The following is a 57671-nucleotide window of genomic DNA, read 5'->3' on the forward strand; positions in this document are numbered from 1 at the left end:
TATTATCCTCAACCACAACCCAATGCACAAATTATTGGTCTCACCAATAGTGAAGGGACGGGGATTGAAGGTTTAGAGATGCAGTTAAACTCCCGTCTGGCTGGTGAAGATGGTGAGCAAAAGATTTCTCGTGATAAACATGGTAACCGTATTACCACCCCGGAAGTTGTAAAAGAAGTGAAAGCTGGGGAGAACATTACCTTAAGTATCGATTCACGTTTGCAATATATTATGTATCGTGAGTTGACTGCGGTGGGTGTTGCCAATAATGCACGTTCTGCTTCTGCAATTGCTGTGGATGTAAAAACGGGCGAAATTCTGGCTATGGCGAGTTGGCCTTCTTATAACCCCAACGATAAAAATGGCTTAAGTAATAAAGATGCCATGCGTAACCGTGGTGCAATTGACATGTTTGAACCGGGTTCAACCATGAAACCTTTTACCATTGCAGCAGGTTTGGAAAGTGGCAAATATACCCCAAACTCGGTGATTAGTACCAGCCCAGGTTCGATGCGTTTAGGTTCACATACCATTCGTGATACGCATAACTATGGTTCGTTGACCGTCACTGGTGTGATTATTAAATCCTCGAACGTCGGTTCGGCAAAAATTGCTTTGTCTTTACCAAAAGAAACCTTGCCAAGTTTCTTTAGAAAAGTCGGTTTTGGTCAGCGTTCGGCAGTTAAATTCCCAGGTGAGAGTGGAGGTTTAGTGCTTCCACCTGAAAAGTTAAATTCTTCGCAAATTGGTACAATGGCTTATGGTTATGGTCTAAATGCTACGATTTTACAGTTGGCGCAAGGCTATGCAATGTTGGCCAATCATGGTGTGGAATATCCTTTAAGTCTTTATAAATTAAATGATCAGCCCAAAGGTAAACAGGTTTTAGCGCCTAAAATTGCTGATGAAGTTTTGTTGATGTTAGAGCAAGTTACGATGCCTGGTGGTACTGCAAAACAAGCCAATATTCCCGGTTATCGCGTGGGTGGTAAAACAGGTACAGCACACAAGTTGCGCCCTGACCATAGAGGTTATTCGAATACTGAATACCGTGCTTTATTTGCCGGTGTGGCGCCGATTAGTGATCCTCGTTTGGCGGTTATTGTTGTAGTCGAAAATCCGCGTGGACAATATTATGGCGGTTTGGTTGCCGCTCCAGTGTTTGCCCGAATTATGCAAGAATCTTTACGTTTAATGAATGTGCCTTTAGATAAACCTCTTGAAACGGCTAAGGCCAAGCCATAGGTAAACTATAATGATTAATTTTCAAGATATTTATAAAGTTGATAATACAAAGGCTTGGATGTCTGAGTCATTTAATGGCTTTTCTCTAGATAGTCGTTATGTACAACAAGGGCAAATTTTTATTGCTTTGACCAGTTATTCGCAGCCAGAAAAAACCACACAATTTGCTCAAATCGCTTTAGATAAAGGCGCATTGGGCATTATTAGTGAAACAGATTTAGGCTTTGAATCTGCATTGATCTGCCCAGATGTGCGTCAGTTGATGGGACAATGGCAAAAACAATATTTACAAGCGACATCTCCTGTAAAAGCTGCGCGAATTCTTGCAGTCACGGGAACCAATGGTAAAACCACGATTTCACGCCTCGTTGCTGAATTACTGGCATTACAAAATAAAAAATGTGCAGTGATGGGAACGACGGGGAACGGGATTCTGCCAAACCTAGAAGCATCTTCGCATACCACTTTAGATGCGTTGCATTTACAAAATCTTCTGCATGATTTTGCTATGCAAGGTGCTGAATTCGCTTCAATTGAGGCAAGCTCGCATGGTTTGGAACAAGGTCGTTTAAATGGTTGTGATATTGAGATTGCTGCATATAGTAATCTGAGTCGAGATCATTTGGATTATCACGGGACGCTTGAAGCCTATGCTGAAGCAAAAGCGTTACTGTTTAAATTTGCTGCATTAAAAGTTGCAGTAATTAACATAGATGATGCGCATGCAGACCTAATGATGAATGCTGCAAGCAGCAATCTGTCACATCCGAAAGTATTGACTTATTCAACCTCTAAAGCGGCTGATTACCAAGTATTTGGGATTAAATATAGTCTAGATGGGGCAACATTCCATCTCAAAACAGCTAAAGCTGAATTTACAGTAAATAGCCCATTGCTTGGGCATTTTAATATTGAAAATTTGGTGGCCAGTTTAATTGTTGCCGAACAAGCAGGTTTTGATTTAAAACAACTTATCGCAACCGTACCTAATTTGAAAGGTGCACCTGGACGTATGCAGGTGATTCGTGATCAGGATCGTCTGTTTGTGGTGGATTATGCACATACACCAGACGCTTTAACTCAGGTTTTAAAAACCTTGAAACGCCATGTTGAAAATCAGCTTTGGGCCGTCTTTGGTTGTGGTGGTGATCGAGATCGCGGTAAACGCCCATTAATGACCAAAGCAGCTTTGGAACAAGCCAATCCTGTGATGATCACATCAGATAATCCACGTACAGAAAATCCTGAGCAAATTTTTGCTGATATGAAGCATGAAATTGATTTTAGCCAGCATGAGGTTCACGAAATTCGTGATCGCCGTGAAGCAATCAAATATGCAGTAAAGCATGCCCAATCAGGTGATATTGTTGTGATTGCCGGAAAAGGTCATGAAAATTATCAAGAAATTGATGGTGTTCGTCATTGGTTTGACGATGTCGTTGAAGTGCAATCGGCAATAGATGCACAACACCATAAACCCAATTCAGCTTATCCAGCTCATTAGGAATAAGAGATGCACACCTCTACCACCAGTACTGTGCCTTTGGAGCCATGGTCAGCAGCACAACTTGCTGAAGCAACTCAAGGTTATTGGTATTTAGATCAAGCACCACAAGGTGAAATTAAACGTATTTTGACTGATTCACGTCATGCTGAATTAGGTGATGCTTTTTTGGCGCTCAAAGGTGAGCGTTTTGATGCACATGATTTTGTTGCCCAAGTGGCTGAGAATGGCTGTCAAATTGCCATCGTTAGCCATCCTGTTGATGTAAATATCTGCCAACTTGTCGTTGCAGATACACGTTTGGCATTGGGGCACTTAGGCGCGTATCGTCGTGCTCAACATCCACAATTAAAAGTGATTGCACTTACAGGCAGTAGTGGTAAGACCACCACCAAAGAGATGTTGGGGAGTATTCTTTCACGTCTGGCGCCGACCTTGATTACACGTGGCAATTTAAATAATGATCTTGGTGTGCCAATGATGCTATTGGAGCTGCGTTCAGAGCATCAATATGCGGTGATGGAACTTGGTGCAAGCCATCAAGGTGAAATTGATTACACCTCAAATCTTGTACAGCCACATGTTGCTGGTATTTTAAATATTGGAACTGCGCATTTAGGCGAATTTGGTGGACGTGATGGAATTTGCCGTGCCAAATCTGAAATTTACCGTCATATTGATCAAGCAGGAATAGCAATTGTTCCTGCTCAGGATGATTTTACCGATACGATTCGTCAAGTGGTAGACACTGAGCAAGTGTTAAGTTTTGGTCAGGGTGGCGAAGTCTTTGCGACAGATGTTCAGTTATACGCACAGTCTGCAATCTTTACACTCAATACGCCTCAAGGTGCAAGAACCGTCAATCTTCCTTTTGCAGGTGAACATAATGTCCATAATGCAGAAGCAGCGGCAGCATTTGCCTTAGCGATTGGTGTTGGTTTAGACGATATTGTGATCGGCTTGGAGTCGGCACAAGGTGCAAAAGGGCGTTTGAATTTTATTCATAAGCACAAGCATTTATTTATTGATGATACCTATAATGCCAACCCGACTTCAATGCGTGCAGCAGCTGAAGTACTTGCGCAACAGCAAGGGATCAAAGTGATGGTGATTGGCGATATTGGTGAACTGGGCGATACTGCTGCGCAGCAACACTATATGTTGGGTCGTGATCTGGTTTCAGTGGATGGGATTCAATTTGTTGTTGCAGTAGGTGAGTTTGCTCCTGCTACACAAGAAGGTGCGCGAAGCACTCAATATGGTAAAAAATTACAAGCTTTTCTTAGCCAAGAACAAGCTTTACCTTTATTGTTAAGTTTAATTGCAACACATCAACCACAGTCCATGAGTTTCCTGTTTAAAGGTTCTCGCTATACCCATATGGAAACGTTGATGGCTGATTTGATGGAGAAAGTTTAATGCTGTATTGGTTATTTCAACACTTGGCGGGTTATGAGAACGCGTTCCAAGTTGTTCGATACTTATCGTTACGAGCATTGCTCAGTGTATTGACTGCACTTGCGATTGGTTGGGCCTTGGGACCAGTAATGATCCGTAAATTACAAGCGCTCAAATATGGTCAGGCTGTCAGTTCATATGCACCTGAAAATCATGCCAAAAAAATGGGTACACCGACAATGGGCGGGATTTTAATTCTGCTTTCGATCGGGATCAGTACCTTGCTTTGGGCAGATTTATCCAATCCTTATGTATGGATTGTCTTGGCTGTTATGGTGATCTTTGGTGCTGTAGGTTGGGCGGATGATTGGATTAAAGTCCGTTATAAAGACAATGCGGGTTTACCTGCCAAGAAGAAATTCTTTTGGACTTCGGTTGGCTCTTTGGGGGCGGGTATTGCGTTGTATATCATTGCAACTCAGCAAGACAGCCCCGTACATACAGCGAATATGCTGGATTTGTTGATACCATTTTTTAAAAATCTGAGTATTCCATTGTCTTCAATTCCATTGGGTATTGGCTTCATTATTTTTACCTATCTGGTAATCAATGGTGGGTCAAATGCAGTGAATTTGACCGATGGGTTAGATGGTCTGGCGATCATGCCGATTGTTTTGGTTGCCGCAGGTTTAGGTGTTTTTGCATACTTGGCAGGTGATATACGCTTTGCCAATTATTTACATATTCCCTATGTAAAATATACCTCTGAGCTGGTGATTATTTGTGCTGCAATGATTGGAGCGGGTTTAGCATTTCTTTGGTATAACGCGCATCCAGCCCAAGTCTTTATGGGAGATGTCGGTGCATTATCATTGGGTGCAATGCTGGGCACTATCGCGGTAATGGTTCGTCAAGAGATCGTCTTTGCAATTATGGGCGGGGTCTTTGTAGTAGAAGCAATCTCGGTATTCTTACAAATCGGATCATTACGTATGCGCAATAAACGTGTATTTCTTATGGCACCGTTGCACCATCATTATGAGAAAAAAGGCTGGCGTGAGACTCAAGTGGTGATCCGTTTTTGGATTATCACAATTATGCTGGTAGTTTTAGGTCTAATGACATTAAAATTACGTTAAGCCAAAGTGATTTGAAAAGTCGGCATTTGCCGGCTTTTTTTATGGCCTAAAAATATCTTTTGGAGAATACGATGAATTTGTTGATGTGCCCTGTATGTCGTGAGGCATTGAGCCTATCGGATCGGACTTGGCGCTGTGTAAATAATCATAGTTATGATGTGGCAAAACAAGGATATGTGAATTTACATGTAGTACAACATAAGCATAGTAAAAATCCAGGGGATACGCTTGAATCTGTACAAGCACGACGTGGATTTTTAAGTGGTGGATTTTATGCACCTTTACAGCAAGCCGTTGTTGAGAAAATTCGTGAGTTACAGGTTGAAAACCTGCTGGATATCGGCTGTGGTGAAGGCTACTATACCGATGCAATGCAACATCAAGTGATGCAATGTATTGGGGTTGATATTGCAAAAAATGCGGTTCAAGTTGCTGCAAAACTCAATAAAGATGTGACATGGATTGTGGGAACAGGAGCGACTCTACCTGTTTTGGATCATTCGATTGATTTGTGTACCAGCTTATTTAGCCCGATCCCAGAAGAAGAAATACTCCGAGTGCTTAAGCCGAAGGCTTATTTGATGGTGGTAACACCTGCACCAGAGCATTTATATGGGATGCGTGAGGGCTTGTTTGATGAAGTTAAAGGCCATGAACCGCAAAAGTTTGTCACGCAATTACAGGCATCTTTTGAATTAGTAGAGCAGCCGATTATCGAAACAACGTTTGAGCTGGATCAAGCACAACTCAAAAACCTGATTGCGATGACCCCTTATGCTTATAAAGCAAAACCTGAAAAGCGGTTAGTTTTGGAAGCACAAGTTAAAACGATGTTAAAGGCAGCCTTTCAAATTTATATTTTTCAGAAAAAATAATAAAAAACTAAGCCATAAAAAAATGCCATCAATTGATGGCATTTTTTATTTGAGAAACTAATTATTGAACTTCATTAATCAAATTCTCAAGAGAATCACTTTCTCGTTTTGCACTGCCTTGATTCATTGCAGGCGGTGTTACTTTGTTCGGTTTTAGCGGTTGATCTGAACCTTCATCAGGTAAGTCTTCAAAGTCATTTGATGAATTACGTGATGGTGTAACAGGTGCAGGTTTAAAGATTGGACGGGCTAAAGGCGGTGATGAGCCATTGCCTTCATTTTGAGTAGCACCTTCAACTTGTGTCTGATTACGTTCTTCACGAGAGATTGGTGCTTTGGCATTTTTATCAAAATGTACCCAAGCAGATGGCGTGTCTTTTAAGGCTTTACCCATAAAGCCGGTCCAAACTGGAAGCGCTGCGATCCCACCAAATTCACGACGACCAAGTGTTGAAGGCTGGTCAAAACCGACCCAAGCAATCGCAACTAATTTGCCGTTGAAACCTGCAAACCACGCATCTTTAGCATCATTGGTTGTTCCTGTTTTACCGCCAATGTCATCGCGACCAATTTTAAGTGCTGCACGACCAGTACCATGCACAATCACATCACGAAGAATATTTGCCATATCAAAAGCAGATTGTGATTTTAAAATTCGTTGTGCTTGACGATATTTACTTTGTTCTTCTTTGCTTAATGGAGTTTGAACCTCATCCACTGTAAGGTTTGCACCTTCAATGACTTCATCATCAGGGGTAATGGCTTGGGTATCGGCTACCGTCTCTTTTTGATTGATACATGGAATACACGCATATTCAGGCGCTGCTTCATAAATGGTTTTGCCATAAGCATCTTCAATACGGCTGATGAAATGCGGTTGAATACGATATCCACCATTGGCAATTGCTGCATAGCCAGTTGCCATTTGAACTGGAAGTACTTGTGGGGTACCGAGCGCAATCGTAAAGTTACGAGGGATTTGATCTTCTTGTAGGCCAAAATCCATCAATAATTGGCGCGCACGTTCTACACCTACACTTTGTAATAAACGTACAGATACCGTATTACGAGATAAGTACAATGCACGTCGTAAAGGAATCATACCCAAATAACGACCATCTGAGTTTCTTGGTGACCAACGACCAATTGTAATAGGGCTATCATTGACCATGGTATACGGAGTCATACCGCGTTCAAGCGCCAATGCATAGACGAATGGCTTAATGGTTGAACCTGGTTGACGCCAACCTTGTATTGCGCGGTTAAATTTAGATTGGTAAAAGTTGTATCCACCCACCACAGCTTCAATTGAACCATCATTGGGATTGATTGCAATGAGTTGACCTTGTGCTTTCGGTGTTTGAACCAATGACCACGCGGTTTTATTTTCATTGGGACGTAAGCGAATAATATCTTTAACAGTTACAATCTGCGAAGCGCGGCTTGGTGCCCCACCAACTGCATTGGCATTGATATATTTTCTCGCCCAAGACATACCTGACCAAGGCACAGTTACTGTAGAGCCATCTTGCATTTTGGCATCAAAACTATTGTTGCCTACCTTGATGACTTCAGCAGGGTAGGTATTGGCATAAGCAATGAATTCTTTTAAAGGTTTATCATGTGCTTCAGCACCACGCCATCCATGACGACGATCATAATCTTCCAAGCCTTTTTGTACTGCATCTTCTGCATATTGTTGGCGTTTGCTGTTGACCGTTGTATAAACTTTATAACCCGAATCAATTGCTTGTTCACTAAACTTTTCAACCAGTTCTGAGCGAACCATTTCGCCTACATAGGGAAATCGATTACTTAAGCCGCGATCAGGCATACTCAAGTTAATCGGCTCAGCGACAGCTTTTTCGTATTCTGCTTGTTTAAGATAGCCAAGTTGTAACATGCGACCTAGAATCCAGTTACGACGTTCTAATGCGCGTTCAGGATTCACTACAGGGTTGTATTTTGATGGTGCTTTAGGTAAGCCAGCAATCATCGCCATTTGAGCAACACTGAGTTGATCTAAGCTTTTGTCATAATAAATTTTTGCTGCAGCAGCAATACCATAAGCATTTTTACCTAAAAAGATTTTATTGACATATAAAGATAAAATTTCTTCTTTCGATAGATTTTGTTCTATTTTACGTGCCAAAAAAACTTCGGTAAGTTTGCGCTTAAGTGTTCGTTCAGGTGATAAATAATAATTTTTAGCCACCTGCATGGTAATTGTTGAGCCACCTGTTTGTACATTTGATCCAGTGACACTTTCACTCACTGCACGCCCTAAGCCTTTAAAGCTAATCCCGCTATGTTCGAAGAACGATGAATCTTCAGCAGCAAGGAAGGCATGAATGAAATGCGGTGGGATCTGCTTGTACTCAACAGGCACCGAAAGCTTGCCACCATATTCAGCGATCAGCTGATTATCTGCTGAATAAACTTGCAAAGGTTTAAGCAATGGCGCCTTTTTTAAAGAGCTCATTTCTGGTAGTGATGGGGCAATATATAGATACATTCCATAAAAGCCCATCGGAATTGCGACTAAAATAATGATAATCAGCAAAAAAAAGGGATGAATATAACCTGAACAAGATAGCTTTTTCATAACAAGTAAGTTTTAATAATAGCTAATGGCAAACTAATTGCGTTCAGTATAGCTTCTCATGTGATGGATTGTTAGATGGGATATTGTATCTGTAAAAAATTAAGACCAAATGCAGTCGGTTTGTGTTATTTATTGGGGATAAAAAAATAATAGGAAATCAATCGTGCTTAGACTATATCGTAAGCCAAATAAGGGGTTAATAGGAGTAGATATTAGTTCTACTACTGTAAAGATTTTAGAGCTCTCTGTTAAGAACGGTCGTTACTGGGTTGAAAGTTATGGATTAAGTCCACTGCTTGATGGGAGTGTTGTTGAAAAAAACATTCTTAATCCTGAAGCAGTTGCTGATGCGTTGGAAAGGGCTGTCAATATTGGCAATCCTCAATCGCAAAATGTTGCGGTTGCTGTACCTACATCTATGGTGATTCACAAAATCATCGAAATGGATGCCGATATGTCGGATGAGGAAAGAGAAGTTCAGATTCGAATGGATGCTGAACAATATATCCCTTTCCCGCTGGATGAAGTCAGTTTAGATTTTGAAGTGTTAAAAGATAAGCTAGCAAATCCAAATCGAGTCAATGTGTTACTTGTTGCAACACGTGCAGAGAATATTGATTCTCGTGTTGAAGTTTTAGAAATCGCAGGCTTATCACCTAAAATTGCAGATGTAGAAAGTTATGCAATTGAGCGTGCTTTTGATGTCTTTTCCGATACCTTACCAATCGGTGTAAATCTTGTGGGTATCTTGGATATCGGCCATACCATGACCACCTTGTCTGTGATGCAAAATGGCAAGATCATTTATACCCGAGAGCAAGTTTTTGGTGGCAAGCAGCTGACTCAAGATGTACAGAACCGCTATGGCTTGTCTTATGATGAAGCTGGTCGGGCCAAAAAAGATCGGACTTTACCTGACGATTTTGAAACAGAAGTCTTAATGCCGTTTTTAGAAGCAGTGGTACAACAAGCTGCTCGTTCATTACAGTTTTTCTTTTCATCTTCTCAGTTTAACGAGATCGACCATATTTTATTGGCGGGTGGTAATGCCAATATTCCTGGGTTGGCAAAATTATTACAACAAAAACTCGGTTATCGGGTCACGATTGCAAACCCTTTCTTGCAGATGGGGTTTTCACCACAAATTGACTTAAAAAAAATAGAAAATGATGCACCTTCTTTAATGGTTGCGTGTGGTTTGGCTTTGAGGAGTTTTGATTAATGGCAAAGATTAACTTACTCCCTTGGCGTGATGAGCTAAGAGAACAGAAGAAGAAGCAATTTGTTGCAATATGCGTTGGGGTTGCACTGATTGGCTTAGTTACAGTGTTATTGGCGTGGTTCTATTTTGATCATAAGTTAGAAGATCAGGAGCAAGCCAATCAATTGGTGACCAGTACCAATCAAAATTTAGATACGCAATTAAAAACTTTAGATGGTTTACAAGAACGTCGTAATGCCATTATTGAACGGATGAAACTGATTCAAGGCTTACAAGGTCAACGTCCTGTGATTGTTCGCCTCGTTGATGAATTGGTTCGGATTGTCCCTGCACAAATGTACATCACAAAATTTAGTCGTGTGGGCGATAAATTTACCATTGAGGGGAAAGCTGAAAGTCCAAACACAGTTGCTGAATTGTTGCGTGGATTAGAAGCTTCTGAATGGTATCGAAATGCGTTTATGAATTCATTCTTAGCCGCAGATGAAAATAAAAATAAAGAACAGACTTCGGTGATTCCTCGTGTGGAAGAATCATATGGAAGTTTTGTTGTGACTGTAGATATCGGTGAAATAGCAGCGACTGCAGATGGGGATACAACTAAAGCTGAACAAGTTCCAGCTGCTGGGGGTGCAAAATGAGTCGTGAAGATTTTGAGCAATTAGAATCATCTGTAAATGATGCTCCAAAAAAGAACAAGATGACCGTTGAGAAGTTTTTTCAACAGTTTAATACCTTGGATATGAATAACTATGGCAGTTGGCCTCTATCCGTTAAAGTAACTTGTTGGGTATTCTTGTTTTTTTTGGTGTGTGCAATTGGCTATTTTTTAGCAATTAGACCTAAATTAGATGCAATTGATCAAGCGCGTACAGTTGAACAAAACTTATTAAATGAATTTAAAGAAAAGGATTCTAAATTAAGAAACTTGCAGCAATATCAAGCGCAATTGCAACAAATGGAAGCAAATTTTAATCAGCAATTAGAACAGCTTCCTAAAGAAACTGAAATTCCGAGTCTGGTTGAAGACATTAACGTGACAGGAGTAAGTTCTGGTTTGAAATTTAAGAATATCAAATTAGAACCAGAAGTGAAGCAGGAGTTCTTTATTGAGCAGCCAATTTCGATTGATGCAACAGGGGATTATCATTCATTCGGCAGTTTTGCAAGTAGTCTGGCGGCGTTACCACGTATTGTCACTTTGCATGATTTCACAATTACAGGAACACCTAGCCAAGATAAAAAATCTGATGTGCCAGTGATTGACTATACAATTAAAGCAAAAACCTATCGCTATATCGGTGCTGATGAGCAGAAGATAAATAAATCTGTCAATACTGCTGCGCAGACAACGACACCTCAGCAAGGAGGGACGCCACAATGAAACAGCTCAGTAAAATAGTTTGTGGAATCTCATTTGCGATGCTGTTGGTGGGGTGCGATTCTAGAATTGATGCCGTTAATCAAGAAATGGCAAATATTAGAAATCAGCAACCATTGCCGATTGAACCTGCGCCAGTATTTAATCCAGTGCCAAGTTTTAATTATTCTGCTCAACAGTTACGCAGCCCATTTTTGCCAAACTCATTAGCAAATGAATTGAAAATCATGTCAGGCAAGCGCGTCTACCCGAATTTTTCAAGACAGCCACAGCCGCTTGAAAGCTATCCTTTGGAGTCATTAACACTGAAAGGAAGTATGAAAGGGTCCGTTGGTCAGACCGTGGGTTTGATCAAAACACCAGATGGTGAGATTGAGCGGGTACAACTTGGCAATTACATGGGCATGAATCAGGGGCGAATTATTGAAATTACGCCGACCCGTATTGATTTATTGGAAATTGTTCCAGATGGTCGAGACGGTTATATAGAAAGACCACGGAGTCTAGTTCTAATCGGTCCAATAGATTAAAACGGAATAAAGGAATAAAAATGAAAAAGAGTTTGAAAAATATCTTTAACGGGGATGGTAAGTTTATGAATAGTCAACTTCGTCAATTTACTATGGCGGCAGTGTCAATTGCGATTATGCAGGTTGCAGCAGCACAAACAACCATGACCAATATTGTACCGATGAAAATACCGGGGCAAGGTACAGAAATTCGGGTGATGTTTAATGGCTTACCGCCACAGCCTCAAGCCTATCAATTGGATAATCCATCTCGACTGATTTTGGATTTTGATCAGGCGAAGCAAACGATCAATCAGCCGTCTATTGCTGTGGCAAGTGAAGAAGCGTCGACGGTGGATATTGCGGCCGATGATCAACGTTCACGCTTAACGGTAAATTTAAAAAATAGTGGTTCTTTTACAACACGTGTTGAAGGGAATACCTTTATTTTAAAGATTAACAATGCCAATCAAGCTGCTGCTTTACCGACTTATGCCTCATCTGCATCTACGCTGAATAAACAAAATCAAGGCATCGCAGATATCGGTTTTCAGCGTGGCAATGCGGGTGAGGGCCAGGTTATTGTAAATCTGTCTGGTGCAAATACACCTGTGGATGTGCAACAACAGGGCAGTAAAGTTGTTATTCGAACCTTAGGGAATAAAATTCCAGCACATTTAATTCGTCGATTAAATGTCAATGATTTTGCGACCCCAGTTTCTTCTGTGGATGCTTATAATGATGGTTCCAATGGTGTAATCACCATTCAATCTTCGGGTAGCTATGAATATATGGCTTTCCAAGCGGAAAATAAATTAACCGTGAGTTTAAAGCGTCCTGTAGAAAATAAAGTAAATCGTCCCAATGTGAGTCAATCTTATACTGGTAAGAAAATCTCGCTTGATTTTCAAGATATTGAAGTACGCCGTGTGCTACAGCTACTTGCTGATTTTACCAGTATTAATATGGTGGCTGCGGATTCGGTTCAAGGTAATATTACTTTACGTTTAAAAGATGTACCTTGGGATCAGGCCTTAGATATTATTTTAAAAACCAAAAATTTAGATAAGCGCCGTAATGGTAGTGTGATTTGGATTGCGCCTGTCACCGAGCTGATTAAAGCAGAAGAAGATGAAGCCAAAGCGATTGCACAAAGTGTAAAATTAGCACCAATTCAAACTGAATATATTCAACTTAATTATGCAAAAGTTGCAGAAGTTCTTAAACTGTTACAGGACTCTAGAAACCCTAAAGGTGCGCAGGCGAATAATACCAATAATACAGATTCTTTAGCTTTAGAAAGTCTACTGAGCTTAAGAGGAAGTGCGGTTGCAGATACACGAACAAATACATTAATTATTAATGATACTGCAAATAATATTGATAAAATCCGTAAAATGATTGATCTATTGGATATTTCGGTCAAACAAGTCATGGTTGAAGCACGTATTGTTCGTGCTACGACAGATTTTACCAAAGAAATGGGGGTAAAGTGGGGCATTTTATCTCAAGGGATTACCAAGAATAATGATTTGCTGGTTGGTGGAAGTAATCAAACACTTTGGGATTTAAAAACCCCAGATAGTAATGGTAAATATACCATTACTCGCCCTGATAATTTAAATGTAGATCTTGGTGTCACCACTGCGGGTGCAAGTAAGATTGCATTTGGTTTAATTAGTATGTCTGATTTTATGTTAGACCTAGAATTATCTGCATTACAAGCTGATGGTTATGGGGAAGTGATTTCAACACCAAAAGTGATGACGGCAGATAAACAAAAAGCCAAAGTTGCTTCGGGTCAACAAATTCCATATCAGTCAACGCAAACGGCAGGAGGTAGTGCCGTTGCAACAACTGAATTTAAAGATGCTTTGCTCAGTTTGGATGTTACACCAAGCATTACTCCAGAAGGGAAAGTGCAAATGCAGCTAAATGTCACAAGTGACTCAGCTGGCCAAATAGTGAATGGAAATGTGGCGATTAACAAGAATGAAATCAATACCAATGTCTTAGTCGATGATGGAGAAACCGTGGTATTAGGTGGCATTTTTGAACAAGAAACTAAAAACAGTCAGACCAAAGTTCCATTTTTAGGTGATATTCCTTATTTAGGACGATTATTTAGAAAGGATGTAAAGTCTGATAATAAACGAGAGTTGCTAATCTTTGTGACACCAAGAATTGTTAATGACAGTCGTACCAGAAATCATTAATATACTTTCAATGAAAGCAATTCGATAGGTGACTCCTTGCCAAGCAAAGAGTTGGAAACCCTACCAAATATTTATTTGGTAGGGCCCATGGGAGCAGGAAAAACAACAGTTGGTCGGCATCTAGCGGAACTGTTAAGTCGTGAGTTTTTAGACAGCGATCATGAAATAGAAAGAAAAACAGGGGCATCTATTCCTTGGATTTTTGAAAAAGAAGGCGAACAAGGTTTCCGTACAAGAGAAACAATCGTGATTGATGAACTCACATCAAAAAAAAATTTAGTGGTTGCAACAGGTGGTGGTGCTGTCACTCAAGCCATGAATCGAGAATATCTCAAGCATAGAGGTATTGTGATTTATTTATATACCCCTGTAGAAATCCAATTATTACGTACACATCGAGATAAAAATCGTCCTTTATTGCAAGTCGAGAATCCTGAGCAAAAGTTAAAGGATCTACTTAAAGCACGAGATCCACTGTATAGAGATGTTGCACATTATATTATTGAAACCAATCAGGGTGCTGCGCGAGATTTAGCGCTGAGAATATTGCAACTGATCGTTTCAAAAGAAATTATTTAGTCAGTAAATTATCATTCATTGTTATTTGGCAGAATCATGCAAACTTTACATGTTGAACTGGGTGAACGTCGTTATCCAATCTTTATTGGTAGTCATTTGAATCCTCAAGAATTGCTTGAACCTTATATTCAGGGACATCAAGTGATGATTGTTACAAATACCACAGTTCAGCCTTTGTATTTGTCGCACTATGTTGAAGCAATTCAACAATTGGGGAAGCAGGTTACAACATGTGTTTTGCCTGATGGTGAGAAATATAAAGATATCCAGCACCTCAATTTGATTTTTGATGCTTTGCTTCAAGCTGGCTTTAATCGTGATTGTACGGTTTTGGCTTTAGGTGGTGGGGTGATTGGTGATATGGCAGGTTTTGCCTCAGCCTGTTTCCAGCGAGGCGTATATTTTATCCAAGTTCCGACCACATTATTATCTCAAGTAGATTCGAGTGTTGGTGGAAAAACCGGAATTAATCACCCTTTAGGCAAGAATATGATTGGTGCATTTCAGCAACCTCAAGTGGTTTTGGCTGATATGGCACAACTCAAAACCTTGCCTGAACGTGAACTTTCAGCGGGTTTGGCTGAGGTGATTAAATATGCGCTGTTGGGTGATTTAGAATTTTTAACATGGTTAGAAGAGCATATGGATGGGCTGATTGCCCAAGATCCAGAATTATTGGCTGAAGCTGTTTATCGTTCTTGTGCGCATAAAGCAAGAGTTGTGGCCAATGATGAGAAAGAGCAAGGTGAACGTGCTTTATTGAATTTAGGCCATACTTTTGGTCATGCCATTGAATCGTATCTTGGTTATGGGGTGTGGTTGCATGGAGAAGCAATTGCAACGGGTATGGTGATGGCTGCTGATTTATCCCAGCGTATGGGATGGATTTCATCAGATGATCTGGAACGTACAAAAAAAATCATACAACGTGCCCAATTACCTGTAGCATGTCCTAAAATTCCGCTCGATGAATTTTTGGCATATATGTCACATGATAAAAAAGTATTAAATGGCCAACTTCGTTTAATATTGATAAAACAACTCGGCCAAGCCATCATTACTAAAGATTTTGATGTTGAGTTGATGAAACAAGCGATTCTCGCGAATCAGATATAGAAAAGGTTAGTTCCAAATGGCAGCAGTTCGTACAAATTGGCAAAATATTCGACAATATATTTGGTTGGTTGGTGGATTAATCTGTCTTTTGGTCGCACTGGTTTTTTGGGCAGTGACCGACACCAAAGATTTGGTCACTGTGGTCAATCCGATTGAAGAGTCCCAAGTTCAAATTCAACCTGAAAAAGTTGCCGCAACATCGCATTTAGGTGCTTTGATGGATGAAGTACGTCCACTTGAAATGACCACACGTATTGTGACTGCGGGTAGCCATGATGCAGAATTTCGTGGTACAAAGTTTTTTCAAGAAAATAAGAAAGCTTGGTCGATAGAGTTATTTAAGACCTCGGATGAAGATGTCATCTTGGGATTTTTACAGAAACAAGCGGATCGTAAAAATTTTATTTATTTCCGTTTAAGTGGTGAAGATCAAGCAGAGCAATATGTTTTAGCCTATGGTCTATTTAAAAGTGATGATCAGGCCAAGAGCCAGTTACAACAATTAAATTTAAAACTGCCTGCATCTATCCATCCACAAGCGATCCAGTTTGAAAAATATAGTGCTTTAGTTAATGATCTGGGCTCAGATGAAATGGCAAGTGCAAATAAACTCTATCAAGTGAAATTAAAATCTGCACCTTTACCTGTAGTTGATGAAACGCTATTGGCTCAAGCAAAATCAGCATTGTCATCTTTAACGGGTTCAACTCCTGCAAATCAGACCACAAAAACTACAATTACGCGTCGTGATGCATCTGGCAATGTGGTAGATGTACAAAAGTCGCAATCTCGTGCACAGCCTTCAAGCAACAATAAAGAAACCGGTGCTACTGCTGATAAAAAGCCAGCTGAGCATGAAGTCAGTGATCCATTCAATTAAAATTAGCTCTAAAATGAAGCAGAATTAATTATTTAATTTTATATTTGCACAAAAATGGTGCTATAAATGCCTTTATAAGACGCTTAGAATTTTAAAGAATATCTTTATTTCACTATCTTTTAGTGATTTGGTGAACAAAAATAAAATTTGGCATATTTTTTGCTTTATTGTTGCGCTAATTGAGTTGATTGTCCCTATTTTGGAGCGAAATGATTCAGTTGGTGTGCGATTTAAGTCTGGTTGAGTGCTTTATTTCAGTGCGGAAGTTGTAAAACAATCTTGCAATTAAAGTAAAAACAGACTGGTATTCGATTCTGACTAAGTGGTTTACTTGGGCTAAGAAAATACTTAAAAATCGTAATTGAGTGTTCGAATGTTTTTCGCCCTTTCATGGGCCTATGTAGAAAGAAGGGTACGCTATGCACATGCCATCGCCTAACACTGTAGCTCCCGCTCAAGGTTTATACCAACCGGATGAGTTTAAAGATAACTGTGGTTTCGGCTTGATTGCCCATATGCAGGGTGATGCGAGTCATGATTTAGTCAAGACCGCGATTCATAGTCTAAGCTGTATGACGCACCGTGGTGGTATTGCCGCAGATGGTAAGACCGGTGATGGTTGTGGCTTGCTCTTGGCTATGCCTAAAGCATTCTTCCGTGAAGAAGCAAAAAAGATCAGTGACATTACACTGAGTGAAATTTTTGCGGTCGGGACGATATTTTTAAATTTAGATCCAGCACTTGCGGCCCATGCAAAGCAAATTCTAACCCATGAAATTGAAGAAGAAGGCTGCCGAGTCATTGGTTGGCGTATCGTTCCAACCAATAATGATGCCTTGGGTTCAATCGCAATGCAGTCTTTACCTGCATTTGAACAAATTTTTGTCAATTGCCCAATGGGTGTGACTGAGGTTGAATTTAACCGTAAGTTACTTATGGCACGTCGTCGTGCAGAACAACAATTAACAGCTGATCCCTATTTTTATGTGACTACACTGTGTTCTACAGTGATCACCTATAAAGGCTTAATGATGCCTGCATATATTGCAGAATTCTATACAGACCTTGCTGATGAACGTTTGGACTCACACATTGTTGTATTCCATCAACGTTTCTCAACCAATACTTTACCCCGTTGGCCATTGGCACAGCCGTTCCGTTATTTGGCACATAATGGTGAAATTAACACCATTACTGCAAACCGTAACTGGGCAGTGGCACGTACACCAAAATTTGAAAACCCATTATTGCCAGGCATTACTGAACTGAGTCCAATTGTAAACCGTACAGGCTCAGACTCATCAAGTATGGACAATATGCTTGAGTTGCTTGTGGGTGGCGGGATGGATTTATTCCGTGCATTACGCATGCTTGTTCCACCAGCGTGGCAAAACGTTGAAACATTAGATGCTGATTTACGTGCATTTTATGAATTCAACTCTAAGCATATGGAAGCTTGGGACGGTCCTGCGGGTCTGGTGATCCAAGATGGTCGTCATGCAATTTGTATGTTAGACCGTAATGGCTTACGTCCGGCACGTTGGGTGATCACTAAAAATGGTTATATCACTCTGGCATCAGAAATTGGTGTGTGGGGTTATGAACCTGAAGATGTGATCTCTAAAGGCCGTGTAGGTCCTGGTCAAATTCTTGTGATTGATACATTGACTGGAAAATTGCTCGATACTAAAGATGTGAGCAATCATCTGAAAAAAATGCGTCCTTACCGTGAATGGTTACGTGAAAACTCAGTTCGCTTACAAGGTAGTCCAGAGCTTGAAGAGTATTTATGTGATCAAGGCTTAAAAGGTGATGACCTTAAAGCGGCGCAAAAAATGTTTATGGTGACATTTGAAGAGCGTGATCAACTGCTTCGTCCAATCGCTGAAAGCGGACAGGAAGCTGTCGGTTCAATGGGTGATGATACACCAATGGCGGTATTGTCTCGTCAAGTACGTCATGTGACAGATTATTTCCGTCAACAATTTGCGCAAGTGACCAATCCACCGATTGACCCATTACGTGAATCAATCGTTATGTCATTGGAAACCTGCTTTGGTCGTGAGCAAAATGTATTTGAACAAGGTCCAGAGCATGCAGATCGTTTAATTGTATCGAGCCCTGTACTGTCAAATTCTAAAATGCATCAGATTCGTACCCTTGGTCGTAAAGGTTACGAAATTGCAGATATCGATTTGAATTATCCTGTAGCTGAAGGTCTTGAAGCCGCGATTTCACGTATTTGTGAAGAAGCTGCACAAGCGATTCGTGATGGTAAAACCTTATTGGTTATTTCAGATCGTAAAATCCGTGAAGGCTTTTTACCGGCAAATGCTGCAATGGTGACGGGTGCAATTCATCACTTCTTGATTAATGCTGGTTTACGTACCGATGCAAACATCATTGTTGAAACTGCACTTGCACGTGATGCACATCAGTTTGCCGTGATCTTAGGTTTTGGTGCAACTGCGATTTACCCTTATTTGGCTTATGATGTGATCAATGATTTGATTGCAAAAGGTGAATTATTGGGTGATCCAATTCATGCTCAAGCGAATTTCCGCAAAGGTATTGATAAAGGTTTACTCAAAGTCCTCTCAAAAATGGGGATTTCAACAGTCGCATCTTATCGTGGTGGACAGTTATTTGAAGCAGTCGGCTTATCTGAAGAAGTTGTCAGTAAGTGCTTTACAGGTGTGCCAAGCCGTATTAAAGGTGCAACATTCATTGATCTTGAAAATGACTTAAAAAAACTAGCAGATATTGCTTGGAAAGCACGTAAGCCAATTGAACAAGGTGGTTTGCTCAAGTTTGTCTTTGATAAGGAATACCACGCATTTAATCCTGATGTGATCAATGCGTTGCATAAATCGGTGCGTTCAGGCAATTATGCTGACTTTAAAGAATACGCAGAGTTAGTGAACACCCGTCCAATTGCGACGATTCGTGACTTATTAAAACTCAAAACTGATCATTCTATTCCATTAGAAGCTGTTGAATCAGTTGAAGAAATCCTGCCACGTTTTGACTCTGCAGGTATGTCTTTAGGTGCATTGTCACCGGAGGCACATGAAGCCATTGCGATCGCAATGAATACGATCGGTGGTCGTTCAAACTCGGGTGAGGGCGGTGAAGATCCTGCACGTTATGGCACCATCCGTAACTCTAAAATTAAGCAAATTGCTTCAGGTCGTTTTGGTGTAACACCTGCATATTTAACATCTGCTGAAGTGTTACAGATCAAAGTAGCGCAAGGTGCAAAACCTGGTGAAGGCGGTCAGTTACCGGGCGGTAAAGTGAATGGCTTAATTGCGCGTTTACGTTATTCGGTTCCAGGTGTGACTTTGATTTCACCACCACCACACCATGATATTTATTCTATTGAAGATTTATCACAGCTGATCTTTGACTTGAAGCAAGTCAATCCACAAGCCATGGTGTCTGTGAAGTTAGTATCAGAGCCAGGGGTGGGAACAATTGCAGCAGGTGTTGCAAAAGCCTATGCAGATTTCATTACCATTTCTGGATATGACGGTGGTACAGCGGCTTCACCTTTATCCTCTATTCATCATGCGGGTTCACCATGGGAATTGGGTCTTTCAGAAGCGCATCAAGCACTTCGTGTCAATGACCTGCGTGGTAAAGTACGTGTACAAACTGATGGTGGTTTGAAAACAGGTTTAGATGTGGTTAAAGCTGCGATTTTAGGTGCGGAGAGCTTTGGTTTTGGTTCTACCCCAATGATCGCGCTTGGATGTAAATACCTGCGTATTTGTCACTTAAATAACTGTGCAACAGGTGTGGCAACTCAGCAAGATCATTTACGTCAAGAGCATTATATTGGCGAGCCAGAAATGCTGATTAATTTCTTCCACTTTATTGCGGAAGAAACACGTGAATGGTTGGCTGCTTTAGGTGTTGCATCATTGAAAGATTTGATCGGTCGTACTGATCTACTTGAGATGTTGCCAGGTGAAACGGATAAACATGCGCATTTAGATTTAAGTGCATTGTTAGAGTCACACCCATCTGCGGAAGGCAAAGCGCAATATTGCCAAGTACAAGGCAATGAACCATTTGATAAAGGTATTCTTGCTGAGAAAATGGTGGCAGAAATGTTGCCTGCGATTGAAGCAAGTACCGGTGGTGAGTTCCATTTTACTGTGGGCAACTGTGACCGTTCAATTGGTGCGCGTCTTTCAGGTGAAATTGCCAAACGTTATGGCAACCTCAGTATGGAAGCACATCCTGTTAAAGTGAATTTAAAAGGAACTGCGGGTCAGTCATTGGGTGTTTGGAATGCGGGTGGTTTGCATATCAGCCTTGAAGGTGATGCAAACGACTATGTGGGCAAAGGTATGGCAGGTGGTCGAGTATCGATCTTCCCACCAAAAGGTTCACCATTCCAAACTCAAGAAACGGCAATTATCGGCAATACCTGTTTGTACGGTGCGACAGGCGGTAAATTATTTGCTGCGGGTACAGCGGGCGAGCGTTTTGCTGTACGTAACTCTGGCGCGTTTGCGGTCATTGAAGGTGCAGGCGACCATTGCTGTGAATATATGACAGGCGGTATCGTGACTGTACTGGGTAAAGTTGGACACAACTTTGGTGCAGGTATGACGGGTGGTTTTGCTTATGTACTTGACTTAGATAACGACTTTGTTGATTACTACAACCACGAATTGATTGAATTAAACCGTATTTCTACAGAAGCGATGGAAGAGCATCAAGAATTCTTACTTCGTATCTTAGATGAACACATTGCTGAAACAGGTAGTGCTTGGGCGTACAAGATTCGCAACGAGTTTGATTTCTATAGCCGTAAATTCTGGCTGGTGAAACCAAAAGCGGCTAATTTACAAACGCTTTTGAAAACAACTCAAGCAGATCCACAATAATTCCACTACTCAAATTTTAGGTAGGTGTGGATAACTTCGCAGATATACACAAGCGAATGAAGTTATCCACGCTCACCCACGGAGAGAGACATGGCTGAACGCCTGAATAATGACTTTCAATTTCTGGATGTAGCACGCCAAGATCCAGAGAAAAAAGATATTAATGTCCGCAAAGCAGAGTTTGTGGAAATTTATAAACCTTTTACAGCGGAAGTTGCAGCAAACCAAACCCACCGTTGTTTAGGCTGTGGTAACCCGTATTGTGAATGGAAATGTCCCGTACATAACTATATTCCAAACTGGTTAAAATTGATTGCAGAAGGACGTATTTTCCAAGCAGCTGAGCTTTGCCATCAAACCAACACTTTGCCTGAAGTATGTGGTCGGGTATGTCCACAAGATCGTTTATGTGAGGGTGCTTGTACCCTGAATGATGGTTTTGGTGCTGTGACCATTGGTAATGCAGAAAAATATATCAACGATACCGCCTTTGCTTTGGGCTGGCGTCCAGATATGTCATCGGTAAAATGGACCAACAAAAAAGTTGCGATTATTGGTGCAGGTCCTGCAGGTTTAGGTTGTGCAGATATTTTAGTTCGTAACGGGGTAAAACCTGTTGTATTTGACAAGCGTCCTGAAATTGGTGGATTGCTTACATTTGGTATTCCAGAATTCAAAATGGAAAAAGATGTGATGAAACGCCGCCGTGAAATTTTCACAGGCATGGGTGTTGAATTCCGCTTAAATACTGAAATTGGTACAGATATCACTATCGATCAATTGCTTGCAGACTATGATGCTGTATTCATGGGTATGGGAACCTATACCTATATGAAAGGCGGCTTTGCAGGTGAAGATTTTGATGGTGTCTATGATGCACTGGATTTCTTGATTGCAAATGTTAACCGTACACAAGGTTGGGAAAAAGATCCATCTGAATACATTAGTGTTCAGGGCAAAAAAGTCATCGTTTTAGGCGGTGGTGATACTGCAATGGACTGTAACCGTACTTCAATCCGTCAGGGCGCAGAGTCGGTAACTTGTGCTTACCGTCGTGATGAAGAAAATATGCCAGGTTCACGTCGTGAAGTGAAAAATGCCCGTGAAGAAGGGGTGGACTTTCAGTTCAACCGTCAGCCAATCGAAATCGTTGGTGAAAACGGTAAAGTGACGGGTGTAAAAGTTGTGACTACCCAGCTGGGTGACCCTGATAGCCGTGGTCGTCGGAGTCCTGAACCGATTCCAGGCTCTGAAGAAGTTTTACCCGCAGATGCGGTATTACTGGCTTTTGGTTTCCGTACCAGCCCAGCAGAATGGTTTGCAGGTGCAAATATTGGGTTAGATGGTTCTGGCCGAGTCATTGCAGCTGAAAAACAACAATTTAAATTCCAGACCTCTAATCCAAAAATCTTTGCGGGCGGAGATATGGTACGTGGTTCTGATTTGGTGGTGACTGCAATCTGGGAAGGTCGTGAAGCTGCTGAAGGAATTTTGGATTATCTTGATGTTTAATTTTTAGACATTAAATAACATCTATTTAAGAGCCCGCAGTCATGCGGGCTTTTTAATGCAAAAAAAATCAAAAAATTAATCTGAGTCAATCGTTTGCAGATAATGACTTAGCTTTAAGCTATGTTGTTTTGCCCGAGTTCTGATTTCAGTATGTGTATGTCCTAAAACAGTTGAAATATCATATAAGAACACGGGTTTTAAATATTCCATTCCGGTATAAAGTGCTGATTTTTGAATTGGAGATAAAAAGTCCTCCAATAATGAATGCTGTTGTTCTGTACTAAAATTCTGCTCAGGTTGGCCAATGGTCATACTCAGCAAAAGCTTTTTATTTTTAAGCTTGTCTCCTTTGGAACCATAGGCGAATTGATATGTAAATACCTGATCAAACCAAATTTTTAAAATGGCAGGTATACTGAACCAGTACATAGGACATTGTAAAATGATCAGCTCATGTCTTAATAGTGCACTTTGTTCTGCAGCAATATCGACTTGATAATCTGGATATAAATCATGAATATGGCGAATTTCTAAATCAGTTTGAGTTCTTGATAATTCATCGACAATGGTTTTATTTGCGACAGATTCAGTAAAACTGGGATGCGCTAAAATCAGTAATGCCATCTTGGTTTTTCCCACTATAAAAATTATAGTGAATATAAATATTATAGTTTTTATGTACAATAACTATCCATTTTGATAGCTGGCAGAAAAATGAATACTGAGCAAAACACCTGTGAAGTGACTTTTCACGATAAGACTTATCATTGTCCGATTAGTATGGTGATGGATTTAATCGGTGGGAAATGGAAAACAGTGATTCTTTATTATCTAAAGGAGGGGTCAAAACGCTTTAATCAACTTAAGCGTGATATGCCAGATATCACAGAAATGACCTTAAGTTTGCAACTCAAGCAACTGGAAAAGAATGGTTTTATTTCCAGAACCGTATTTGGTGACAAGCCTCCAGTCAAAGTGGTGTATGAATTAACTGCATTTGGTCAAACATTTATTCCTGTACTGGACGCTTTATCTGCTTGGGCACATGGCTTTTCAGAGCAAAACTGATTCAAAGTGGAGGCATTGAAATAAGTAGTTTTAATGGTTAAATCGGCTATGGAAAAGCGACGAAAAGTGCAATTTAGCAATAAAATTTGCCAATCACACTAAAGCAACAATTTGTTTTTTTAATAGAAAAAAGTTCCTAGACGAATCATATTTGTTTGGGTTCTATAAAACACATGCTTTTTTGTTGAATGTTTATATGACGTTGCAAGCATAAATATTTATAAATTGAGTTCTAATTTTGAATGGATCCTATGTGATTGTTTTAAAAATGAAAACACAACTCAACCTGATTGAAAAATGTCATTTAAGTCAATAAAAGCATGCTTATAAATCTCGATTTTAGGCTTTGTGTAAACGATAAAGCACTTTTTTGTGAATATAAGAAATATATTTATTTTTAATAAGTTTAATTATATCAATAGATTATGTTTTTAATTTTTTTAGATTTTTAATTAAGCCATGTGTTTTTTTGAAAATGATATTTTAGGTCAACTGTGTGGATGATTCTGCAATATACAAATATTGAGATTGTGCCAATATAGCTTAAATTCAGACAAATGTAGGATTATCCTTATGTCAACAGTTCAAGCGACGGCAGAAAAATCATATTTAAATCGTCCTAAAGCTATTGGTATTAAAGTCCGTAAACCAAGCTTTAACCCAAAAGCAATTCGCAGACATTTTTTTGCGAATTCTCCTGTGATGTCACATTTATTGACTGCGCTTTCTTCAACATTTCCGATTGGTGAGCAGTTCTTTGTACATAGTGTGCGTAATGTACGTGACAAAATCACGGATGAAAAATTGCAAGCGCAAATTGCAGCATTTATTGGTCAAGAGGCCATGCACTCCAAAGCCCATACTGAATTTAATGATGCATGGCGCCGTGATGATTATAACTTAGACAGTTTTCAAGCATGGTTAGCACGTCGAGATGCACTGATTAAAAGTGTACATCCAAAATTACAACTTGCTGTTACCGCAGCTTTTGAGCATTTTACTGCATTATTGGGTGGCTATATTCTTCGTCATCCTGAAGTTTTAAGCACTCTGGATGATGATGCGGTTAAACTTTGGGTATGGCATGCAATCGAAGAAATTGAGCATCGTGCAGTGGCATTTGATGTATATCAGGCGATTTATAAAGATGATCGTACTCGTCGTACAGTGATGCGTAATGTGACTACGGGTTTTGCAAGTTTAACGTTTTATTCGGCTACCCGTTTGTTTATGCAAGACTGGAGAAAAAGTTTACCTAAAGTGCCGCAAAATATCTTCGGGGTATATATGATTTCTAAAATGTTGATTTCATTGATTCCTGAATATTTATCTTATTACAAATCTGACTTTCATCCTGATGAAATTGATTATTCGAAGATTGTGGCGTACTGGAAAGAAAAGCTGGCAGATGATTATGGAATGGAAAGTTTCCAAGATGAAGTGCACCTGCCGTTATATAGTTAAGACAATCTTTTAGATCAAAGGGCCAATTTAGAAAATTGGCTTTTAGTCTTCTTGCTGACGTTGATGGATACTTTCTAAAGTATCGACCATAGTGCGGGTCATTTGGTCAATTTCATAATTGAGTTTGCCACCAATTTGGACATGTTTAAATGTCGTCAAACGTAAGGTTTCGGGGATTAAATCCACTGAAATTTCATTGGTTTTCCGATCCACGCGATTGACCGTCAGGCTGCAACCTTGCAGTCCAATAAAGCCTTTTTTAAAGAAGTATTTGATATTGTCATCTGGAATAACGATATCAATGTGTAGCGTTTCACCAGTATGAACCACATCTTTAATGGTTGCCATACCCTCGATATGCCCAAAAATATTGTGCCCACCGTTTTCCATGCCAGCTTTGATGGATCTTTCAATATTGACTTCATCACCAATTTTTAAAAATTGTAATGTGGTGAGAGACGTGGTTAGTGCTGAAACATCAAATGAGGCTATATTTGCAATAGTATCAAAACTTGTTGCGGTTAGGCATGTCCCATCGATTGCGACACTGGCGCCAATAAAAACATCATTTAAAAAGCCATTTTCATTGGAAATATAAAGGGTTGTAAAATTATCACCTTGTTGGATGTTTACAACTTTTTCTAAGCCTTGAACGATACCTGTATACATCGCTGATCTCTTTTATTTAGCTGATTTTTATTGTACAGATTTCATTGAAGAGGACTAGGGCTGAATTTTAGATTTATGTTGTATAGAAGAGCCTAACATCATACTTAGATGACTTTTTAAAAGAGAATGAATATAGCAGTAAGAATTGCACAGGCTTATTTTATAGAGAAAATTCTAAATCATTGATTATATAGTCAAATCACCTAAATTATTATACGAGTTATTGATTATAAATAAATTTATATTTCTCATGAACCTTTAGAAACTATTCGTTATCAATTCGTTTTTTGTATTTTTGAATCTTAGATGGTTGTCCTACCGTGTGGCGACATGGATGTCGCCGTTGGGCGGGGGTACAGGACGTATCCCTCGCCAAACAGAAGATTTTTGTCATCTTGTATCTTGTTCTTTGTAGTGATTAGCTATCACTACACGTAAATTGTAGAGTTTGGTTTGTCATCAAAACTTCGAGTTTCCTGAAAAGATTAAACCTACAATTTACACCTAACCACTGACATAAATCTGGACGGTAACTAAGCACTTTGATGCTGCATTCACAAGAAAAGACTGTGGTTTTTTAATATTAATTCAATCAATAATTAGGTGAAGCTATGTTTTATCTTGGCATTGATGTTTCTAAAGCTAAATTCGATTGTTGTTTATTTCTTGATGACTCTAGTGGAAAAATAAAAACTAAATGCTTTTCCAATAGTAATAAAGGATTTCATCAATTGTTATCATGGTTAAATCGTTTTGGTCTTGTTGCTGAAGAAACTAGAGCCTTAATGGAAGCAACATCCGTCTATCATGAAATGTTAGCTCAATTTTTATTTGATTTAAAATTTCAAGTTTGTGTGGCTAACCCAGCCCGTACTCGATATTTTGCTCAAAGTATCTCTAAGCTTAATAAAACTGACAAAATCGATAGTGAAGTATTGGCGCGATTTGCAATGACTGTAGATTTACATTTATGGCAACCCACTCCTGATAATATCCGATTGCTCAATGCTTTATTAGATAGAAGGTCAAGTCTTGCGAACGACTTAAAACGTGAACAAAATCGTTTGGAAAAAGCAAACTCCACTCTAATAGTTGTACCAATTTTAAAGTCTATTAAGACCAATATTAAATCATTAACTAGGCAAATTCAGAATCTAGATACACAAATTCAAAATCATATTGATCAAGACCATGAGCTTAAACGTGATCAAAAACTTCTTGAAAGCATTCCAGCAATTGCTGAGCGGACCAGTTTATTAATGCTTGCTTTTTTTCGTGCTCATTCTTTTGAAAAAGCAAGCCAAGCTGCTGCATTTGTGGGTTTAGTTCCCATTCATAGACAATCTGGTAGTTCTGTGCTTGGAAAAAGTCGCTTATCTAAAGCCGGTTCACCTAAAATTCGATCGGGTTTATATATGGCTGCCATTGTTGCAACTCGGTACAATCCTCACATTAAAGAGTTGAGCGAACGGCTCTTAGCGAAAGGGAAAACTAAAATGGTAGCGATTGCTGCTGCTATGCGAAAGTTAATTCATCTTTGCTATGGTGTTCTTAAAAACCAACAACCTTATCAGGCAAATTATAAGGCATGAATCCTGAAATAATTTGCTTGACAGTTAAGACGGTATCTTTTCATCTCTGAAAAGTGAGGCATCGCCTACGCAATGGTATTTAAACTTTGAATGTAAGGTGTGGCATTGCAAACTTTTTTATAATCAAACAATTTATTTTTCCATACAATTGATTTAATTAGAAATATTAATCAAGAGAAATTATATTCTTGTGTATGCGTTTTTTAACAGGTTGACTATAGTTTGATGATAACGTATTTCAGACGATCTAAGCTTAGTTGTGGCTTAAATTGGAATAAGTCAGTATGCACCTAGACTCAGTCCAATTTAATTTAGCCAACCAACCAATCAACAATTAGTCAGAAAATGAATTAAATCTTATCTTTAAATTGTTTTATGATTTTTTGACGTTGCCATGGTAAAGGACGATTAATCGCTTCAGGTACATCACCAGAGGTTGAACGCAGACGTAAATGAATTGCTGCCTGCGCAATTAAGTTTGCTGATACTGGGGCTGTAATAAAGGCAAGCAGGGTGATCAATAACTCTGCAAAACCTAAACGACTATTAAACGCTGCGTAAATCATTCCCGCGATTAAAAAGCTGCCTAAGCCCAAGGTGCTGGATTTGGTCGGTGCATGTAGACGCATAAATAAGTCTGGTAATTTGACCATACCTATGCCACCCACCAAGGTAAAAAATGCACCGACAATCAAGAAGAATGAAACGATGATTTCCATGACAATTTGCATATTATTTTCCATGTACTTTCTCCTTAATCAACCACATGACCCGTTGTAAAATAACGAGCCAGTGCAGCAGTTGAAACAAAGCCCAGCATTGCAACCAATAATGCGCCTTCAAACATTGAAGTGCTTGCCCAATAAATGCCAAGAATGACAACTAAGCAGGTTGCATTTAAAAACAATGTATCCAGTGCCAATAATCGATCTACGATAGAAGGGCCCATCACCAAACGGATCAAACATAACAACATGGAGATGGTCACTGCGAGCAGGCAAATGCCAAGTGCATAAGGTAAAATACTCATGAACGTGCTCCTCGTTGCAGGTCAAAGATTTCGATTAACGGAACTTCATAGCGGGTTTTAATGGCTTGAATTTCTGCATCTACATCATCACAACTTAGTGCATGAACCAAAATATCGCCACGTTCTTGATCAATTCCAGCACTGACTGTACCTGGTGTGGTGGTAATGATCATCGCCAGTAAAGTATTGACATGTTCATGGTCAGTTTCCAATGGAACTCGAAACCATTTTGGGGTGAGATTTTTGGTTGGGCCTAAGACTTGTTTAGCAACTTTAATATTGCTGACGATAATGTCCCATAGCACCACAAAAAATAATTGAATGGCGCTTTTCCAATGAATATTGGGTGTATGAATGATAAAGGGTTGAATCAGTTTAGGAATGATTAATCCCAAACTGATTGCCACAACAAAATCAAAGCTTTCAGCACTATGGTTCAACATGAGCCAACTCATTGCCACAATCACCGACACAAAAGGATGCGGTAAAATACGAGCGAATAATGATTTATTTTGCATTTATTGCTCCATAGGCTTGAGTTGAGCATTTTCAACATGTTGTTGCTGTTCTTGCCCCTGAATTTGGCGTTGCTTAAATTCAGAGATATGTTCGCCTTTTAGGGTTTCTGGGCTAATGATATAGGGAATATAGTGTGCATTTGGATCAACCATTTCACCATTGTATTTTGTTTCAGGTACATAGTGCGGATCGAAAGGTTGTACACTGATAGTTTCACCATGCCCATCCAATTTTAAAATACGCTGTTGATAAAGTGATGCATCAGAAACTTGCAGCGCTGTTTTTTCAACATAATTTAAAATTGGAGCAGCACAAATGACATAGACAATCAGTCCTACCAATAGCAGGTAAACGCTTTTGTCATTGCGTGCAGGAGCTTGCTCGGGTAAGTCCTGATAGGCTGTATAAGCCTCTTCTTTCGGGTTGTCCTCAGGTGTGGTCGCTCGCCAAAACAGGATAAATCCGACTCGTGTAAATGCCAGAATACTTAAAAAACTCACAATCAAGATAATCGCAATAATCCAGCCTTGTGCAGCCAAGTTTGCAGTTGCCTGTAAGATTAAGACTTTGCCTAAAAAACCACTAAATGGCGGCAAACCTGCCATCATCAAAGCGATAAGAAAGAACGTCATGGCAATGACTTTGTCTTGCTTCATCTTTGGTGCGACTTTGAGATGATCTTTCATTGCACCACGTTGTGAGGTAATCCAGCCACAGAGCAAATAGAACGAAGCTGCTATGATGGTACTGTGAACGAGGTAGTACAACCCAGCAGCCCATGCTGGTGTGTTAAACATGGCAATGGCAACTAAAATCGTTCCGACTGAGGATAACACCATAAAGCCAACGAAGCGGCGTAAGCGTTCAGCTGCGAGTGCACCGATCACACCATATAATGATGTGATTAAACCAATTGGCAATAAGTAGTTGCTAAAGATCGTTTGTCCAAGCTGATCATTAAAGACAGTACCATTGACCCGTAAAATTGCATACACACCCACTTTGGTCATGATGGTGAAAATAGCAGCAACAGGTGTCGCGGCAACAGCATAGGTTTTTGGCAACCAGAAACCCACAGGTAACATGGCTGCTTTGATGCCAAATACAACAAATAGAAGCAAACCACCTGCTATAGCAAGACGATGTTGATCATGTTCCAAGGTTGGCAATAAACGACCGACATCGGCCATATTCAAACTGCCCACACTGCCATAAATCATACCTAAACCGATGAGGAATAGAGCAGAAGCCAGTAAGTTGATGGTGACGTAGTGAATGCCTAATTGGAAACGGGCTTTGCCTTGACCATGTAACAGCAAGACATAAGATGCCATCAGTAATATTTCAAAGAATACAAACAGGTTAAATAAGTCACCTGTTAAGAATGCACCAGTCAAACCCATTAAAAGAAGATGGAACATGGCATGAAAATAACGCCCACGTTCATCCCATTCTTTGCTGGCAAACCACAATACAGGCGCGGCAAGTGTGTAGGTGAGAACCAGCATTAACGCGGATAAGCGATCCAGGACCAAGACAATCCCAAATGGTGCAGACCATTCAGCAAGTTGATAAACAAAGATTTTCCCAGTATTGGCTTGAATCAGGTAAGCAATCGCAGTGGCGAGTCCAAGGATAACCGAGATTAAGCTAATACCACGGCGCCAAGGTTGTCGCCAATCATGTTTTAAAGCGCCTGAACCAGGATTGCCTAATAAAATCAGCATAAAGCCTGTAAATGCAGGAATTAAAATACTCAGGATTGGAGAATGAGCATACCAAAAATCTAAAAAGCTGGTCATTATGGCTCATCCTCACGTGGGTCAAAATTACTCGGTTCCTCTTTGGTGTCTACATGGTCTGTCCCAGACTCATAACGACTGCGTAATGCCAATTGAACGATAAAAGCAGTCGTTGCAAAGCCAATGACAATTGCGGTTAGCACTAAAGCTTGAGGCAAAGGGTCAGTGACTTTGCTGGCTTGGGTTAAAATCGCAGGTGAACTGATTTGTATTCTCCCCATCGAAAACAGGAAGATATTGACTGCATAGCCAATCATGGCTAATCCAAGAACGACTGGAAAGGTACGTGCACGAAGAATCAGATAAATTCCTGAGGCAACCAATAATCCAATCGCAGATGCAATTAAAAATTCTAAACTGATCATGCATTACTCCTTGGGTACTGGACCAGACATGCTTGAATGTCTAGAGTCGCCTAAAACAGAAATGAGTAACATTGCTGCACCAACAACCGTGACGTATACGCCAAGGTCAAATCCGGCAGCAGAGGCAAGATGGAATTTGCCAAATAGTCCTGATTCCACATAAATATGTGCGCTGGTAAGAAACGGACGTGCCCAGAACCATGAAGCCAGACCTGAAAGCCCAGCAATGATTAGCCCTAAACCAATCCAGATTTCGTATAAACGACCAGATTGAGCACGCAGCATTTTTTCAGCCTGATCTTGTCCAATCGCGATATATTGGATCACCAAGGCCATGGAGGTAATTAAGCCTGCAATAAAGCCGCCACCTGGATAATTATGTCCTCGTAGGAAAATATACAGACTTACCACAAGTGCGATCGGCAGTACCCATGAAGCCGTCATACGGAACATCAACGGCGATGGATTGAAACGATAGCTCAGACCTTGAGTGATCGTGGTGCCATGAGCACGCATCCCATCCATCATGCACAGCGCACCAATGGCTGCGATACCCAATACGGCAATTTCACCAAAGGTATCGAAACCACGGAAATCAACCAGAATGACATTGACGATGTTTGAGCCACCGCCTAACGGAATTGACTGCTGAACAAAGAACCATGAAATCGAGTTATGATCACGTGTCATGATTAACCAGGTAATCCAACCAATACCAATGCCGCCACCAATTGCAATGACTGCGTCACGCCAACGACGGGTTTGGCTGGACTCATAAGGGGTCAATTGAGGAAGCAGTGATAAGCTCATCAATAGCAGAACAGTCGTGACAACATCCACGGTAATTTGTGTCAGTGCTAAGTCTGGCGCAGAGAGTGTGATGAAAATCATCGTCACGACCAAACCAATTGCACCACTAATCAGAACCGCTTTGATACGTTCATGGTGGAACCACAGCATCATCCAGCAGGCGGAGAATAATAACAGCCATAACACGATTGCAGTAAAGGGTGCATGTGTGAGTTCACGTGTTCCTGTAGTTAAATTTTGGTTGATCAATGGCGTGGCAACCACGGCAATACTTAAGGCCAAAATCCACAATAAATAATTTTGTAATGAGCCAGTTTCAGTCTTTTTCTTAATTTTGCGTGAAATCAGCAAGAGATTTTTAAGGAAATCTTCAAATAATAATTTGCCTTGGAAACGACCTAAGCGTGGATCAAGATCAATTTCACGAATTCGCCCGCCTTTGGCCAAGGCGAAATAGAAAATCACACCACCAATTAAGGCAATTGCACTCATCAGTAACGGTAAATTAAAACCATGCCAGATGGCTAAATGAACCCCTTCAAAACTGGCAATTTGTGTTGATGCGCGTGTTCCCGCATTGACAATGTTTTCAACCAACAGTGCAGGAATGATCCCCACTAAAATACATAAAGTTGCCAATATGATTGCTGGAATTCGCATACCGATTGGCGGCTCATGGGCATTTTTATTGGGAACATTAGGCCCCACATCACCATCAAAAAATACGCCATGTACCAGACGAACCGAGTAAGCAACCGCAAATAAACCTGCCAATGTTGCAACAATCGCTGCTAACACAACATAGCCACCAGATAAGTTTGCCAATAACTCAGTAAAGAACATTTCTTTCGAGATAAAGCCATTTGTCAAAGGTACACCTGCCATACTTGCAGCGGTAATCATGGTTAATGTTGCTGTAAATGGAAGAAGTTGCCAAAGCCCACTTAACTTTCTTAAATCCCGTGTACCAGATTCATGGTCAATGATCCCAGCGAGCATAAATAATGCCGCTTTAAAGGTTGCATGATTGATAATATGGAAAACTGCAGCAGCCACGGCTAAAGGTGAGCCTATACCCAAAAGGCACATGATCAGACCTAAATGACTGATGGTTGAATAAGCCAGTAAGCCTTTTAAATCTTCTTTAAAGATGGCAAAAAATGCCGCCATACATAAGGTCAGCAGACCAATTGTGGTGACAAGATTATGGAACAATGCCGAGCCAACAAAGATTGGCAGTAAGCGCGCAACCAGAAAAATCCCTGCTTTTACCATAGTTGCTGAATGCAGATAGGCGGAGACAGGGGTTGGTGCTGCCATGGCATTGGGTAGCCAGAAATGGAAGGGGAATTGCGCACTTTTGGTAAACGCACCCAATAAAATCAACAATAAAGCGGGAACAAATAAACCACTATTTTGAATTGTACTCGCCATCATGGTGAGTTGGTCAATTTGATAGGTTCCTGCGATTTGACCAATCAGAATAAAGCCACCCAGCATGGCTAAGCCACCCATACCAGTGATGGTCAGCGCCATCCGTGCACCACGTTGCGCGGCGTCGTAGTTACTCCAATAGCCTACTAACAAGAATGATGAAATACTGGTTAGTTCCCAAAAAACCAATAAAATAATTAAGTTATTCGACAAGGAAATACCCAACATTGCGGCCATAAACAGCATCAACAATGCATAGAGCTTACTCAGAGAATTTTTCGGGTTTAGATAATAATAGGCATAGATATAAATCAGTGTGCCGATCCCCGTGATCAGCAATGAAAAAATTAAACTTAAAGCATCTAATCGGAAACTAAAATCAATACCAATTTGAGGTAGCCATTGCCACTGCTCTAAAACGGCTTGTCCACTTAATACTGTTTTCGCTTGAGTCAGCAGCAGGATAAAACTGCTTAAACTGACCCCGATTGCCCCTAAGGCTGTTACCCCGCGAGAGAATTGCTTCAGCCACAGAACAACGATAGTGCCAAGTATTAATGGTAAAAGAATAATAATCGGAAGCACACGCGTATCCATTGTCGTGAATAGGTCGTGAAACCTATGTGAATCTTATCTTTCAAGGACTTGAGGAATGCAAGGAACAGTCCAATAACTTAAATCTTGAAAGCCGAATTAAATTAGTAATTAAAAAATGAGTTGTGTTGCGCAACTTGAGAAAGCGATTAGAAAATCAATTTGCATTGAAAAATCTAATTTAAATTGATTTTTTCATCTTATTACATGAGTAGAATAACATCAATTTATTTTGTCGTTTTTTACGCAAACATTTGTAATTATACGCTTCATGTGACTTTTTGCTGCTTGAAAATCATGCGGTAACAATCAATCTAGTATGTTTGGAATTTTATAGAACAATGAATATGAACGTGAATATATTCATGATTTGAGAATGGAGTATAAAAGACAGTGTTTCACAATTGATGATCATTCACTGTCTGCTATTGACGGGTTTAGGCTGAGGTTTTTTATAATAAGAACTTATGTGACGTTTGGTCATCACCAGACTGCATTAAACGTTTTAATTCGGTCTTTTGCTCTTCACTCAGGTGTTTAAACTGCTCAAAAAGCTGTTGAACATTTACTGGCAGATTGGGTTCGGGTTCAAGCAAGTCCTGTTCAGCGCTTTTGGGAACCTCTTTGAGCAAGTTTGCATAAATATCTTGGTATTCTTGCCATACTTTATTGTTCTGAATTTCATAAAGCTTTTTATTGTCCAGTTTAAAACATTGATATTCGTCGGCTTGCTCAAGCAGCTCTTCATGGCTGGCTGTGGCGATGATCTGTAAACGAGGAAAGGCTTGATTTAAACGATCGAGAATTAACTGTAGGCCAAATTGGTCTAAATCAACATCAATTTGATCAATCAGTAAGATGCCTTCACCTTCTTCACAAGGATAAAGACTTAAAGGATTGAGTATGCACATGCGACGCACCAAATCACCGACTAAGGCCAGCCAATTTTTAACCGTATTCGACAGTTGTGAGTAAGTCAGACTTTGATTTTTATAAGTGACCATCAATTGTAATTTGGGTTGATATTCTAAATAGAGATCTGTAACTTCAGGAAGGACGATACTTACGCTTTGCTTTAAGGCTTTTAAGCTGGGTGCATGTAACTGAGAACGGGCTTGAAATAAAATACTTTGAAAATCCTCATCGCTTTGATTTGAAGATTCTTTTTGTGCTAAAACACTTTGAAAAAGTTGCGCGATTTGTGCATTTTCGATATCACTGATTTCTCGAAACCATTCGAAAAATCGTGCAAAGGTGGTATATGGAATCGGTACTAATTCATAGGCATTGTGCGCTTGTAAAATAATAGGATTATTTTTATTGAGAATATTCACTTCATTTACAAATCGTTCAGCAGGGTAGTAGGCAATTAAAGGTAAGCCTTGAACAGGATCTTTTTTGAGCACTAGATTATAACGTTCTACCAATTGTTCGAGTTGTACTAAGTCAACTTTACTCAGACCAACACCAGAACTATTTAAGGTTTTATATAATTGCCAATGACAAGTTTGTGGATCTTGTTCTGCTGTTGCAGTGCTTTCTGCGAGTTGACCAAACTCTATTGGGAATTTGATTTTAATATCTATTTTAGATTGCACTCGATCTAACATAATGTCTTGGTCGAGCATCACCACACCAGGTGTGCGCAAATCTTTTAGACGTGCAGGAAACCAAGTCAAAGCTTGGTAAATATTTTTAATAATTGCCGTTTTTCCACTGGCTTGTTCACCAACAATTAAACTGATTGGTTTGTTTTTATAATTAAAGTCTATTTTTAAATCAGCAAAATGGTATGTGTGGCGAAAATGAATTGCTGCTAGTTTCATAGGATACCTGAAAATTGACTGACAGCATAAAAAGCTGTTGATATTTTCACCTTGCGATTTTTTTCGCTGTGACAGATGAATTGGTCAAAAACCTTATGCTGTTGCTTTATTTTTAAATGGCGCTTTTACTTTCAATTGTTGCACGAGATCATAGATGTGATGAATATTTAGGCTGACCTTTGCCCGTGTACAGGCGACATATAACAGTCTTAATTCTTCATCGCTGATTTTATGTTCTAAACCGTTTATTTTAAATTGGTAATCATCTTCGATATGCACACGATTCCATTCTAGCCCTTTGGCCTTATGTGCTGTTGAAATCACATAATCAGCTTGCTCTATTGGGGTTATTTTAGCAAGTGCTTTTTTGAGTGGTTCCGTACCGTGATCGTCAACCAATTTGACTAAAGGTTTGATATCACTGCCATCGTTGGTTTCACAGTATTCATGTACATCATGCCAAGAGTTAAACCAAGCCAGTTCAGGTACATCAACAACACGTTTACCTTGTTTAAGTAAACTTGCAGCATCAACAAAACGGTTGAGTTTTGCATGATCGGCTTGTAGTCCAACTTTATCGCCTTGCACGAGACCAGAAAGAAGCAACTCCATTGCACGTGCATTGGTGCGACATAAAATCGCATCACGCATTTTAGTATGTGGTTTATTGACCACACTCGATTTCATTTCAGGATTGCCCAATAAAGGCACAGTTTCATCCAATGCACCGAGCAAATGATTGGCCACATCTGCAATCGCATCACCAAAACGGAATGAAGTGGTTAAACGAGATTCAGGAAGTGGCATTTGTTGCATGGCATTGACCGCACCACGCCATGCATAAATTTGTTGATGTGCATCACCCACATAAATCACTTGAGTATTACGCTGACGCAATAAAATACCAAGCATTAATGGATCTGCATCTTGTGCTTCATCAAAGAGCACATAATCTGCTGGAATAAATGGATCTGATAATGCCCAGAGTTTTAAATAAATATCATGACCTATGCCTGCTTGATGATTGGTATCAATCGACTCTAACCAACGTCTTTCTACAGCAGGGTAAAGATGTTTTTGTAAAGACTCGATATCATCTGCATGCAGCCAACTTGGTGCTTGGATATGACGTGGTGCTGGATATTGTGAGCTGGTCGAGCAGAAATAGCTTACAGCATTGGCAACTAAACTCGCCAAACGGCTGGGCATTAGCACATATTTTTCATAACGCCCGCCCATTAAACGTCTAAGCGTGATCGGTTCGAGACGATATTCTTTGGCAATAAAACTGGGACTTAAACGCGGCAGACGTAATTTATCGGTTACTCCACGCGACACACTACGAAAAGCCAAAGAGTGGAAGGTGCGGCAATCTACATTTTGATGAAATTTATTCTGTGCCTCTGTGGCAATTGCCTTATTAAAGGCCAAATACATCCCACGGCGCTCCGTCATCGCATCACTGATTAACTGCAAAGTCGTGGTTTTACCTGTGCCAGCATAGGCAATCACTTTAAATGATTGTCCTTTTTTCGCTTCTGCGATTGCAAAGCTTTGCTCAGATGTGGGTGTAAAAGAATAAGGCACAGTATTTATAAAATCTTATTAGCTTGAAAATTCAATATGGGACAGAGTATAGCAAAAATTGCTCAGCACTAGGGTGAAATCTAACAAGATGTTATTTAAACGACTGTGCTAAGAATCTGCGGAGCGTATCTTGATCATTTTTATCATAATATGAGGTATTGGGGCTTTTGTCTTTAAAATGACTTAAAAGTGAAACTAGATTGTCATAACTGCTTTCTAAACTGAGCACGGGAAAATTCTAAAACATATTCGGATAAAGTTATGACAAATTCAGCCAGCCGACATACACGCCGTGAAGTGCTTACTTGGTTAGCCAGCATTCCATTTCTTCCACTTGGGGCAATGGCAACTTCAGCCACACTTGCAGGTTGTAACGATGATGATAAAAATACTGCAGTTAAACCGCCGATCAATCCAGCTAAATTAAAATCTGCAACATTTATACCAATGGATGCACCGACAGTTGTTGCAGCAATGGCTACTACAACATGTACTTCAAAACTTTCGATTAATTGGGATGATGGTAGCTCAACCACTTATCAACTGGGATATAAGCCATTCTTCTTAACAGGCACTGAAGTTCCAGATGGTAAAGGTGGTAAAGTTATAGCAGGTGGTTATTATGATATTAAAAACCAACCCATTATCGATAGATCTGTAGCAGGCAAAGAACGCCAATTTTTCTCTGACTGTCCAGATGGTAGTTCTCTAATCAGTTTTAAACAAGCAACTGGCAAAGACTTTACCGATGCCGATAAAAAAGCTTTGGGTGTAACAGGAAATCCAGTATTTCATGTGGTTCAGTTTGAATACCTTACTAAAGATCAAGCAGGCGGAGATACTTACGGTAAGTTGTCATCACCAATTGCAGTCCTTACTCTAGATCAAGATCCTAAAACAGGTCATTTAACTTTAATTAAATACCACAATGTAGATACGTCTAGTGCACATGGCCTATGGATTACTTGTGGTGCGAGTTTATCACCTTGGGGAACACATCTTTCAAGTGAAGAATACGAGCCAGATGCATTTAATCAGGGATTAGGTCAATCAGCAGCGACACTTAAAGCATTCAGTAAAAATATATATGGTGATGAGACCTCTGCAAATCCATATAACTATGGGCATTTACCTGAAATTACAGTAAAAGCTGATGGTACTGGTTCAGTGAAAAAGCATTACTGCCTAGGTCGTATTTCACATGAGTTGGTACAAGTATTTGCGGATAATCGTACAGTACTTATGGGTGATGACTATACCAATGGTGGTTTGTTTATGTTTGTTGCAGATAAGGAAAAAGATTTATCTGCGGGAACATTGTATGTTGCAAAATACACAACGCAATTAACCGATACAACATCGGGTAAAATTTCTTGGATTAAACTCGGTCACGCAACCAGCGCAGAGATTGAAAACTTGATTAAAAGTGGTATTAAATCCACTGATATTTTTGATTCAAAATTACAGATTGTAAAATATCCAACAGATGCTACGGCTGATGAAAAACAAGCGATTGATGCTTCAAAACCAACTGCTGACCAAAAATTATTGGCAGATGCAGCAAACGCTCGTTTGAAAACGCAACAAACCAACCAAAAAGCAGAATTGGAAGCTCAAGGGTTCAAATTTACTTATTTAAGCAAAATAGGCGTTTATCTAAAATTAAAAGATAATTCGGATAAAACTAAACTTGCAGCAGCATTCCTTGAAACTCACCGTTATGCAGCTTATGTCGGTGCATCTATGGCATTGACGAAAAATGAAGGAACGACCGTAAATACGACGGATAAAAAAGCTTACTCTGCTTTAGCAAACATTGTTGACTCAATGGTTGAAGGGGGTAGTGGTTATCTTGCTGAGCATAATGTGAAGTTCCCTAAAATTACCGCTGGCGGTATTTTAGAGCATAAATTGGCTGGCGGACAAATTGACAGCACAAATGTAGCAATTAATAGTGAATGGGTTCCAAGTGAATCAAGCGTATTGCTCAAAGGAAAAGACATTAGTTTTGATAGTTTCGGGAATACTGCTGATCCATCACAAATTGCTAGCCCTGATAATTTGAAGTTCTCTGAAAAGTTACGCGTGTTATTTATCGGTGAAGATTCAGGTAATCATTTGAATAATTACTTGTGGGCTTATAATGTAGATACAAAGAAATTGGATCGTGTTTTATCTGCTCCTGCGGGTGCTGAATCAACAGGTTTACATGCTGTTGATGAAGTAAATGGCTGGACCTATATTATGAGCAACTTCCAGCATCCAGGTGATGAATGGAATCGTTTCTATAAAGAGACAGATGGTGTGCGTAGTGGTCTAAGTAAAGACATGCTTGCGCAACTTGATGCAGCGATTAACACCAACTATAACAATAAGTTTGCAGCAGCTGTCGGTTATATTACGGCTGATCCGATTGCACCTTCAGTTGAGAAAAAATCTTCTTAATTTCAATTTTTGAATAAAAAAGGCAGCGAAATTTCGCTGCCTTTTTTATAAATCCCAAATTAATGATCTCGATTGGCTTTTTCAACGAGGCCAGAAAGCCCTTGACGGCGTGCAAGCTCGTTAAGTACCAATTGCACATCTAACTCAAAATAACCAAGCATCACAATGGTATGGAACCATAGGTCTGCAACTTCATAAATCAGATCATTTTTATGATCTTCACACGCTTCAGATTTAAAATCTTTTGCGGCAATGATGGCTTCAATACTTTCTTCACCAATTTTCTCTAAGATTTTATTTAAACCTTTGTGGTAAAGCTTTGCTACATAAGAAGAATCTGGATCAGCTGCTTTACGTTCAGCCATCATTTTGCCTAAATAACCCAAGACTTCGACTTGTTCAGCCTGCGCATTGGAGCTATTCATGGCAATAGTATGTGAATTCGATGAAGGTTTTTCACCGTATATTGCATTTGGATCTTTTAATTGTACATCGACAATTTCCCAACCCGTTGCAGTGAGTTTGCGATAGAAGCAAGACTCTCGACCTGTATGGCAGGCGATTTCACCATGCTGTTCAATTTGTAAGACGATGACATCTGCATCACAGTCTAAACGGATTTCATAAACGGTTTGAAAATGGCCAGACTCTTCGCCTTTAAACCATAATTTATTTCGTGAACGAGAAAAATAAACGCCCTGCATTTTTTCAGCAGTCAGTTGTAATGCTTCACGGTTCATCCATGCCACCATCAAAATACGTCCAGTTTGATGATGTTGTGCAATAGCAGGAATAAGTCCTTGTTCGTTAAATTTTACTTCATCGAGCCATTGCAGATTGTTCATAGGATTTCACCAAGTTATAAAAAGAAAGAGCGCTACGTTGACATGGTAGCGGTTGTATAGTGTACGTTATTTCCAGCATTTTAGGAAAATATTGATTATGGATGGAGTCGATATTAAAACGCTTGTTCACACTTTTAAATTACAGAATTAGCAACTTGAGTGCACATCATTTTTCTCTTGCCAAAGACGATCGAGCAATATCTTCATACTTCATTTGGGTAAACATACCCGATTTTAATCCCGACACAGTGATTGCCATTTCTTTACGAAAATAAGGGATACGGTACATCCAAGAGAAGCTTAGATCTCGTAAACCGCCTGCCCACCAAAGATCAGACTGGTATAGGGGCGTCAGTAAACGGCTTAAAAATTGATAAAATGCGGATGAGCTTTTGCGATGTTGGTGATAGCACTGCCATAGCTTTGCATAATCGATCGTTTGATTGTTTCGGGCAACTTGAACTGCTTGTCCCAAAGCCCATGCATCTAAAAGCGCCATATTTGCACCTTGTCCAAGTTGTGGGCTCATTGCATGTGCAGCGTCTCCAATGATACCGATGCGACCTTGCCCAAATTTAGACAGCACTACATCGCGATAATGGGCAGAAAGCCATTGTTGCGTTTCTTCAGGATTGGCGATTACTTGCTCTAACCATTCAGCTGTGGGCTTCCAGCGTTTGGATAGCGCTTTTAACCACTCAGCACGGGCTTGTTGATGAGGTAAAAAATTTCCAAGCTGATCGGTTGGAAGACTCCAGAAGATGCTGGAAAGTCGTTGCTTGGGCTGAGAGGGGATTGCGCCTGTAGGTAAGATTCCCATCATGATCTTGGAGCGATCATAAAATTGGTGCAAAATTTGAGTATCAAGCTGTAAACATTCAGGCACAATGGTCCATTTCGCGCCCCAAGGGTAGGCTTGATCGATTTTAACCCATTCGATTGGTCTTAACTGGCTTCGCGCACCATTGGCAACAATAACGCTATCAAAGACTTCATCAAAAGATTCACCATTGATCCTACCCGAAACTCGGATTTCATCTGCTGTTTCTTTAAGTTTTTCAATATCGGCATTCATGTGCCAAGTGATCAGTTCAGGAAATTCATGGCATTTGTTTTGCAAGACATGACATAAGCTTGCTCTATGAATGCCTAAACCATAAAAATCGGGATGAGCTTGGGCATAATGGCTATCTACCAGTTTAAAACCATTGGCGAGTTGTCCCTCTAAGCCTGTGACCATTGCACCGAGTTTAACCGCATCATCAAGCACACCTAAGTGCTCAAAAACTGCAAGTCCAGACGGTTGAAGCAATAAGCCAGCACCGACAGGTTCAAGCTCAGATACTTTCTCAAAAATAGTAACCTGAATATTTTGTTGTGCGAGTAAAATTGCAGTAGCAAGCCCTGCTGTTCCTGCACCGACGATGGCAAATTTTGGCGTTTTAGTTTGATTCATTATTAGAGTAAGTGCTTTGAATGATTTAAATTTAACAAAAAGCAGGGAATTAACAAGCAGAAATTTGAATCAAGCTCTTTTTTTACTAATGGATCTTAGCCAAGAATCAACACCTATAGACCAGGCCAGACACGGATTAAATTCAGTAAAAAAATAATATGTAAAGTTTGAGCCATGACTGGCTCATGTTGCAGGCTGATATCTCAAGTCATCGAGAATGCAGGTGTGATGTATTTAAGTTGTTGAAAATCATATTTATTCGCAGCTGGATGAGGTGATCAATGGGGGAGAATAATTATAAATCTAGCATCACTTTAGCAAAATTTTGTTTCTCCACCATTTCTAAAAATTCATCACCTAGTCGCTGACTTTCTGCCACAGACTGCTTCCACAATTGTTTTCGCTTCTGATCATCCAGACCTTTCATCACAAAATCTTTACGATCTGGTAAACGTCCTAAAGGTAAAGATTTTAAATAGTCTTGAGAAGGCGAGATCAGTAAAGTCCGTGCTTGGTTTGCAGGATTGGCTGTGCGAGATTTAAACATTTTGTCAAACCAGCCTGGGATGATGCTGTCGGCAAAATGTGGATATAAAACAATCCCTTTACTTTCAAAAGGCAAATCAATGTGATAGTCGATCAAACCGCCATCTCGATACGCGCCTTGTGGCGCATCGGCAATATTTTTTACCGCAGGTGTAACTGCAGGAATCGAACCTGAGGCCATCAACCAATCCGCAACATTGTGCTGATTAAAATTTAAATAATGAGTTTTAAAAGCGTCATCCTGAATTTTAAATTGTGGGAACTGTGCAGGCTGACAGATGACCCGTTGCATAAATTTATTCAGATGGTTTCTTGAAATTGCATTACTGCCGATAATGCCGAGTAAGGAACTATACAGTGCAAGCTTTTGATCACTTTGAAATAAATGTTCTGCTTTGGCTGCGATAATCGTAAGGTGATATTCGGGATGTTCGACCAATTTTTGGCTGTGTTGGTCTAAAATGCTGTACAGCATCTCGCGAGATATTTTCTCAATCTCTGCAATGGTCATCTTTTTATGAAAGGGCAAGTTGATATATAACTCAGCTAAACGTTCAGGACCGAGTTGTTCACCTTGCGCTAAAATTCCAGCAAAGCGCCATGCACCGACGGATGAACCGATTAAAAAGCGTCGTTGTTTGGCACGCTTTAGAAAATCACCGAAAATCGCCTGATCCAAGCCCATTAAACCAATGCCTTTAGGGCCACCAGCTGCGCCGGGAATCATATCGACTTGATGTGCAGATAAGCCTTCTTGTTGTATGTGTTGTTTGGCGAGTGAGCCTGCACGTAAGGTGATTGCTGCAGGGCGTTTTTGTAGAATTTGGGTCATGATTTCACTCACTCAAACGAATATTTTTTATTTTAGAGTGCGTGATAGATTGAACAATGGCGAGAGCTGTCACTCGGTGACTTAGCAGTCATAGACAAAAAAGCCTATTCATTGAATAGGCTGAATCGTGTTATTTGGCAATCCGCCAAACTGCTAAAACAGTGGTCAAGACGATTAAAAAACTGCCATCTGACTTTTCCCTTAAGAGCTCCCAATGAATAACTCTTATTGTATATAGGCTATTTCAACTAAAATATTTTTCTAATTGTCTACTTGGACACTCTAAAAATTCTTCAAATGTACATAGATCTCTAAGATCATTATGCTCTATATCGTAATAGGCTATTTTTTTAGACTTAGGATTCCAAACAATATTTATATCCGTGAAATCACCTGTAGTCTTTGAAATGCGGAGTAGTTTTTGTTTTTTGACCTTAAATGGGACGGTTTCTATCAATGAAAAAAACTCAATAAACTTAAAATCAGATTGAGATAAATTAATATGTAATTTATCTCCTTGTAAAAAAGTTATGAGATTTTTAGGTAACTTATAGGGTTTTAATTCGTCTAATTTATTATTTAGGCTATGAAAATCTGCTGGTTCTATTGATTTAAAAAAATCAGCCATTTCTCGATCACCTTTTTCTACAGCTATGCTATATGGACGCATTCCGTCTTTTTCAGTTATGGTTACATCGGCACCGTGCTTTACCAGATATTTACACATGTCTAGATCTACATATCTTGCTGCAACGCATAATGGCGTTGGCTTAAAGGGATAAACCATATCGGGTTTGTTGTAATTGATGTCAACATGATGAGAAATAAAGAATTCCAATACATTATAGTTTTTATCACTCACAGCTTTACGGAATGCTTCTCCTCCATATTGTTTTACTGTGTGACCTAGTTCGTGGATAACAGGTAGGTTTTCGTAACGTTTCCCATAAAGAGCTTGCTGAAATGCTTCGGATTTCACATTGTTTACTTCATTGATTTTGGCACCATGAGCAACCATATAACGAGTGATATCTTCACTACAATATCGAACAGCAGATAAAAAACTTGGATTATGTTTTACATTAAGATTTACACCTTTTTTAATCAACCATTTTACGGAATCGAAATTCTCCATTATCAAGGCAAAGTCAAGTGGTGTCTGCTCTATATACTCACACAATGAAATACTTTCTTCTATATTCCAACCTTGTGCAAAGTATTCATCCAAAGAAGGAATATTTCCTGTTATAAGATCATTGACTATAGGTGGAATTGTTTCGTATGTTCCAATATCTTTTATGGTTATCATCATTTATTCAACTTGGGATTAGTATTTTTAGCTTGCGTACCATGATTCGTGGCTTTGTGTTTGGGTGAGAAACCTTAGTTTCGATATCATAACTAAAGTTAAATTGAAAAACTATTGTCCAATTTTACACATCTTGTTTCGATATTTTGGACCCAGTCTAGCTGATAGCAAACAACTTGTTATTTCAATTTTTGTTTTACCATCTGGTTTTATTTTCTTTTATATAATTTCTACAAACTCTTTAAATGGCATTTGACATTCTCTAAATATAAATATTATATTCATAATTTTCTTCCTATTTTTAGTCAATAATAAAGTAAAGGATAATCGTTCGAACAGTAATAAAAATATTAGTTTAGTGCGAGACATCAATCAAAACTACTTAGTAATCGTGTTGAAAATAGAAGCACAAATTTTTAAGTTTGTTTTCACGATATAGACCATTCTCAGCTCGTTAAATTACAACAACTGAAAATATAATGATTTATCGCTAGTTTTGATTGTCCAATTTTTTTTAAAATTAACCCTTTTTTATTTAGGTTTCGGCTTTACTCACTTGGCAATCCGCCAAACTGCTAAAACAGTGGTCAAGACAATCAAGACAATTGAAATATACCACGGTGCAATGATTGCAATAGAGAGCAAAATCGCCATAATACTGCCGAAAATCCAGCTACGTTTTTGTTGCTGTTCCACTTCTAAACGCATCATTTGCAACTCATGCAGTTGTTTTGCATGCCATGCAGATTGGTTCTTTAAACCATTTAAGCTGTCAACCATCAAGGTTGGGAAATCCTGTGCACCTAAAAGTAAATCAGGAATTTTCTGTCCTAACTCTTTTAAGTTTTTCTGAGGATTCATTTGTGCTTTTACCCATTCGGTGAGAATCGGTTTTGCCAGCTTCCAAATGTCGAGTTCAGGATATAAATCGGTACCTAAACCTTCCACATGTACTAGTGTTTTGAGTAATAACATCAATTGTGGTGGAATTTCTAAATGGAAACGACGCGCAATGTCCATGACTTGAATCAAGATACCTGCAAAGTCCAATTCATACATCGGTTTGGACACCATTGGTCCAACTGTGCGACGCATTTCACGGGATAGCGCATCTTGATCAGTGCCCGGTGGAATCCAGCCTGCCTGATGCACAATTTGAATCAGTTGTAAGAAGTCGCTGTTCATGACCGCAAGCAACATACGTGCAACGGTCATCTGATCTTGTTTAGATAGCTCACCCATAATCGCACAGTCAAGGGCAATATAACGAGGGTGGCTTGGATTTAATGTTTCAACAAATACGTTGCCGGGATGCATATCAGCATGGAAGAAATTGTCACGAAATACTTGCGTAAAGAAAATCGTTAAACCCTTTTCAGCAAGATCTTTACGATCCATCCCGAGCTTTTCAAAGGTTTCAATATCCGAAATGGGAACGCCTGTGATCCGCTCAGCAACCATAACATCTTTGCTGTCCATGTAGACTTCAGGCACATACATCATGCTTGAACCCGTGAAGTAATGACGCATACGACGGGTATTGTCTGCTTCTAACGTAAGATCCAGTTCATTTAAGATCACTTGACGGTAGTTCTGGATGATTTCAGACAAATGCACTGCACGAGCTGCTTCAAGCCGTTTTTCTAAGCTTGCTCCAAGCCATTGCAGAATTTCAAAATCCTGTAGAATCTGACTGCGAATATCTGGACGAGTGACTTTAACCACCACTTCACGACCATCATGTAGTGCAGCAGTATGGACTTGTGCAATAGATGCAGCAGCCAAAGGTTGCTCATCAAAACGGGCAAAAATTGTAGAAATATTGGCTTTCAGTGATTGCTCAATACGCTCTTTTGCAATATTGACCTTGAAGGGTTTAACCCGATCTTGTAATAAAACCAATTGTTGTAAAATTTCAGGTGGAATTAAATCACGACGCGTGGAAAGTAATTGCCCCAGCTTAATTGCCAAAGGCCCCATTTCTTCTAATGCTTCTTTAAGCTTGAGCGGGTTTTTACGTTCTTTACTTGACCATGCTGCAGGGTGTAAGCGAATTAAAGCTAAAGCATGCCGAGCTTTTTCAGGTAATTCTTCCGCAGGGACCAGTGTGTCGAGTCTATAGTGCGCGGCGATGCGCCAAAGTTCGAATAAACGGGCAATATGCGGAATCATATATTAAATTACCTGATCTTGATTTTGAGTAAAGTGAGATTGAAGTTGCTGAATTTTTGCTTCAAGTCGGTCAATATTTTGGTTAAGTTGACGGGTATCTTGTTGCAGATCATCCATTTGCCAACGCGGAGCCAATACACCAGTGTCTTCTTTTAAAAAGTCTTCTACAAAAAATAAATGACTTTGCAGTGAGCGTTTGAGATGCTTTGGCGCCAGTTGGATTTTGCCAATTTCATGCGCGAGTGCAGGACCAATCCACGGGCTAAGCTGGGCTGCCAAATCAGGCTCAAGCTGTTGGATAATATTTTGAATATCCTGTAACAGGTGATAATCACCTTGTAGGGGAATATTGCCAATATCATCCGCAACAAATAATTTAGCCAATTCAACAACATTCTTTACATGTAATGTTGCTGTCGCTTCTGCAATCACAACATTTTTGTCAAAAGGACGTTGTTCAAAAATTGAAGGTGTTTCGCTTTTACCAGTCACAGTCGGTTCAAGACGGATTTTATTTTGATCAAAGTAAACATCGACAGAAAGCTGAGGCGTATCCATCACGACACGTAACAGTTTGCCTTGTAACTGATTAAATTGGATGCGGGTAATTGCATCCAAATTAATAAACTGATTGATTAATCGTTCAACTGCACCGAGTGCCAGAATTGACCACATAATTCAACCTTGCTTGTTATATCTTGAGGAAATTACAGTTTAAAGCCACGGTGTACCGCCACGATACCACCGGTTAAATTGTGGTAATCACAGTTTTGGAAACCGGCATTTTCCATCATACCTTTTAAGGTGCGTTGGTCTGGATGCATACGAATAGATTCGGCCAAATACTTATAACTTTCTGCATCATTGGCAACAACTTTGCCCATAAATGGTAAAGCCGTGAAAGAATAGAAGTCATATAGCTTTGAAAATGGTTCAAATACTGGTTTTGAGAACTCAAGTATCAATAAGCGACCACCTGGCTTTAATACACGATACATCGCTTGGAGTGCAGCGTCTTTATCGGTCACATTACGTAGACCAAAGCTGATGGTGAGCAAGTCAAAACTATTGTCTGCAAATGGCTCTAAGGTTTCAGCATTGGCCAATACAAAATCAACATTGGTACAGCCAGCATCAATCAAACGATCACGACCAACATTCAACATTGACTCGTTAATATCAGATAAAACCACATGACCTGTCGGGCCAACTTCGCGGCTGAAAACTTTGGCTAAGTCACCTGTGCCGCCTGCAATATCAAGCACGTGCTGACCACGACGTACACCTGACATATTGATCGCAAAGCGTTTCCAAAGGCGGTGAATACCAAATGACATTAAATCATTCATAATGTCGTATTTGCTTGCGACAGAATGGAAGACTTCAGCGACTTTTTGCGCTTTTTCTTCACTATTAACAGTTTTGTAGCCGAAATGCGTAGTTGCGCCGACATTACCTGTATTGGCACCACGTGGGAGGTTGTATTTTGGCACAGTCCCTGAAACTGGCGTATCTACCAGTTGTTGCTGCAAGGACTGTTGTTGACCTTGTGGAGTACCTTGCGGTAATGGTTCTGTTAGAAATGGACTCACTTTGTCTGTATTCGTTGCCGTTTCAGCAGGGGCTGTAGGCTTTTGGTTTTCATTCGACATTTGAGTCACTCCTGAACACAAAAATGGGAAATTTTATATTGCTCTGCATAATGACAGATTCTGCATAATTTTGCAGTCCTGATCATGAAATTGTTATGAATAATATACAAAAACCGATCTTAGAGATCGGTTTGATACAGCCAAAAATTAAATTAATCCTGAAATGGATTGGGATCTCCAGCATGCACTTTTTCGACAATATCACGTTCTTTTAGGGTAAATGCATGGATAAAATCAGCTGCGGATTTCATCGGTTTCATCGCAATAAAACCTTCGCCAATAAAGTCATACATCAATTCAAATTTATATTTGATTGCAGTGCCTTTACACATTTTAAATGCAGTATGCATAATGAATGAGCGCATGTATTTGTCTAGTGCACCACCCAAATCATCCAATAAACCCAGCTGTTGTTGACGGGCTTCTGCTTGATCTAGTTTCAGCAAGGTCAGTCGCATCATTTCATCATCAATCACTTGATCAGCAGGGTAATCCTTAAGTAATTGCGCCGCGACCTGCTCATCAAGTTGCATGGCAAGCACAGCCAATCCAACGGATTTTAAACCGGTCTTAATGGCATTTTCAGGGAGAATTTTTTCTGCTTTGTGGGCATATTTTAGTAAGCGTTCAATCTGTATCGCCAAATCATCAAATTCAGGCCCACCATATAAGCGGTTGATAAAATATTTTGCCATCAATTGATTTTCTTTTTGATTAAACAGCGCATGATGAGTCTTTTCAATACGCATTTTTAACCAGTCTTGTGCTTCATGCAGGCGTTTTTCTAGAATTGGGTCAGTGTGATAACTCAATTGTTGATATTGTTCTAAAAGCTGATCAAGTGCAGCAAGTTTTGACATATAAAAACTCTAGATTTCGTTTAGCAACAGCATAAAGGCAGTTGGCACGTATCACTATGACAAAAGTTAAAAAACAATAGAGAAATATGGTCAGTGGATTTTTAAATAGCCAATATCAAAGATTTTATACAGAAAATAATATAACTCTATTTTAGGGAATGGGTATACTCAATTGAAGTTTCAGACCATAGAGAAGCAGATGATTGAAGAACAATTAGCGTTTGCGTTGCGTGATGAAGAAGAGTTATCAGTTGATCTAATTGAGGCACAATATGCCTTAAAGAATTCTAAAGATAAAAATAATGCCAAAAGCTTGGTTATTTTAGTCAGTGGTATCGAGCTTGCGGGGAAAGGGGAAGCGGTTAAACAATTACGTGAATGGGTTGATCCTCGCTACTTACGGGTTAAAGCAGATCCAGCCAGTTTATTTAGTAGTAAACAAAGTTTTTGGCAGCCTTATGCACGGCACATTCCATCAGAAGGGCAAATTCAGTTGTTCTTTGGCAATTGGTACAGTGATTTATTGTCTACAGCGATGCATGTTTCTAAACCCTTAGATGAAACTTTGTTCGATACCTATATCGAAAATATGCGCGCTTATGAACAAGACCTAAAAAATAATCATGTTGATGTGATCAAAATTTGGTTTGATTTGCCGTGGAAAAGCTTACAAAAGCGCTTAGATGCGATGGATGCATCTGAACAGCATTGGCATAAGTTAATGGGTTTGGATTGGCGGAATAAAAAACAATACGATATTGTGCAAAAATTACGTCAACGTTTTACCGATGATTGGTATGTGATTGATTGCGAAGATTGTGTTGCCCGAGATCAACAATTTGCTCAGTATATTCTGCAAGCGTTAAAGCAGTTGCCTCGACATAAAACAGCGGTGAGAACCAAGTGGAAACAGGCAACTGTACCTGAGTCGTTATTGCAACCTGCCACAGAAGAACTGGATAAAGACCAATACAAAGCTGAATTAAAAAAATTAACCAAAAAAGTATCGGAAGCACTACGCAATGATTCACGCAATGTCATCATAACCTTTGAAGGCATGGATGCAGCTGGTAAAGGTGGGGCAATCAAGCGGATTGTGAAAAATCTTGATCCACGTGAATACGAGATTTATACCATTGCTGCACCAGAACAGTATGAATTGCGTCGACCCTATTTATGGCGGTTTTGGACCAAGATTCAACCCGAGGAAAAGATCAGTATTTTTGATCGTACTTGGTATGGTCGAGTATTGGTTGAACGTATTGAAGGCTTTGCCAAGCCCGCGGAATGGCAACGTGCCTATGATGAAATTAATCGCTTTGAAAAAGATTTAACCGATAATCAAACCGTGTTGGTTAAATTTTGGTTGGCAATCAGCAAAGATGAACAAGAAGCACGTTTTAAAGCACGTGAACAAACACCGCATAAACGCTTTAAAATCACCCCTGATGACTGGCGAAATCGTGGACACTGGGACGATTATTTAAATGCTGCTGCGGATATGTTTGAACGAACTGATACCGAGTATGCGCCGTGGCATGTGGTTGCGACCAATGATAAGTACACAGCACGTATTCAAATCCTTAAAACGATTTTAAAGCAGTTAAAAGCGGATTGATTGTTTGCTAGTAACAGCTAAGTTGAGGTTATAAACAGTATCGCACTAAAGAATAGATGCTCTTATTCTACGCTTTAGTGCGGTACAAATCTCAATGATCTATGCGGCAAAAGATCCTAATCGAATGGATGCCCCAGAATTTTCTTAAGTAAAAATTTTAAAGCAATTTTTTCGGCGGGATTTAATGCGGCTAGGGTTAAATCACTAATACTTGCCGCAATTGGAATCGCTTGCGAAAGCTCTTGGATGCCCGATGGTGTAATATGAATCAGCACCTTGCGTTTGTCATGTTGATCAGGATCTTGTGAAATAAAAAGCTTGTCTTTTAATCGCTGGATAATGCCACGAATGGTTGCTTGGTCGATACCGGTTTCCTCAACCAGTTCTTTTTGTGAACATTCTTTTAATTTATTAATGGCATAAAGTACAGCGAACTGAACCGAAGTGAGGCGAGTTTCATCCAAACTTTGTTGAAAAATCGTTAAATGATGAAAGTAAGTCCGTCTAAGTAAATATCCCACTTGTTCTTCAATTACATATTCATCATTCATGTTTGACTTCTTTATCATGTGAGGAAAATTAGACCCGAAGATTTAAAATATTGAAGATTTTTAAAAACTTTAATAGGGCCAGTATAAAGGGATTGCATAAAAATAACGACCATAATGCTACTTGGTCGTTATGCTTTGGTTGGATGTATTAAACATTTGATTTTAATCGTTAGTTTCTTCGCGTTAGCTGAGCGCTATAGGAACGCCTTGATCAACAACAACTAAATCATCGAGTTTCACTGTGCAGTTACGAAGTGGAATATCCATATGACATGGTGTCTTGCGGCTACCACCTACTTCTGTGTTGGGTCCCGTTGAAAATAAAAAGTTACCATTAAAAGCACGTGCATCCATACACATTCCATCATTTTTATCATGCAAACCCATCGCTGTCCATTGTGCTCGAGGTTGTAAGCCCCAACCAATGTGTGAAATTCCATACACCTCTGGATCATTAAAATATTTCATATAATCACGAAGATATTCTGCTTCAAATCCACCATGAATTTGAGTAATTACCCCCTTTTCAATTTCTAAAGTGACTCTTTCACGGGCATAGGTTTTAAAGGGTAATAAAATATCACCAATATCTAAAACCAAGATGCCTTCTGCCATATTTTCATTGGGCCAAGTGAATAAGAAACCACTCGGCCAGTGATCCCAGCGCCCAACTTCGTCAGCAAAGCCATATTCAGTTACAGCAGGGTATTGCCCAAGCGGAGCATAAAAATCTGTGCCTGCCTTTGAGGTTACATGCATACTTTTCGCTTTCTTTAAGTATTTTTCAGCAGTTTGAACCCGATGTTTGTCTTCTTGTGTGGGCAGCATACGAGCGAGAATTTCTGGGGGTTCCACGGCCAGTAAAATTCGTGTTCCTGTTTTTAAAATCTGTTCTTGTTCTGGTGAGTGCAGCAACATCATGGTGTCGATGATGAGGTCGACAGATTCAAGTGCTTGTTGTGCAGCAAAATTACCCGTTAATGCAGTATCACCACAATAAGCGGTCATATCGTTCCCCATGGCTTGGGGGTGATTAAATGAAGGTAATTCTAAAATAAACACTTTAGCTTTTAACCGACATGCTGCATCAAGTGCGGCTTGAACGGTTTGTTGATGTGAATAATGACTTTTTAAAATCGCCACACTTTGTGTTTCATCGACCTTGGATAAGGTTAAAACATGCTCAAACATTTGGGTCAGTTCAGTGTTATTTACAGGCATGATGGTGCTCCTTTTTCATCGCTGTTTTTTGTATTTTTAAAGAGTATACACTTTGATAATATAAAATGTAAATTTATTACATCATTGTAATTAAATTAATTATTAATAATAAACAAATATTTAATTGATTTTATAGGTTGAGATTTGTTTGAGAATTTAAAGTGTATAGACTTTAATATTATCGTCAGGTATATCTATTAAAAGAAAAATTTGTTTGATGGAGTAAACAATGAATAAAGCAAAAAAAATTGCAGTGATTGGTGCAGGTCTTGGTGGCGCTTCAATGGGGCTACTGCTACAGAGAGCGGGTTTTGATGTTGATGTCTATGAACAAGCAGCAGAATTTTCTCGTTTAGGTGCTGGTATTCATATTGGCCCAAACATTATGAAAATCTTTCGAGAAATGGGCTTGGAGCAAGACTTGGAAGACATGGGATGTCATCCAACGCATTGGGTCAGCCGCGATGGAAATACCGCAGACTATATGTCCAATGTCAGTTTGACCGGGTACGGGGCGACCTATATCACGATTCATCGTGGTGATATGCATGCTCGACAAATCGAAGCTTTACAGCAAGACAAATTACATTTTGCCAAGCGCTTAAGTGCTGTTGTTCAAAAGTTAGATGGGATAACGCTAAGCTTTGAAGATGGCACCGTGAGTGATGTTGATATTGTGATTGGTGCTGATGGGATTAACTCAAAAATCCGAGAAATCATTCTTGGACCAGAAGCACCTTTATACAGTGGCTGGGTTGCGCACCGTGCCATGATTAAAGGAGAACAATTAGAGAAATTAAAACAGCAATTTGATTTAGATGACTGTGTCAAATGGTGGTATGAGGATCGTCATATGATGGCCTATTACACCACTAAAGAATGTGATGAGTACTACTTTGTTACAGGTGTGCCTCATCCAGCATGGGATTTCCAAGGGCAAAGTTTTGTACCATGTTCAAAACAAGAACTATTTGAAACATTTAAAGATTTTCATCCAACCATCCAAGCCATGATTGAAGCCAGTGAAGATATTACCAAGTGGCCATTAAACAATCGTAATCCATTACCGATATGGAGCAATGGCCGTATGGTGTTGCTCGGTGATGCTTGTCACCCCATGAAACCGCATATGGCACAAGGCGCAGGTATGGCGATTGAAGATGCTGCAATGCTCACGCGTTGTTTGCTGCAAACAGGTTTAGACAACTATCAAGAGGCGTTCAAATTATATGAACAAAATCGTAAACAACGTGCCAGTCGAGTGCAAGAAGTTTCCAATGCCAATACCTTCTTAAAAAGCCAAGAAGATCCAACTTGGGTGTATGGATATGATGTATATGCACAAGCGTTAAATGAGGAGGAGGCCGTATGAGTCAATTCCTGTATGGGTCAAATGTAGCGGCCAATCAAGTCCGTTTACATTATCTTCGTTATGGTGGGAAAGGGCATGCTTTGGTGTTGATCCCCGGGATTACCAGTCCTGCCATTACCTGGGGATTTGTAGCGGAGAAATTAGCTCAATTTTTTGATGTCTATGTTTTGGATATTCGAGGCAGGGGCTTGTCTTCTTCGGGGGAGCATCTGCAATATGACACTGATACCTGCGCACAAGATATTCTGGATTTTGTTAAAAAATTAGACTTGGAATCTTATTATTTGGTTGGGCACTCGATGGGTGCGCGTTTTGCGATTCGCTGTGCTGCATTTGAGCCCAAAGGTTTGAAAAAAATAGTCTTGATTGATCCTCCTGTCTCAGGTCCAGGACGGCGTGCTTACCCGAGCCAGCTATCCTGGTATGTCGACTCTATTCAGCAATCTATTCAGGGTATGAATGCGGAAGACATGAAGCAATATTGCCCATCTTGGACTTTAGCGCAAAGACAATTGCGCGCAGAGTGGCTACATAGTTGTTATTTACCAGCCGTTATCAAGTCTTTTCATGATTTTCATCATATTGATATTCATCAATATATCCCAAAAGTCAAAGTGCCAACTTTATTGATGGTGGCTGGCAAAGGTGATGTGATCTTGGCAGGCGATATTGCAGAAATCCAATTGCTTAATTCACGGATTTTGGTGAATTGTGTGAAAAATGCAGGGCATATGATTCCTTGGGATGATTTAAATGGTTTCTTAGCAGGCTTTTCAGATTTTTTAGAACAGAGGCTTATTTAAGGAGGAATGATCATGCAAAGAATTTATAGAATTGGTCAAATTGTACCCAGTTCCAATACCACAATGGAAACGGAAATTCCAGCGATGTTGAAAGCACGTCAGCTGATTCGTCCTGAAAAATTTACCTTTCATTCTAGCCGTATGCGGATGAAAAATGTCAAAAAAGAAGAGCTTGCGGCAATGGATGCACAGTCTGATCGTTGTGCTTTAGAACTTTCAGATGCCAAAGTGGATGTATTGGGATATGCCTGTCTGGTTGCGATTATGTCCATGGGCATTGGTTATCACCGTGAGTCAGAAAAACGTCTACATCAAGTCACGGTTGATAATGATGCTGCAGCGCCTGTCGTCACCAGTGCGGGGGCTTTGGTTGACTGTTTGAAGCTGATGAATGCGAAAAAAATTGTTGTTGTTACACCCTATATGAAACCTTTAACCGAACTGGTGGTGAATTACATTGCTGAAGAGGGGTTTGAAATTCTCGATTATGTGGCCTTAGAAATCGCTGACAACATTGCTGTTGCGCAACATGACCCTGCTCATTTGCCCGACATTGTGCAAAAGCTGAATTACCAAGATGCAGATGTGATTGTGCTTTCAGCATGTGTACAAATGCAGTCACTTCCTGTAGTCGCTAAAGTTGAGGCACTCACAGGTAAGCCCGTGATTTCAGCAGCAATTGCAACAACCTATCAGATGCTTAAAGCAATGGATTTAGAGCCGATTGTACCGGGTGCTGGTGCATTGCTCTCTGGCGCATATGCATAAGGAGTGTGGAATGAAGCAACAATCCCTGAATGATAATTATCAAGGTGTGTGGGGAAATCGAATTGGCTTTGGCAAGAAACCTGTGCTGTTGTTGGTCGATTTTATCCAGTCTTATATTACAGCATCTGAACCTTTATATGCGCCAGATGTGATTACCGCAGTTCAAGAAACTGAAGCGGTTTTAGCACTGGCACGTGAACAGAATATTTTAGTGATTCACACCAATATTCTTTATCACGCTAAAAATCAAATTGACGGAGGAATGTGGGTAAAAAAATCACCTGTAATGGCAGCGATGACGGTGGATAATTCAGCCACTCAATTTTGTCCACAAGTTCAACCACTCGACACTGAACTGGTGATCACTAAAAATTATGCAAGTGCTTTTTTTGCAACAAGTTTGTCATCGGTTTTAAACGCTGAGGCGATAGATACCGTGATTATCGTGGGCTGTTCGACCAGTGGGTGTGTTCGCGCAACAGCCGTAGATGCTGTGCAACATGGATTTAGAACCATTGTGATCCGTGACTGTGTTGGGGATCGTCATCGTGAACCGCATGAAGCCAATCTGTTTGATATCGATAGTAAGTATGGAGATGTTGTATCAAAACAAGAAGTCTTGAATTATTTCACTCAAAACAAAAATTGATGACTGATACAACTAAAAATTATGGATGTTAGGGTAATAAAAAACCAAGGATAGAATGGTTTTTGGTGATGCATTAAAACAAAAGAGAATGTGCAGATCATCAGTGACATAAAAGCTTTGTTCATTTTGTTCTAAGTATTACAAGAAAAACAACTCACTTGGTTTGTGATCTAAAGGAGTTAGATATGTCTACCAGTGTTGTAAAACCACAAGAAATTTACCCTGAACAAGAGGTTCAGGTTTATAAAAAAGTGATTTGGAAACTGATTCCATTCCTGTGTTTCTGTTATATCGCAGCCTATTTAGACCGAATTAATGTCGGGATTGCCAAATTACACATGTTAAATGATGTGAACTTGAGTGAGGCTGCGTTTGGGTTAGGTGCAGGGCTTTTCTTTGTTGGCTATATTATTTTTGAAGTACCCAGTAACTTGGTTCTGGAAAAGGTCGGCGCAAAAATTTGGATTGCGCGCATTATGATTACATGGGGGATTCTGTCTGGTTTAACCATGTTTGTGACGACACCGATGCAGTTTTATGCGCTGAGGTTTCTGCTCGGTGCTGCGGAAGCAGGCTTTTTACCTGGGGTTTTGTATTATTTAACCACGTGGTTCCCAACATATTATCGCGCTAAGATCATTGCCTTATTTATGATTGGTTTACCTTTGGCGGTGATTATTGGTAGTCCGCTTTCAGGTTGGATCATGACCACCTTTGATCAAGTTTATGG

Annotated in this window: 46 protein-coding genes (2 of these 46 cut by a window edge); 25 read left to right on the forward strand and 21 right to left on the reverse strand. The window is 39.8% G+C overall.

Going from position 1 to position 57671, the window contains the following annotated elements; genetic code table 11:
• The 5 genes from ftsI to FHR28_RS00565 all read left to right on the forward strand — a co-directional run.
• Positions 1 to 1245, forward strand: partial view of a penicillin-binding protein PBP3 gene (gene ftsI / locus FHR28_RS00545; protein WP_004816649.1) — the 3' portion only. 591 nt of this gene lie to the left of the window's left edge; the window shows 1245 of its 1836 coding nt (coding positions 592–1836); the start codon falls outside the window, past its left edge; its stop codon occupies positions 1243 to 1245.
• Between the two features lie 7 nt (positions 1246 to 1252).
• Positions 1253 to 2749 carry a UDP-N-acetylmuramoyl-L-alanyl-D-glutamate--2,6-diaminopimelate ligase gene (locus FHR28_RS00550; RefSeq protein ID WP_166782745.1) on the forward strand — a complete coding sequence of 499 codons (1497 nt, stop codon included), beginning with the start codon at positions 1253 to 1255 and terminating at the stop codon, positions 2747 to 2749.
• A 9-nt stretch (positions 2750 to 2758) separates the two neighbouring features.
• Entirely contained in the window at positions 2759 to 4168 is a 1410-nt protein-coding gene (locus FHR28_RS00555) for a UDP-N-acetylmuramoyl-tripeptide--D-alanyl-D-alanine ligase (RefSeq protein ID WP_166781731.1), read from the forward strand.
• Positions 4168 to 5286 (forward strand): phospho-N-acetylmuramoyl-pentapeptide-transferase, encoded by a 1119-nt coding sequence (mraY, locus tag FHR28_RS00560; protein ID WP_004725416.1) that lies wholly within the window; start codon positions 4168 to 4170, stop codon positions 5284 to 5286. Before FHR28_RS00555 ends, mraY begins: the two co-directional genes overlap by 1 nt.
• A gap of 71 nt (positions 5287 to 5357) precedes the next feature.
• Positions 5358 to 6161, forward strand: a complete 804-nt coding sequence (locus tag FHR28_RS00565; RefSeq protein ID WP_166781732.1) for a putative RNA methyltransferase — start codon at positions 5358 to 5360, stop codon at positions 6159 to 6161.
• 61 nt (positions 6162 to 6222) lie between these two features.
• Here FHR28_RS00565 and ponA read toward each other — a convergent pair whose 3' ends face one another.
• Positions 6223 to 8766 carry a penicillin-binding protein PBP1a gene (gene ponA / locus FHR28_RS00570; protein WP_166781733.1) on the reverse strand — a complete coding sequence of 848 codons (2544 nt, stop codon included), beginning with the start codon at positions 8764 to 8766 and terminating at the stop codon, positions 6223 to 6225.
• A gap of 163 nt (positions 8767 to 8929) precedes the next feature.
• On the opposite strand from ponA, the gene FHR28_RS00575 reads away from it, so the two are divergent.
• From FHR28_RS00575 to FHR28_RS00620, 10 genes are all read left to right on the forward strand, one after another.
• Positions 8930 to 9988 (forward strand): pilus assembly protein PilM, encoded by a 1059-nt coding sequence (locus FHR28_RS00575; RefSeq protein ID WP_004816660.1) that lies wholly within the window; start codon positions 8930 to 8932, stop codon positions 9986 to 9988.
• Positions 9988 to 10629, forward strand: a complete 642-nt coding sequence (locus FHR28_RS00580) for a PilN domain-containing protein (RefSeq protein WP_004725427.1) — start codon at positions 9988 to 9990, stop codon at positions 10627 to 10629. The genes FHR28_RS00575 and FHR28_RS00580 overlap by 1 nt, the downstream gene beginning before the upstream one ends.
• Complete coding sequence (locus tag FHR28_RS00585) at positions 10626 to 11372, forward strand: type 4a pilus biogenesis protein PilO (protein ID WP_004725428.1); 747 nt, start codon at positions 10626 to 10628, stop codon at positions 11370 to 11372. Before FHR28_RS00580 ends, FHR28_RS00585 begins: the two co-directional genes overlap by 4 nt.
• On the forward strand, positions 11369 to 11899 hold the full coding sequence (locus FHR28_RS00590) for a pilus assembly protein PilP (RefSeq protein ID WP_166781734.1): 531 nt from the start codon (positions 11369 to 11371) through the stop codon (positions 11897 to 11899). The genes FHR28_RS00585 and FHR28_RS00590 overlap by 4 nt, the downstream gene beginning before the upstream one ends.
• A gap of 20 nt (positions 11900 to 11919) precedes the next feature.
• Positions 11920 to 14094, forward strand: coding sequence for a type IV pilus secretin PilQ family protein (gene pilQ / locus FHR28_RS00595; protein ID WP_166781735.1), 2175 nt, complete (start codon positions 11920 to 11922; stop codon positions 14092 to 14094).
• Positions 14095 to 14130: 36 nt separating this feature from the next.
• Complete coding sequence (aroK, locus tag FHR28_RS00600) at positions 14131 to 14673, forward strand: shikimate kinase AroK (RefSeq protein WP_004725433.1); 543 nt, start codon at positions 14131 to 14133, stop codon at positions 14671 to 14673.
• Between the two features lie 36 nt (positions 14674 to 14709).
• Entirely contained in the window at positions 14710 to 15789 is a 1080-nt protein-coding gene (gene aroB, locus FHR28_RS00605; protein ID WP_166781736.1) for a 3-dehydroquinate synthase, read from the forward strand.
• Positions 15790 to 15805: 16 nt separating this feature from the next.
• Complete coding sequence (locus tag FHR28_RS00610) at positions 15806 to 16669, forward strand: hypothetical protein (protein ID WP_166781737.1); 864 nt, start codon at positions 15806 to 15808, stop codon at positions 16667 to 16669.
• A gap of 425 nt (positions 16670 to 17094) precedes the next feature.
• Positions 17095 to 21570, forward strand: coding sequence for a glutamate synthase large subunit (gltB, locus tag FHR28_RS00615; RefSeq protein ID WP_171527286.1), 4476 nt, complete (start codon positions 17095 to 17097; stop codon positions 21568 to 21570).
• Positions 21571 to 21660: 90 nt separating this feature from the next.
• A complete protein-coding gene (locus FHR28_RS00620; protein WP_004725441.1) occupies positions 21661 to 23082 on the forward strand; it encodes an FAD-dependent oxidoreductase in 1422 nt (473 codons plus the stop codon).
• 75 nt (positions 23083 to 23157) lie between these two features.
• Here the strand turns inward: FHR28_RS00620 and FHR28_RS00625 are convergent, their stop codons facing one another.
• The gene (locus FHR28_RS00625) at positions 23158 to 23706 is read right to left on the reverse strand and encodes an NAD(P)H-dependent oxidoreductase (RefSeq protein WP_056517469.1); all 549 of its coding nucleotides are present in this window, start codon (positions 23704 to 23706) and stop codon (positions 23158 to 23160) included.
• Positions 23707 to 23796: 90 nt separating this feature from the next.
• Here FHR28_RS00625 and FHR28_RS00630 point away from each other — a divergent pair, with 90 nt between their 5' ends.
• Complete coding sequence (locus FHR28_RS00630; RefSeq protein ID WP_166781739.1) at positions 23797 to 24150, forward strand: winged helix-turn-helix transcriptional regulator; 354 nt, start codon at positions 23797 to 23799, stop codon at positions 24148 to 24150.
• 573 nt (positions 24151 to 24723) lie between these two features.
• A complete protein-coding gene (locus FHR28_RS00635) occupies positions 24724 to 25614 on the forward strand; it encodes a metal-dependent hydrolase (RefSeq protein WP_056517463.1) in 891 nt (296 codons plus the stop codon).
• Between the two features lie 42 nt (positions 25615 to 25656).
• Here FHR28_RS00635 and FHR28_RS00640 read toward each other — a convergent pair whose 3' ends face one another.
• Positions 25657 to 26283 (reverse strand): riboflavin synthase subunit alpha, encoded by a 627-nt coding sequence (locus FHR28_RS00640; RefSeq protein ID WP_166781740.1) that lies wholly within the window; start codon positions 26281 to 26283, stop codon positions 25657 to 25659.
• Positions 26284 to 26894: 611 nt separating this feature from the next.
• On the opposite strand from FHR28_RS00640, the gene FHR28_RS00645 reads away from it, so the two are divergent.
• The gene (locus FHR28_RS00645; protein WP_166781741.1) at positions 26895 to 27875 is read left to right on the forward strand and encodes an IS110 family transposase; all 981 of its coding nucleotides are present in this window, start codon (positions 26895 to 26897) and stop codon (positions 27873 to 27875) included.
• A 350-nt stretch (positions 27876 to 28225) separates the two neighbouring features.
• On the opposite strand, the gene FHR28_RS00650 is transcribed toward FHR28_RS00645, so the two are convergent.
• The 8 genes from FHR28_RS00650 to FHR28_RS00685 all read right to left on the reverse strand — a co-directional run bounded on the left by FHR28_RS00650 (position 28226) and on the right by FHR28_RS00685 (position 37842).
• Complete coding sequence (locus FHR28_RS00650) at positions 28226 to 28606, reverse strand: Na+/H+ antiporter subunit G (RefSeq protein WP_034615073.1); 381 nt, start codon at positions 28604 to 28606, stop codon at positions 28226 to 28228.
• Positions 28607 to 28629: 23 nt separating this feature from the next.
• Positions 28630 to 28905 (reverse strand): monovalent cation/H+ antiporter subunit F, encoded by a 276-nt coding sequence (locus FHR28_RS00655; protein WP_004725452.1) that lies wholly within the window; start codon positions 28903 to 28905, stop codon positions 28630 to 28632.
• Positions 28902 to 29423: a Na+/H+ antiporter subunit E gene (locus FHR28_RS00660; RefSeq protein ID WP_004725454.1), complete on the reverse strand. Its 522-nt coding sequence runs from the start codon at positions 29421 to 29423 to the stop codon at positions 28902 to 28904. Before FHR28_RS00660 ends, FHR28_RS00655 begins: the two co-directional genes overlap by 4 nt.
• Entirely contained in the window at positions 29424 to 31226 is a 1803-nt protein-coding gene (locus tag FHR28_RS00665) for a monovalent cation/H+ antiporter subunit D (RefSeq protein ID WP_166781742.1), read from the reverse strand.
• A complete protein-coding gene (locus tag FHR28_RS00670; protein ID WP_004725457.1) occupies positions 31226 to 31591 on the reverse strand; it encodes a Na+/H+ antiporter subunit C in 366 nt (121 codons plus the stop codon). The genes FHR28_RS00665 and FHR28_RS00670 overlap by 1 nt, the downstream gene beginning before the upstream one ends.
• Before the next feature lie 3 nt (positions 31592 to 31594).
• A complete protein-coding gene (locus tag FHR28_RS00675) occupies positions 31595 to 34432 on the reverse strand; it encodes a monovalent cation/H+ antiporter subunit A (protein WP_151956412.1) in 2838 nt (945 codons plus the stop codon).
• Positions 34433 to 34881: 449 nt separating this feature from the next.
• Positions 34882 to 36255, reverse strand: coding sequence for an ATP-binding protein (locus tag FHR28_RS00680; RefSeq protein WP_166781743.1), 1374 nt, complete (start codon positions 36253 to 36255; stop codon positions 34882 to 34884).
• A 93-nt stretch (positions 36256 to 36348) separates the two neighbouring features.
• Positions 36349 to 37842, reverse strand: a complete 1494-nt coding sequence (locus tag FHR28_RS00685; protein WP_004725463.1) for a UvrD-helicase domain-containing protein — start codon at positions 37840 to 37842, stop codon at positions 36349 to 36351.
• A gap of 261 nt (positions 37843 to 38103) precedes the next feature.
• Here FHR28_RS00685 and FHR28_RS00690 point away from each other — a divergent pair, with 261 nt between their 5' ends.
• Positions 38104 to 40287 carry a PhoX family protein gene (locus FHR28_RS00690; protein WP_166781744.1) on the forward strand — a complete coding sequence of 728 codons (2184 nt, stop codon included), beginning with the start codon at positions 38104 to 38106 and terminating at the stop codon, positions 40285 to 40287.
• Between the two features lie 59 nt (positions 40288 to 40346).
• On the opposite strand, the gene hisIE is transcribed toward FHR28_RS00690, so the two are convergent.
• The 8 genes from hisIE to FHR28_RS00730 all read right to left on the reverse strand — a co-directional run bounded on the left by hisIE (position 40347) and on the right by FHR28_RS00730 (position 49959).
• Positions 40347 to 41132: a bifunctional phosphoribosyl-AMP cyclohydrolase/phosphoribosyl-ATP diphosphatase HisIE gene (gene hisIE / locus FHR28_RS00695; RefSeq protein ID WP_166781745.1), complete on the reverse strand. Its 786-nt coding sequence runs from the start codon at positions 41130 to 41132 to the stop codon at positions 40347 to 40349.
• A 166-nt stretch (positions 41133 to 41298) separates the two neighbouring features.
• Positions 41299 to 42588, reverse strand: coding sequence for an FAD-dependent oxidoreductase (locus FHR28_RS00700; protein ID WP_166781746.1), 1290 nt, complete (start codon positions 42586 to 42588; stop codon positions 41299 to 41301).
• Positions 42589 to 42883: 295 nt separating this feature from the next.
• Positions 42884 to 43966, reverse strand: a complete 1083-nt coding sequence (locus FHR28_RS00705; RefSeq protein WP_154129444.1) for a patatin-like phospholipase family protein — start codon at positions 43964 to 43966, stop codon at positions 42884 to 42886.
• A 244-nt stretch (positions 43967 to 44210) separates the two neighbouring features.
• The gene (locus FHR28_RS00710) at positions 44211 to 45278 is read right to left on the reverse strand and encodes an ankyrin repeat domain-containing protein (protein WP_216070002.1); all 1068 of its coding nucleotides are present in this window, start codon (positions 45276 to 45278) and stop codon (positions 44211 to 44213) included.
• A 549-nt stretch (positions 45279 to 45827) separates the two neighbouring features.
• The gene (locus FHR28_RS00715) at positions 45828 to 47447 is read right to left on the reverse strand and encodes an ABC1 kinase family protein (RefSeq protein ID WP_166781747.1); all 1620 of its coding nucleotides are present in this window, start codon (positions 47445 to 47447) and stop codon (positions 45828 to 45830) included.
• A gap of 3 nt (positions 47448 to 47450) precedes the next feature.
• A complete protein-coding gene (locus tag FHR28_RS00720) occupies positions 47451 to 48122 on the reverse strand; it encodes a ubiquinone biosynthesis accessory factor UbiJ (RefSeq protein ID WP_166781748.1) in 672 nt (223 codons plus the stop codon).
• Positions 48123 to 48154: 32 nt separating this feature from the next.
• The gene (ubiE, locus tag FHR28_RS00725) at positions 48155 to 49099 is read right to left on the reverse strand and encodes a bifunctional demethylmenaquinone methyltransferase/2-methoxy-6-polyprenyl-1,4-benzoquinol methylase UbiE (protein WP_004725476.1); all 945 of its coding nucleotides are present in this window, start codon (positions 49097 to 49099) and stop codon (positions 48155 to 48157) included.
• A 152-nt stretch (positions 49100 to 49251) separates the two neighbouring features.
• A complete protein-coding gene (locus tag FHR28_RS00730; protein ID WP_166781749.1) occupies positions 49252 to 49959 on the reverse strand; it encodes an FFLEELY motif protein in 708 nt (235 codons plus the stop codon).
• A 199-nt stretch (positions 49960 to 50158) separates the two neighbouring features.
• On the opposite strand from FHR28_RS00730, the gene FHR28_RS00735 reads away from it, so the two are divergent.
• Positions 50159 to 51577 (forward strand): phosphate--AMP phosphotransferase, encoded by a 1419-nt coding sequence (locus FHR28_RS00735; RefSeq protein WP_166781750.1) that lies wholly within the window; start codon positions 50159 to 50161, stop codon positions 51575 to 51577.
• Positions 51578 to 51693: 116 nt separating this feature from the next.
• Here the strand turns inward: FHR28_RS00735 and FHR28_RS00740 are convergent, their stop codons facing one another.
• Both FHR28_RS00740 and FHR28_RS00745 read right to left on the reverse strand, forming a co-directional pair.
• Positions 51694 to 52128 (reverse strand): MarR family winged helix-turn-helix transcriptional regulator, encoded by a 435-nt coding sequence (locus FHR28_RS00740; protein WP_166781751.1) that lies wholly within the window; start codon positions 52126 to 52128, stop codon positions 51694 to 51696.
• A 183-nt stretch (positions 52129 to 52311) separates the two neighbouring features.
• Positions 52312 to 53349: a 2,5-dihydroxypyridine 5,6-dioxygenase gene (locus FHR28_RS00745; protein WP_105713845.1), complete on the reverse strand. Its 1038-nt coding sequence runs from the start codon at positions 53347 to 53349 to the stop codon at positions 52312 to 52314.
• A 229-nt stretch (positions 53350 to 53578) separates the two neighbouring features.
• On the opposite strand from FHR28_RS00745, the gene FHR28_RS00750 reads away from it, so the two are divergent.
• From FHR28_RS00750 to FHR28_RS00770, 5 genes are all read left to right on the forward strand, one after another.
• Complete coding sequence (locus FHR28_RS00750) at positions 53579 to 54721, forward strand: FAD-dependent monooxygenase (RefSeq protein WP_166781752.1); 1143 nt, start codon at positions 53579 to 53581, stop codon at positions 54719 to 54721.
• Complete coding sequence (locus tag FHR28_RS00755) at positions 54718 to 55524, forward strand: alpha/beta fold hydrolase (RefSeq protein ID WP_004725490.1); 807 nt, start codon at positions 54718 to 54720, stop codon at positions 55522 to 55524. The genes FHR28_RS00750 and FHR28_RS00755 overlap by 4 nt, the downstream gene beginning before the upstream one ends.
• Before the next feature lie 12 nt (positions 55525 to 55536).
• Positions 55537 to 56292: an Asp/Glu racemase gene (locus FHR28_RS00760; protein ID WP_166781753.1), complete on the forward strand. Its 756-nt coding sequence runs from the start codon at positions 55537 to 55539 to the stop codon at positions 56290 to 56292.
• A 10-nt stretch (positions 56293 to 56302) separates the two neighbouring features.
• On the forward strand, positions 56303 to 56941 hold the full coding sequence (locus FHR28_RS00765; RefSeq protein WP_105713846.1) for an isochorismatase family protein: 639 nt from the start codon (positions 56303 to 56305) through the stop codon (positions 56939 to 56941).
• A gap of 185 nt (positions 56942 to 57126) precedes the next feature.
• Positions 57127 to 57671, forward strand: the start of a protein-coding gene (locus tag FHR28_RS00770; protein WP_004725495.1) for an MFS transporter. The gene runs 772 nt beyond the window's last position; the window shows 545 of its 1317 coding nt (coding positions 1–545); its start codon is at positions 57127 to 57129; its stop codon lies beyond the right edge, outside the window.

Origin of the sequence: Acinetobacter sp. BIGb0196, assembly GCF_011759595.1 — a bacterium.
GTDB lineage: Bacteria > Pseudomonadota > Gammaproteobacteria > Pseudomonadales > Moraxellaceae > Acinetobacter > Acinetobacter guillouiae.

What these genes read in the sequence shown, in the direction of transcription:
- FHR28_RS00555 (WP_166781731.1), top strand. Translation starts at nt 2,759, where the DNA reads ATGCACACCTCTACCACCAGTACTGTGCCTTTGGAGCCATGGTCAGCA.
- mraY (WP_004725416.1), top strand. Translation starts at nt 4,168, where the DNA reads ATGCTGTATTGGTTATTTCAACACTTGGCGGGTTATGAGAACGCGTTC.
- FHR28_RS00565 (WP_166781732.1), top strand. Translation starts at nt 5,358, where the DNA reads ATGAATTTGTTGATGTGCCCTGTATGTCGTGAGGCATTGAGCCTATCG.
- ponA (WP_166781733.1), bottom strand. Translation starts at nt 8,766, where the DNA reads ATGAAAAAGCTATCTTGTTCAGGTTATATTCATCCCTTTTTTTTGCTG.
- FHR28_RS00580 (WP_004725427.1), top strand. Translation starts at nt 9,988, where the DNA reads ATGGCAAAGATTAACTTACTCCCTTGGCGTGATGAGCTAAGAGAACAG.
- FHR28_RS00585 (WP_004725428.1), top strand. Translation starts at nt 10,626, where the DNA reads ATGAGTCGTGAAGATTTTGAGCAATTAGAATCATCTGTAAATGATGCT.
- FHR28_RS00590 (WP_166781734.1), top strand. Translation starts at nt 11,369, where the DNA reads ATGAAACAGCTCAGTAAAATAGTTTGTGGAATCTCATTTGCGATGCTG.
- pilQ (WP_166781735.1), top strand. Translation starts at nt 11,920, where the DNA reads ATGAAAAAGAGTTTGAAAAATATCTTTAACGGGGATGGTAAGTTTATG.
- aroB (WP_166781736.1), top strand. Translation starts at nt 14,710, where the DNA reads ATGCAAACTTTACATGTTGAACTGGGTGAACGTCGTTATCCAATCTTT.
- FHR28_RS00610 (WP_166781737.1), top strand. Translation starts at nt 15,806, where the DNA reads ATGGCAGCAGTTCGTACAAATTGGCAAAATATTCGACAATATATTTGG.
- gltB (WP_171527286.1), top strand. Translation starts at nt 17,095, where the DNA reads ATGCCATCGCCTAACACTGTAGCTCCCGCTCAAGGTTTATACCAACCG.
- FHR28_RS00620 (WP_004725441.1), top strand. Translation starts at nt 21,661, where the DNA reads ATGGCTGAACGCCTGAATAATGACTTTCAATTTCTGGATGTAGCACGC.
- FHR28_RS00625 (WP_056517469.1), bottom strand. Translation starts at nt 23,706, where the DNA reads ATGGCATTACTGATTTTAGCGCATCCCAGTTTTACTGAATCTGTCGCA.
- FHR28_RS00630 (WP_166781739.1), top strand. Translation starts at nt 23,797, where the DNA reads ATGAATACTGAGCAAAACACCTGTGAAGTGACTTTTCACGATAAGACT.
- FHR28_RS00635 (WP_056517463.1), top strand. Translation starts at nt 24,724, where the DNA reads ATGTCAACAGTTCAAGCGACGGCAGAAAAATCATATTTAAATCGTCCT.
- FHR28_RS00640 (WP_166781740.1), bottom strand. Translation starts at nt 26,283, where the DNA reads ATGTATACAGGTATCGTTCAAGGCTTAGAAAAAGTTGTAAACATCCAA.
- FHR28_RS00645 (WP_166781741.1), top strand. Translation starts at nt 26,895, where the DNA reads ATGTTTTATCTTGGCATTGATGTTTCTAAAGCTAAATTCGATTGTTGT.
- FHR28_RS00650 (WP_034615073.1), bottom strand. Translation starts at nt 28,606, where the DNA reads ATGCAAATTGTCATGGAAATCATCGTTTCATTCTTCTTGATTGTCGGT.
- FHR28_RS00655 (WP_004725452.1), bottom strand. Translation starts at nt 28,905, where the DNA reads ATGAGTATTTTACCTTATGCACTTGGCATTTGCCTGCTCGCAGTGACC.
- FHR28_RS00660 (WP_004725454.1), bottom strand. Translation starts at nt 29,423, where the DNA reads ATGCAAAATAAATCATTATTCGCTCGTATTTTACCGCATCCTTTTGTG.
- FHR28_RS00665 (WP_166781742.1), bottom strand. Translation starts at nt 31,226, where the DNA reads ATGACCAGCTTTTTAGATTTTTGGTATGCTCATTCTCCAATCCTGAGT.
- FHR28_RS00670 (WP_004725457.1), bottom strand. Translation starts at nt 31,591, where the DNA reads ATGATCAGTTTAGAATTTTTAATTGCATCTGCGATTGGATTATTGGTT.
- FHR28_RS00675 (WP_151956412.1), bottom strand. Translation starts at nt 34,432, where the DNA reads ATGGATACGCGTGTGCTTCCGATTATTATTCTTTTACCATTAATACTT.
- FHR28_RS00680 (WP_166781743.1), bottom strand. Translation starts at nt 36,255, where the DNA reads ATGAAACTAGCAGCAATTCATTTTCGCCACACATACCATTTTGCTGAT.
- FHR28_RS00690 (WP_166781744.1), top strand. Translation starts at nt 38,104, where the DNA reads ATGACAAATTCAGCCAGCCGACATACACGCCGTGAAGTGCTTACTTGG.
- hisIE (WP_166781745.1), bottom strand. Translation starts at nt 41,132, where the DNA reads ATGAACAATCTGCAATGGCTCGATGAAGTAAAATTTAACGAACAAGGA.
- FHR28_RS00700 (WP_166781746.1), bottom strand. Translation starts at nt 42,588, where the DNA reads ATGAATCAAACTAAAACGCCAAAATTTGCCATCGTCGGTGCAGGAACA.
- FHR28_RS00705 (WP_154129444.1), bottom strand. Translation starts at nt 43,966, where the DNA reads ATGACCCAAATTCTACAAAAACGCCCTGCAGCAATCACCTTACGTGCA.
- FHR28_RS00710 (WP_216070002.1), bottom strand. Translation starts at nt 45,278, where the DNA reads ATGATGATAACCATAAAAGATATTGGAACATACGAAACAATTCCACCT.
- FHR28_RS00715 (WP_166781747.1), bottom strand. Translation starts at nt 47,447, where the DNA reads ATGATTCCGCATATTGCCCGTTTATTCGAACTTTGGCGCATCGCCGCG.
- FHR28_RS00720 (WP_166781748.1), bottom strand. Translation starts at nt 48,122, where the DNA reads ATGTGGTCAATTCTGGCACTCGGTGCAGTTGAACGATTAATCAATCAG.
- ubiE (WP_004725476.1), bottom strand. Translation starts at nt 49,099, where the DNA reads ATGTCGAATGAAAACCAAAAGCCTACAGCCCCTGCTGAAACGGCAACG.
- FHR28_RS00730 (WP_166781749.1), bottom strand. Translation starts at nt 49,959, where the DNA reads ATGTCAAAACTTGCTGCACTTGATCAGCTTTTAGAACAATATCAACAA.
- FHR28_RS00735 (WP_166781750.1), top strand. Translation starts at nt 50,159, where the DNA reads ATGATTGAAGAACAATTAGCGTTTGCGTTGCGTGATGAAGAAGAGTTA.
- FHR28_RS00740 (WP_166781751.1), bottom strand. Translation starts at nt 52,128, where the DNA reads ATGAATGATGAATATGTAATTGAAGAACAAGTGGGATATTTACTTAGA.
- FHR28_RS00745 (WP_105713845.1), bottom strand. Translation starts at nt 53,349, where the DNA reads ATGCCTGTAAATAACACTGAACTGACCCAAATGTTTGAGCATGTTTTA.
- FHR28_RS00750 (WP_166781752.1), top strand. Translation starts at nt 53,579, where the DNA reads ATGAATAAAGCAAAAAAAATTGCAGTGATTGGTGCAGGTCTTGGTGGC.
- FHR28_RS00755 (WP_004725490.1), top strand. Translation starts at nt 54,718, where the DNA reads ATGAGTCAATTCCTGTATGGGTCAAATGTAGCGGCCAATCAAGTCCGT.
- FHR28_RS00760 (WP_166781753.1), top strand. Translation starts at nt 55,537, where the DNA reads ATGCAAAGAATTTATAGAATTGGTCAAATTGTACCCAGTTCCAATACC.
- FHR28_RS00765 (WP_105713846.1), top strand. Translation starts at nt 56,303, where the DNA reads ATGAAGCAACAATCCCTGAATGATAATTATCAAGGTGTGTGGGGAAAT.